At 39.8% G+C, this 57671-nt stretch carries 48 protein-coding genes and 1 pseudogene (1 of these 49 running past the window's edge); 7 read left to right on the top strand and 42 right to left on the bottom strand.

The annotated features are described in order from the left end of the window. On the top strand, positions 1 to 121 hold the final stretch of the coding sequence (locus BLV86_RS02940) for a hypothetical protein (RefSeq protein ID WP_090815069.1). Its footprint begins 836 nt before the window's first position; the window shows 121 of its 957 coding nt (coding positions 837-957); its start codon lies beyond the left edge, outside the window; the stop codon is at positions 119 to 121. Positions 122 to 388: 267 nt separating this feature from the next. Here the strand turns inward: BLV86_RS02940 and BLV86_RS02935 are convergent, their stop codons facing one another. Together BLV86_RS02935 and BLV86_RS02930 are read right to left on the bottom strand one after the other, a co-directional pair. Next, positions 389 to 1870 (bottom strand): tetratricopeptide repeat protein, encoded by a 1482-nt coding sequence (locus BLV86_RS02935; RefSeq protein ID WP_090815068.1) that lies wholly within the window; start codon positions 1868 to 1870, stop codon positions 389 to 391. Between the two features lie 221 nt (positions 1871 to 2091). Next, positions 2092 to 2829, bottom strand: a complete 738-nt coding sequence (locus BLV86_RS02930; RefSeq protein WP_090815067.1) for a YggS family pyridoxal phosphate-dependent enzyme — start codon at positions 2827 to 2829, stop codon at positions 2092 to 2094. A gap of 521 nt (positions 2830 to 3350) precedes the next feature. Between BLV86_RS02930 and BLV86_RS02925 the strand changes: the two genes are divergently transcribed. Together BLV86_RS02925 and BLV86_RS02920 are read left to right on the top strand one after the other, a co-directional pair. Then, positions 3351 to 3611: an AbrB/MazE/SpoVT family DNA-binding domain-containing protein gene (locus BLV86_RS02925; protein WP_090815066.1), complete on the top strand. Its 261-nt coding sequence runs from the start codon at positions 3351 to 3353 to the stop codon at positions 3609 to 3611. Beyond that, positions 3608 to 3937: a type II toxin-antitoxin system PemK/MazF family toxin gene (locus tag BLV86_RS02920; RefSeq protein WP_090815065.1), complete on the top strand. Its 330-nt coding sequence runs from the start codon at positions 3608 to 3610 to the stop codon at positions 3935 to 3937. The genes BLV86_RS02925 and BLV86_RS02920 overlap by 4 nt, the downstream gene beginning before the upstream one ends. Before the next feature lie 301 nt (positions 3938 to 4238). Here the strand turns inward: BLV86_RS02920 and BLV86_RS02915 are convergent, their stop codons facing one another. The 36 genes from BLV86_RS02915 to BLV86_RS02740 form a co-directional block, all read right to left on the bottom strand. Further along, positions 4239 to 5630, bottom strand: a complete 1392-nt coding sequence (locus tag BLV86_RS02915; protein WP_090815064.1) for a tetratricopeptide repeat protein — start codon at positions 5628 to 5630, stop codon at positions 4239 to 4241. A 502-nt stretch (positions 5631 to 6132) separates the two neighbouring features. Continuing rightward, the gene (locus tag BLV86_RS02910) at positions 6133 to 6447 is read right to left on the bottom strand and encodes a WXG100 family type VII secretion target (RefSeq protein WP_090815063.1); all 315 of its coding nucleotides are present in this window, start codon (positions 6445 to 6447) and stop codon (positions 6133 to 6135) included. A gap of 201 nt (positions 6448 to 6648) precedes the next feature. Next, positions 6649 to 6948 carry a WXG100 family type VII secretion target gene (locus tag BLV86_RS02905; protein WP_090815062.1) on the bottom strand — a complete coding sequence of 100 codons (300 nt, stop codon included), beginning with the start codon at positions 6946 to 6948 and terminating at the stop codon, positions 6649 to 6651. A 236-nt stretch (positions 6949 to 7184) separates the two neighbouring features. Then, positions 7185 to 8423 (bottom strand): tetratricopeptide repeat protein, encoded by a 1239-nt coding sequence (locus tag BLV86_RS02900; RefSeq protein ID WP_090815061.1) that lies wholly within the window; start codon positions 8421 to 8423, stop codon positions 7185 to 7187. A gap of 181 nt (positions 8424 to 8604) precedes the next feature. Then, positions 8605 to 8778, bottom strand: coding sequence for a hypothetical protein (locus tag BLV86_RS17720; protein WP_175456420.1), 174 nt, complete (start codon positions 8776 to 8778; stop codon positions 8605 to 8607). Positions 8779 to 9056: 278 nt separating this feature from the next. Next, positions 9057 to 10214 carry a tetratricopeptide repeat protein gene (locus BLV86_RS02895; protein ID WP_090815060.1) on the bottom strand — a complete coding sequence of 386 codons (1158 nt, stop codon included), beginning with the start codon at positions 10212 to 10214 and terminating at the stop codon, positions 9057 to 9059. Between the two features lie 209 nt (positions 10215 to 10423). Further along, positions 10424 to 12343 carry a VWA domain-containing protein gene (locus tag BLV86_RS02890; RefSeq protein WP_242873220.1) on the bottom strand — a complete coding sequence of 640 codons (1920 nt, stop codon included), beginning with the start codon at positions 12341 to 12343 and terminating at the stop codon, positions 10424 to 10426. A gap of 1386 nt (positions 12344 to 13729) precedes the next feature. Then, positions 13730 to 14866 carry a type II toxin-antitoxin system HipA family toxin gene (locus BLV86_RS02885; protein WP_090815058.1) on the bottom strand — a complete coding sequence of 379 codons (1137 nt, stop codon included), beginning with the start codon at positions 14864 to 14866 and terminating at the stop codon, positions 13730 to 13732. Beyond that, entirely contained in the window at positions 14853 to 15128 is a 276-nt protein-coding gene (locus BLV86_RS02880; protein ID WP_090815057.1) for a helix-turn-helix domain-containing protein, read from the bottom strand. The genes BLV86_RS02885 and BLV86_RS02880 overlap by 14 nt, the downstream gene beginning before the upstream one ends. 217 nt (positions 15129 to 15345) lie before the next feature. Further along, complete coding sequence (locus tag BLV86_RS02875; RefSeq protein ID WP_090815056.1) at positions 15346 to 16542, bottom strand: tetratricopeptide repeat protein; 1197 nt, start codon at positions 16540 to 16542, stop codon at positions 15346 to 15348. Positions 16543 to 16685: 143 nt separating this feature from the next. Then, positions 16686 to 18236, bottom strand: coding sequence for a tetratricopeptide repeat protein (locus tag BLV86_RS02870; protein ID WP_175456419.1), 1551 nt, complete (start codon positions 18234 to 18236; stop codon positions 16686 to 16688). A gap of 128 nt (positions 18237 to 18364) precedes the next feature. Next, complete coding sequence (locus BLV86_RS02865; protein WP_090815054.1) at positions 18365 to 19708, bottom strand: DUF4358 domain-containing protein; 1344 nt, start codon at positions 19706 to 19708, stop codon at positions 18365 to 18367. A gap of 104 nt (positions 19709 to 19812) precedes the next feature. Continuing rightward, on the bottom strand, positions 19813 to 20337 hold the full coding sequence (locus BLV86_RS02860; RefSeq protein WP_090815053.1) for a PH domain-containing protein: 525 nt from the start codon (positions 20335 to 20337) through the stop codon (positions 19813 to 19815). A 467-nt stretch (positions 20338 to 20804) separates the two neighbouring features. Further along, complete coding sequence (locus BLV86_RS02850) at positions 20805 to 22310, bottom strand: glycoside hydrolase family 3 protein (RefSeq protein ID WP_090815051.1); 1506 nt, start codon at positions 22308 to 22310, stop codon at positions 20805 to 20807. A 17-nt stretch (positions 22311 to 22327) separates the two neighbouring features. Then, positions 22328 to 24586, bottom strand: coding sequence for a VWA domain-containing protein (locus tag BLV86_RS02845; RefSeq protein WP_090815050.1), 2259 nt, complete (start codon positions 24584 to 24586; stop codon positions 22328 to 22330). Between the two features lie 188 nt (positions 24587 to 24774). Beyond that, the gene (locus BLV86_RS02840) at positions 24775 to 26235 is read right to left on the bottom strand and encodes a zinc ribbon domain-containing protein (RefSeq protein WP_175456418.1); all 1461 of its coding nucleotides are present in this window, start codon (positions 26233 to 26235) and stop codon (positions 24775 to 24777) included. A 416-nt stretch (positions 26236 to 26651) separates the two neighbouring features. Beyond that, positions 26652 to 28235: a leucine-rich repeat domain-containing protein gene (locus BLV86_RS02835; protein WP_090815048.1), complete on the bottom strand. Its 1584-nt coding sequence runs from the start codon at positions 28233 to 28235 to the stop codon at positions 26652 to 26654. Continuing rightward, complete coding sequence (locus BLV86_RS02830; protein ID WP_090815047.1) at positions 28232 to 28807, bottom strand: Asp23/Gls24 family envelope stress response protein; 576 nt, start codon at positions 28805 to 28807, stop codon at positions 28232 to 28234. The genes BLV86_RS02835 and BLV86_RS02830 overlap by 4 nt, the downstream gene beginning before the upstream one ends. Next, positions 28804 to 30948: a vWA domain-containing protein gene (locus BLV86_RS02825; protein WP_090815046.1), complete on the bottom strand. Its 2145-nt coding sequence runs from the start codon at positions 30946 to 30948 to the stop codon at positions 28804 to 28806. Before BLV86_RS02825 ends, BLV86_RS02830 begins: the two co-directional genes overlap by 4 nt. After that, positions 30948 to 32426: a leucine-rich repeat domain-containing protein gene (locus BLV86_RS02820; protein WP_090815045.1), complete on the bottom strand. Its 1479-nt coding sequence runs from the start codon at positions 32424 to 32426 to the stop codon at positions 30948 to 30950. The genes BLV86_RS02825 and BLV86_RS02820 overlap by 1 nt, the downstream gene beginning before the upstream one ends. Positions 32427 to 32649: 223 nt before the next feature. Then, on the bottom strand, positions 32650 to 34632 hold the full coding sequence (locus BLV86_RS02815; protein ID WP_090815044.1) for a serine/threonine-protein kinase: 1983 nt from the start codon (positions 34630 to 34632) through the stop codon (positions 32650 to 32652). A gap of 77 nt (positions 34633 to 34709) precedes the next feature. After that, positions 34710 to 34988: a DUF4176 domain-containing protein gene (locus tag BLV86_RS02810; protein WP_090815043.1), complete on the bottom strand. Its 279-nt coding sequence runs from the start codon at positions 34986 to 34988 to the stop codon at positions 34710 to 34712. Positions 34989 to 35021: 33 nt separating this feature from the next. Then, positions 35022 to 36128, bottom strand: coding sequence for a hypothetical protein (locus BLV86_RS02805; RefSeq protein WP_090815042.1), 1107 nt, complete (start codon positions 36126 to 36128; stop codon positions 35022 to 35024). A 371-nt stretch (positions 36129 to 36499) separates the two neighbouring features. Continuing rightward, positions 36500 to 37369: a zinc ribbon domain-containing protein gene (locus tag BLV86_RS02800; protein WP_090815041.1), complete on the bottom strand. Its 870-nt coding sequence runs from the start codon at positions 37367 to 37369 to the stop codon at positions 36500 to 36502. A gap of 12 nt (positions 37370 to 37381) precedes the next feature. Beyond that, on the bottom strand, positions 37382 to 38347 hold the full coding sequence (locus BLV86_RS02795; RefSeq protein WP_090815040.1) for a protein kinase domain-containing protein: 966 nt from the start codon (positions 38345 to 38347) through the stop codon (positions 37382 to 37384). A gap of 1 nt (position 38348) precedes the next feature. Further along, the gene (locus BLV86_RS02790) at positions 38349 to 39326 is read right to left on the bottom strand and encodes a hypothetical protein (protein WP_090815039.1); all 978 of its coding nucleotides are present in this window, start codon (positions 39324 to 39326) and stop codon (positions 38349 to 38351) included. A 23-nt stretch (positions 39327 to 39349) separates the two neighbouring features. Further along, the gene (locus tag BLV86_RS02785; protein ID WP_031547630.1) at positions 39350 to 40036 is read right to left on the bottom strand and encodes a vWA domain-containing protein; all 687 of its coding nucleotides are present in this window, start codon (positions 40034 to 40036) and stop codon (positions 39350 to 39352) included. A gap of 40 nt (positions 40037 to 40076) precedes the next feature. Further along, positions 40077 to 40634 (bottom strand): hypothetical protein, encoded by a 558-nt coding sequence (locus tag BLV86_RS02780; protein WP_090815038.1) that lies wholly within the window; start codon positions 40632 to 40634, stop codon positions 40077 to 40079. Between the two features lie 53 nt (positions 40635 to 40687). Then, a complete protein-coding gene (locus tag BLV86_RS02775) occupies positions 40688 to 41380 on the bottom strand; it encodes a V-type ATP synthase subunit I domain-containing protein (RefSeq protein ID WP_090815037.1) in 693 nt (230 codons plus the stop codon). 12 nt (positions 41381 to 41392) lie between these two features. Next, positions 41393 to 41713: a hypothetical protein gene (locus BLV86_RS02770; RefSeq protein WP_090815036.1), complete on the bottom strand. Its 321-nt coding sequence runs from the start codon at positions 41711 to 41713 to the stop codon at positions 41393 to 41395. Between the two features lie 390 nt (positions 41714 to 42103). Beyond that, positions 42104 to 42361, bottom strand: coding sequence for a TIGR03905 family TSCPD domain-containing protein (locus BLV86_RS02765; RefSeq protein WP_031547635.1), 258 nt, complete (start codon positions 42359 to 42361; stop codon positions 42104 to 42106). A gap of 112 nt (positions 42362 to 42473) precedes the next feature. Continuing rightward, complete coding sequence (locus BLV86_RS02760; RefSeq protein ID WP_090815035.1) at positions 42474 to 42986, bottom strand: zinc ribbon domain-containing protein; 513 nt, start codon at positions 42984 to 42986, stop codon at positions 42474 to 42476. A 72-nt stretch (positions 42987 to 43058) separates the two neighbouring features. Next, a complete protein-coding gene (locus BLV86_RS02755; RefSeq protein WP_031547637.1) occupies positions 43059 to 43835 on the bottom strand; it encodes a prolipoprotein diacylglyceryl transferase in 777 nt (258 codons plus the stop codon). 61 nt (positions 43836 to 43896) lie between these two features. After that, complete coding sequence (locus BLV86_RS02750; protein WP_031547639.1) at positions 43897 to 44145, bottom strand: hypothetical protein; 249 nt, start codon at positions 44143 to 44145, stop codon at positions 43897 to 43899. Positions 44146 to 44286: 141 nt separating this feature from the next. Further along, a complete protein-coding gene (locus BLV86_RS02745) occupies positions 44287 to 46515 on the bottom strand; it encodes an EAL domain-containing protein (protein ID WP_090815034.1) in 2229 nt (742 codons plus the stop codon). Between the two features lie 235 nt (positions 46516 to 46750). Beyond that, complete coding sequence (locus tag BLV86_RS02740) at positions 46751 to 48766, bottom strand: flavocytochrome c (protein ID WP_242873218.1); 2016 nt, start codon at positions 48764 to 48766, stop codon at positions 46751 to 46753. Positions 48767 to 48916: 150 nt separating this feature from the next. Here BLV86_RS02740 and BLV86_RS02735 point away from each other — a divergent pair, with 150 nt between their 5' ends. Continuing rightward, positions 48917 to 49660, top strand: a complete 744-nt coding sequence (locus BLV86_RS02735) for a MurR/RpiR family transcriptional regulator (RefSeq protein ID WP_175456417.1) — start codon at positions 48917 to 48919, stop codon at positions 49658 to 49660. Between the two features lie 219 nt (positions 49661 to 49879). Beyond that, positions 49880 to 51007 carry a GGDEF domain-containing protein gene (locus tag BLV86_RS02730; protein WP_090815032.1) on the top strand — a complete coding sequence of 376 codons (1128 nt, stop codon included), beginning with the start codon at positions 49880 to 49882 and terminating at the stop codon, positions 51005 to 51007. A 143-nt stretch (positions 51008 to 51150) separates the two neighbouring features. On the opposite strand, the gene BLV86_RS02725 is transcribed toward BLV86_RS02730, so the two are convergent. The 4 genes from BLV86_RS02725 to BLV86_RS02710 all read right to left on the bottom strand — a co-directional run bounded on the left by BLV86_RS02725 (position 51151) and on the right by BLV86_RS02710 (position 56390). Continuing rightward, positions 51151 to 52497: an anti-sigma-I factor RsgI family protein gene (locus BLV86_RS02725; protein ID WP_090815031.1), complete on the bottom strand. Its 1347-nt coding sequence runs from the start codon at positions 52495 to 52497 to the stop codon at positions 51151 to 51153. A 91-nt stretch (positions 52498 to 52588) separates the two neighbouring features. After that, complete coding sequence (locus BLV86_RS02720) at positions 52589 to 52960, bottom strand: hypothetical protein (protein ID WP_090815030.1); 372 nt, start codon at positions 52958 to 52960, stop codon at positions 52589 to 52591. 234 nt (positions 52961 to 53194) lie between these two features. Beyond that, positions 53195 to 54151 (bottom strand): FKBP-type peptidyl-prolyl cis-trans isomerase, encoded by a 957-nt coding sequence (locus BLV86_RS02715; RefSeq protein ID WP_090815029.1) that lies wholly within the window; start codon positions 54149 to 54151, stop codon positions 53195 to 53197. 151 nt (positions 54152 to 54302) lie between these two features. Beyond that, positions 54303 to 56390: an FAD-dependent oxidoreductase gene (locus BLV86_RS02710; RefSeq protein ID WP_090815028.1), complete on the bottom strand. Its 2088-nt coding sequence runs from the start codon at positions 56388 to 56390 to the stop codon at positions 54303 to 54305. A 494-nt stretch (positions 56391 to 56884) separates the two neighbouring features. Between BLV86_RS02710 and tnpA the strand changes: the two genes are divergently transcribed. Next, on the top strand, positions 56885 to 57313 hold the full coding sequence (gene tnpA / locus BLV86_RS02705; RefSeq protein ID WP_090815027.1) for an IS200/IS605 family transposase: 429 nt from the start codon (positions 56885 to 56887) through the stop codon (positions 57311 to 57313). Then, positions 57313 to 57671: pseudogene (locus BLV86_RS18075) on the top strand (IS200/IS605 family accessory protein TnpB-related protein); the annotation flags it as partial. The gene tnpA and the pseudogene BLV86_RS18075, both read left to right, overlap by 1 nt.

Raw genomic sequence — 57671 nt, 5'->3', positions numbered from 1 at the left:
CGAAGATATGCTCGCCAAACTTCTAAAGAAGCTTGATCCCGGAAGTACAGAATTCAACAAGGCTTTAAACGCAACTTCTGAAGAACGACAGGAAATGTATCTGAAATACGGAATTGAATAAAGAGCCCGAACATGCTCATCGATCGTTGTGTGGATCTTCTGCATATCATCTTCAATTTCATAAAACTTTTTAATGTATGCATGTGATGACTCACCTTCACATGCTGATGTAGGTTTCTTTGCATTTTTAAAAAACCGCTTAGTATGCAAACTAAGCGATTTTTTTAACTGTTAAATATAAGGGCTAACCGTCTACCGGTAGCACTTCTTTTCAATTAATATCCAAACATCGATATTTATCTTCGTCAATGCGATGATTTCTTGATAACTACATATTATTAATAATTTCTATCATTTCCGTACTGTTGTATTTCCCTTGAGGTTCTATCATATCTGCTTCATTAAAATACTTGAATTTTAATACATTAAATTCTTCTTCAGTAACAGATTTACCATCGAAATGATAATCATAATAACCCTCAATAGGTATACCATTACTATAATTAATCCAAGCATTACCAATATAATGAATCTGTTCAAATCCGTTTGGCGTAATCATAAAACTCATACTGCTATAATATTCACCTTCAAATATATAAATAAGATTCTTTTTATAAGTATATTTAATTGACGCATCTTCACCCAATTTATCTATTAATCGATCATCTACATATGAGAAAATCACAAAGGGACTAGAATCAATCGTACATATCAGCTCTGGAATTAAGTCATCATTTATATATGCATAATTCCAACATGCTGAATCTTTCGAAAATCTGCAAAATTCATAGATATTTTCATTACTATATGAAAGTGTTGTTTTTCCATTTATAACGTCAATATAAGCTTTCTTCCATGCCTCATCTATCTTCCTTCCGTCCTTACCGACTTTCTTTCCATCGGGTGTTACGGTATCAACGAGCATAGCACCGTCTGCTCCTACATAGTAGGTGTCATCGATCCACTGATTTGTGAGCATGGCGCCATTTTCATCGAAGTAATATCGTTTTCCATTTATGTCCTGCCAGCCGGTGACCATAATGCCGTCAGACCTTAGGTAATAGGTATTTCCTTTGTCTTCCCGGAAACCGGTGAGCATTACACCATTGCTGTCAAAAAGATACCATTTTCCTTTAAGCTGGAACCAACCTGTAACCGATAAGCCGTTTTCATCATAGTAGTGTCTTCCGTCAGCTTCTTCCACCCACTCATTGAAATGATATTTACTCTCGTCAAGGTTTATTACGTAGGTGGCAGTCTTGTGATCACCTTCGTATCCGTTTTTGCTTACTGCATAGTACTCGATGGTATATTCTCCGTTTTTATCTAAGCTTACAGGAGATGAATATTTGCTTTCATTATTACTTCCGGATAGTTTATAGAAAATCTCGCTTCCTTCCGATGAAGACATTGATAGTGTCACAGGATCGGTATATGTTCCTGAGTTCTTAGACAGAGTGACCTCCGGATATACGTCCAAAAGAGCTTCAGATATCTTTTGTTTTTCCGGCATCAGAGTCACAGCTTCCTGAAGGAATTCTACCTCTTTTTCGATGTCTCCGTTCTTTTCATATGTATCGGCAAGCATTATGTATAGATTCTCATTTTTAGGATCTATCTCCAGCATTTTCTGCAAGGTCAGGATAGCTTCGTCATAGTTTTCTTCCGCTAAGTGTTTGTTAGCCGTCTTAAGCATTCGCCTGATTCGCTGCGCCGGTAGATTGAAGAATATGAGCATGCCGACAAGTGCTGCCAGAAGGAGCCCTGTCAAAACACAAATGATTATAATTGGACTTGATTTCTTTTCCATAATTACCCCTAAATGTTATTTATAGTATGTACCCGCAAATATTATACAACTTCATAAAATAAAAAAAGCTAAAAACCATTCAGATTCTTAGCGTTTTAAAATATCTGGTGATCAGGCTCTTTCAATCTTACTACCATGATTCTTGAATGGCGGTTGATTCTATTAGCCATTTTTAATATATTTTTATTTTTGGCTAATACGAACAGCTTAAAAAATGCCAATCATTTCCTGTAACTTCTGTTTCCGAATATAGCGGTTCCGACTCGTACCATAGTGGCACCTTCTTCCACTGCGACCTCAAAATCTCCGGTCATACCCATGGAAAGAACCGGGAGTTTGAAGTCAGGGTCTTGATTGGCTATGAGTTTATCATCATATAGCTCATGGGCCAAAGCATTAAGCTCTCTAAAAAACTGTCTGTTGGTCTCAGGATCTTCCGTATACGGTGCAGAAGTCATGAGGCCGAGAACTTTCACATGAGGAAAATCAAGAATCTTTTCGGCAGCCTCTTTAACGGACACTGTATCAAATCCCCATTTGCTCTCTTCTTCTGCAACATTAACTTCCAGAAGCACCCGCATCACCACATCTTTTTTTGCTGCTTCCTTTTCGATCTGCTCGGCAAGGGATAAGGAATCAACAGAATGAATAAGGGCCGTATGCCCGATAAGGTACTTGACCTTATTCTTTTGAAGGTGTCCTATCATATGCCACCTGACTAGAGCCATATCGGGTACATTTTCAGCTTCTTCTATCTTATCCATCATCTCCTGGACATAGTTCTCGCCGAACTCTTTAGCGCCGGCTTTCCTTGCCTCCAGGACGTCGGAAAAAGGCTTTGTCTTACTTACTGCAACAAGAGTCACTCCTGAGGGATTCCTTCCTGCTCTTTCACATGCAGCCTTTATTCTGTCTTCTACCAACCTAAGGTTTGACTCAATCGTAATTTCATCGCTCATTAATTTTATCTCCTTCAGCATTTAAGCAATTCTTTAATCCAAAGTATCACGCCATTTTACTTTTGTATTGTATGAAGGCATTTCATCATTTGTATCTATAATTAAGATTGAAATCCGGCAAAAACATTATCTGATGATAAATGGCAGTAGGCGTCACCTAGGCCCATATAAGCGTCCGTATTCTTGGGGTCAATTTCGATTACTTTAAATATATGCCTTTCTTTCCAATGTCAATACAGATTATTGAACCATTACAATTATGATTAGTACTCATAGGTTGTTATACAGCTGAATTTCTCCTGATATATATTGACGCTGTTTTCGACATTTTTAATAATTCTATTTAGATCATCATATTCTTGCAATTAGGACAGATTTTCATGCCTGTTCTCCCATACTTATCAATAATTATTCTTTTTTGAATAAATCCATCAAATATAATACATCTTCCCATGCTAAATATCCATGCTTGCAAACTTTAGCGAAATGATATACAATGTATATCGCAAAGGAGGCTAACCATGAACATAACTATATCAAAATGGGGAAACAGCATTGGAATAAGGATACCTGCTGTAGTAACTGAGACTCTTGGACTAAAGGCCGGTGAACAAGTAGACTGTGAATTAAAGGACGGTGGACTTTTCGTGAGAAAAAATCAAACCACTGCCCAAATGTTTGAGCAGTTCTATGGAAAGCCCTTTTCTGAAATCACACAATCCGACCTTAGTGATGCCAATGAAATGGACTGGGGAGAAGATGTCGGAGGCGAACTATTATGACTTTCAATAAAGGCGATATCGTCAAAGTAGACCTAAACCCTATAAAAGGTCATGAACAGGGCAATTATAGACCAGTTATTGTAATGAATTCTGTCCCTCTTCCCGGAGATCTTAACATCATTCTTCCGATAACAACAAAGCAGAAATCATATCCTCTTGAAGTGGAATTGGACAAAAGAACGAAAACTCAAGGAGTGGTTTTATGTTTCCAGATCCGAACGGTAGACCTGGTAAAACGAGGTGCAATCTTTATAGAAAAGGCTCCTGCTGATATAGTTGATACATGCAATGATTACCTGCATCGCCTCACGGATGATGTTGTATGAACATATGTAATGTTAATGAGAGACAACTATTATTCCCAAATAATATAACCCCTTCACATATAATACATTTCGATGAAAAACTCGCTAAAAAATCTTTTAGATCTTTAGCGGGTTGAAATATATCAATTTTTACTAAATCAGTTGATCAGTATTAGTTAATGAATGACAATTGCTTTTGTATTTTCTGGGTGTTTGATACGCAGGCACATAAACATACTATCAATAATATATCCATCAACAGCGTCGACAATTTTTTCATTTATTCATCCTTCCAAATTTGCAAAATCAAGTTACCTGTGATTTAATAAGCATTTATAGCATCTAAAATTTCAGCATAATCGCACAATCCATTTCCCACATAACGCATACGTGTTCCATCAAAATCTGCACCGTCATATGGGGAAATAGCTTTTTGAACATCATAAAAACTTTTAAGCAAACTCATATATTCCTCTTCAGAATTGACTTCTGCTCCATCCCAATAGTAATTATATATTGGGTTTCCGTCAGAGTCGAAAACCAATTGAGAATTATCAGCAGCACCATATTCTCCTTCATGAAGCAATATAAATTGTCCATTTTTCAAAGAATATATTTGGTCGAAGTATTCATCCATACTTCCACCTTGATTTCTAAAAATGTTCTGTCCCTCCAAATATGTTAACCCTTCAATTGATAATGTCTGCTCAATTAATTGATCATCATAATAAGTACAAATAGCATCTCCACCAGCAGTTGTTCCAAAACTAATATATAGTTCCGGTATCTCATCATTATCTATATTAACTAACTTATATATATACATGGCATACCCCGAACTATCATATTTGATTCCGAGGTTTGTTATATAGTTGGTATAAGCTTTTTTCCATCCATTTCCGGCCTCTGCGGATGACACGGCCTTATTATTTAATATCTCAGATTGATTCTTTTTCATCGTAATATATGACTCGCTGTAACCCGCGCCATCACCGATACTTAAAATCATAATTTCTGTATCTGATAAAGATGCTATTGATGTGATACTGGCATTAGGATAATCATTCGTGTAATCCTCTGTGTCATTAAATGCAGAATATGATCCATCCATATTTTTTTCAAATGATCCTGTCATTTTAAAATATTTGCCATTTTGCCAATGAAACTTTAGTATGCCGTTTTCCTCTTCTATCACTATATAGTTATCTAAGTCTTCTCCGTAATGCTCTGTTCCATGTAACAGCTCATCTTTTTCATAGTGCTCCATCCTGTTGGAAGATAAATCCTCCCATTTTACCGTACAGTTAGTTTGGTAGTATACTCCCGGCTGAATTGTAAGTGAGTTTGCAAATATTGATTTATCGACATCTGACTCTGCCTGTCCCAATGCCTCCGATAAGCTCACCGCCTCTGGTAGTACTTTAACAGCCTCCTGCAAAAGGCTTATTTTACTCTCTGTATCACCGTTTTTTTCATAGGTGTCTGCAAGCAAAAGGTACAGTTTCTCGTTTTTGGGATCTATCTCTATCATCTTCTGCAAGGTCAGGATCGCTTCGTCATAGTTTTCTTCCGCTATGAATTTATTGGCCGTCTTAAGCATTCGCCTGATTCGCTGTGCAGGAAGATTGAAGAATACAAGCATGCCGACAAGTGCTGCCAGAAGGATTCCGGTCAAAACACAAATGATTATAATTGGACTTGATTTCTTTTCCATTCTTACCCCTAAACATTCTCTATAGTATATAGCCTTAAAATATTATACATCTTCCCCAAATAGAAAAACCGATAAATCATCTCCTATTTCATAAATCGCTTTACCCTTGATATATGAATGGTCATCAATTGACATCAGAATGTATGTTTGCTAAAATTTGAGAGTGCTACCAGTACAAAACGGTAAGCGGTTAGCCCTTCATCCGGAGGGCTTTGTAAGACCCTCCAGAAAGGAGGGCACCGTGGTTAGTTATTCTGATTTATTCCAGTTTGGAATTCTGATGGTTGCAATCATTGGTCTTGTTTATGAGATAACAAAAAAATAACCGCCCCAGTCTCGCAAACTAGCGGTTATTTTTTGTAACTAAATGTTTAAGGGCTAACCGTCTACCGGTAGCACTTCTTTTCAATTAATATCTTAACATCGTTGTTTATCTTCGTCAATGCGATGATTTGTCAACATACTTTGAAACAGTAGTGTTTTAAAATATCCCAATCTTCAATCAGTTGATCAGATTTGATGAAACCGCCTGGTTTGCTGCGGTTGTTGTCTTTTCTGCATTGGTATATACTGTTGACATTTCTGCAAGATCCTGAGAATGCTCCTGTATCTTTGCATGTATCTTCTGCATATCATCCTCAAGCTCATTGAACTTGCTGATGTATGACTGTGATGACTCACCTTCCCATGCTGATGTAAGGTTCTTTACAAGTGTCATCATTTCCGATGTGGTGTTTAACACTGTATTGTCTATATTTGAAAACTCTGATGATGCGTTCTGAAGCTCCTCCGGTGTTACTTTTAACTGTCCTTCCATTTTTATTTCCTCCGTTTAATTATTATTTCGTTAATGTTTAATTCTGGTTCAGATCCAACCTGTACCTCCCTTGATTTTTTCTGTAAGTATTATCCGGTACCTGTATTAAGATCTGATTGGTTTTAAGTATTAATCCTTGTTTATCTTATTGTATATTTGTAATTAATTTCTGGTCTGGTTTCTCTTATTCTGTACCTGCTATCAGGCTTTTCTGGTTTGCGCAGTGCTGAGGTTCTGTGCCTCTGCATTGTCGTACTCAGCTGCATCGTTTTCCAATGTTGTGATGAAATTCCTTATTCCCTGATAGAAAACATCAAACTGTTCTTTGTCCTGCTGGAACGCATTATGGAATGCCGTTCTTGCTTCGCCTTCCCACATGTTTGAAAGAGCATTTTCCTTATCACTAAGGTTTGCAACCTGAGTCTTGAAGGTCTCATTTAAGGTTGATAACTGCTCTGCCTGGCTTCTAAGTGTGCTTGTGTTTACTCTGAACATTGACATAATTGGTTTTCTCCTTGAATTGAATTTTTATTTTGTGTGTTTTGTTTTGCTTTTCTTTTGTATGTACTCATATTACCATCAGTGTTTATATAGTGGTTTGAATTCTGATAAAAAGCATTATTCGCTGATGAATGACATCTTTTAACCATTCATCAGCGAATAAATCACGTTTATAACCGTTTATTTCTACTCTACAGATGCAAATCTAATTATTTTAAAACAATAAACCCTGGCTTTTAGTATACATAATCCCAGATGTTCATCTTTTCGAATGGTTCTTCAATAGGAGTTCCATCCGGAAGTTGTTCACATCTATATAAGGTTTCGCCTGTATAACGGTCGATATAATAATATGTATATGCACCTGTATAGGACCTAAACAAAATCACAACCTGATTTTCGTCACTGTCCTCTTCCATTAACCACCAACCCCAGTTTACACCTCTTTCTGTCATCTCTTTTAATTGAGGCCATTCTTTATCTAAATAATTCTCGAATGCATCACATGCCTGATCATTTGTTAATTTCCTTCGTTTCCTGCCGTCCTTATCCACAGTGATCCCATCAGGAGTCACTGTATCAACGAGCATGGCCCCGTCTGCACCTACATAGAATGTGTCGTCTATCCACTGATTCTTGAGCATGGCTCCGCTTTCATCGAAGTAATATCTCTTTCCGTTTATGTCCTGCCAACCAATGACCATGATTCCATCAGATCTTAGATAATAGGTATTTCCTTTGTCTTCACGAAAACCGGTGAGCATTACACCATTACCGTCGAACAAATACCATTTTCCTTTAAGCTTGAGCCAACCTGTAACTGATACGCCGTTTTCATCATAGTAGTGTCTTCCGTTGGACTCATCTACCCACTCGTTAAAATGGTATTTGCTCTCATCAAGTTTTATTGTATAAGTGGCTGTTTTGTGTTCACCCTCGTATCCGTTTTCACTTAATGCATAGTACTCAATGGTATATTCTCCGTTTTTTCCGAATTCAATAGGGGATGAATATTTACTTTCATTATTACTTCCGGAAAGTTTATAGAAAATCTCACTTTCTCCCGATGAAGACATTGATAGTGTCACAGGATCGGTATATGTTCCTGAGTTCTTAGACAGAGTGACCTCCGGATATACGTCTAAAAGAACTTCAGATATCTTTTGTTTTTCCGGCATCAAAGTCACGGCTTCCTGAAGGAATTCAACCTCTTTATCGATGTCGCCGTTTTTTTCGTATGTATCTGCAAGCATTATATATAGATTTTCGTTTTTAGGATCTATCTCTATCATCTTTTGCAAAGTCAGGATAGCTTCGTCATAGTTTTCTTCTGCTATGTGTTTGTTAGCAGTCTTAAGCATTCGCCTGATTCGCTGCGCCGGTAGATTGAAGAATATGAGCATGCCGACAAGTGCTACCAGAAGGAGCCCTGTCAAAACACAAATGATTATAATTGGACTTGATTTCTTTTCCATAATTACCCCTAAATGTTATTTATAGTATGTACCCCGCAAATATTATACATCTTCATATAATAAAAAACGCTAAAAAACCATTCAGATTCTTAGCGTTTTGAATTATTTCAACCATCAATAAATCAGTTGATACGATCAGATTGAAAATGCCTAATTGGTTAATGCATGGCATTGAGTCCAATTAATCTCCCCAAAAAGCATTAAAACTCTCCGCGTAGCCCGGAATGCCTGCTGTAAATTCGAAGATTTCCTCTTCACCGGAATAAGACAGCTCGCCATTTTCATCAACAGCGCAAAAATAGTATCCTGGCTCATCCGGATCTGGACCAAGATTTACGAGTTTGCCATCCTTCATACTAAAGAAATTTTTTTCTTCCCCTTCAAAATCAATGGTTGCTTCTCAATTGTATAATCCGTCAATTTCATATAAACCAAAGCCCTGACCATTTTCAGTGGAAATGTATTTTCCGTTACACATGTCTGTTATTGCGATTAGTTTATCTGCATTATCTGTAAATGATATGTCGAAATCTTCTGAAGATAGATCCAACTCTTCAACAAGTTTTTCGGCGTCTTTAATGTCTATATTTTTAATGTAAACGTTTTAAGTTATATATGTAATACAACACATCATTACAGATTATTTATTATTTCGATGATCTCTTTTGTTGAGTATTTGCCTTCGGGCTCTTTCATTTCAGGATCATAATATTGTGAGAATGCAGAATCATATTGATCCTCTGTGACTTCTGTATCATCAACGTAGTAGAATTCTCCCAAAGAACCATTAGCAGTATAGAAGCCTTGAATTGATTCAAGACCATTAGGTCCAATCTTAAAGACTTCCTGTTCTCGTGGTAGGTGGCTGATAATAAATTCTGTTCCTGGTTTAAATTCGAACCATATTTTTCCACCTCCAAATCCTTGAACTTCACCATCAAAATACGATAAAAAATAATTCGAATAATGGCCAATATGAGTTATTTCAGGAATGTTATCATCATTTACATATGTATAATTCCAAACTTTGGCTTCAGGATCAATAGATTCGTCATCTGGATCTTCAAAACCGGAATCATAATCACCCCAAAATGTATTAAAATATTCTCCGCCATTTATAACATCAATATAAGCCTGCTTCCAAGATTCATCAGAAGGATACTTACTCTCATCAAGCTCTATAACATAGGTAGCTGTTTTGTGTTCACCTTCGTACCCGTTTTTGCTTACCGCATAATACTCTATGCTGTAATTTCCATTCTCTTCAAGACTTATGGGTTCACTATATTCTTTCTCTTTGCTGCCGGTTTTCGGATCATCAGCAGAATATGTATCATCCACTCCAGCATCGGTAACCCTGTAATATATTTTACTGTCCTTAGGTGCATCTAGTACCAGACTAACAGGATCCTTATATGTTCCCTCTCTTTCAGACAGGGTAACATTCGTATATGCCTGTTCCAATGCTTCCGACAAGTCCTCTGCCTCCGGAAGCACATCAAGGGCTCCCTGCAAAAGACGTATCTCTTTGTCTGTGTCTCCTGTTTTTTCATATGTTCCGGCAAGCATGACGTATAGATTTTCATTCTTTGGATCTATCTCTATCATCTTCTGCAAGGTCAGTATCGCTTCTTCATAGTTCTCTTCAGCGAGGAACTTGTTTGCCGTCTTAAGCATTCGCCTGATACGCTGCGCCGGGAGATTGAAATATACCAGCATGCCGACAAGTGCTGCCAGAAGGATTCCTGTCAAAACAGATATGATTATAATTGGACTTGATTTCTTTTCCATTCGTACCTCTCTTGTAATTTCAGACTTTTTCTTTTGTATAAACATATTATCATTTGTATCTATGAATAAGATTATAATATGATATACAGCAATATTTGCTGATGAATTGTAAAGCACACCAATTTGTCGAAGCTACAACATTAAAAAATAACCGCCCAGTCTTTAAACCAAGCGGTGATTTTCGTAACTCAATGTTTATGTTCTACCCATCACATCGTAGCATTAGCAATAGCATTCTGGATAAATGCAATGTTCTGGTCCCTGACGGATGTCTGTGGGTAAGAGGCAACCTGCGTAAGTGCCTTCTGCAAAACTGCCTTTGTAAGAGCTACATCATAGGTGGATAATGGAATATTTCCTGCATTAGGGAATATATTTTCGTAATTCATGATATATTCTTCCCTGGCAATTATTAAATCAATGTTGTTATTCTCAAGTGTGCTGATAGGATAAGGGCTCAATCTGTCAAATTCACTCGGAGAATACTTCGGCTGTATCTGCAGATACCAACCCTTCGAGTAGAACCATTGATTCAGCAGATTATCCTTAAACAGACGACCGTGGCGTGCAAAGATTTCATTTCTTGCGATACGGAGTTTGGCAAGAGAAAGACCTTCAAGATCTGCATTGGTCAATGCTCTGTAGCTTGAGTCCGGGATGATATTATCTACATCAAATCCAAAATTTGCATCGATTGCGGTTTGTGCCACAGGAACAAATTCCTTCTGGCAGGAACCTGTATATCCTGAATTATCGGACATGTTTACAACGATTTGTCTTGCACCTGTGGTGTCAGAGGCATTCTTACTCGTGTACTTGAAAATGTAATTGTTCTGCTGATCTTTATATATGTTGTTATAAATGTCACTAAGCTCCTGCTCCAGATTTACGTCAGAGGCAGAATAGTACTCTCCCGAACATTTTTGAGCAATATCTCTCAGAGAATATTCATCAACACCTGATCCTATTCCAATGAGATATACCGGGATTCCTGTGCTCTGAGATATATTCACTACATCATTTACTGTATAGTTACTTGAATTCTCTTCTCCGTCGGTAAAGGCGATAACACACTTTGCTCCTTCCCCGACCTTATAAGTATTGTACACAGCAGTATATAGGGCATCCATCAATGCTGTGTTACCATATGGCTGGATTGCGTCAATGGAGAATATTGCCGAACTCAGGTCCGAAGAGAAGGGATAATCCTGATAAACGTAGCTATCAAATGAAATTACTTCAACCTGATTACCATCTTTCATATTCTGGATGAGAGCGGTTGCGGCATTTTTGGCCTGCCGCATCATGCTGTCGCTCATACTGCTGCTTCTGTCAATGACTAAATCGATGTAAGCTGTCTTGGAATCAATAACCTGATACACTTCATCGATCTGAACATCCTGAATAGAACCGTCTGCCTGAAGCTCCTGGATCTTGAAATCCTCTCTTTTCAGATTGTCGACAGATTCATTATTACCGTTCAGAACACTGGCATAAAAATGAATTTGTGGGAATGAAGTATTCTCCACCTGACGTACAAAAAGTGAAACTGGGCTTTTCGGTTGATTATTTGTGATCGTATGGTTCCTTGTGGTACTCTGATTGTTGGTTGTTGGTTTGGAATCCGTGGTTTTACTGTCTGCAGGCGCTGATGAGTCAAAACTATCTGTTGTCAGCTCATTCAGTCTGTCTTCAAGTACCTGTTCATCAACAATTTTTAAACCTTTTTCTATAAGATCAATTGCAGCATCATAATCCTGCTGATCAATATAAAAATCCGACCACTCCACGTACAGGTCAGATATATCAGCTACTAACTGAGTATTATCTTCATCATAGTACAATGCTTCCTTATAGCTATTACTTGCCAGCTTATATAACTTGACTTTTTCGTCATCGGAAGCAGTTTGTGCTTTCTGAATGTAAGCTCCCGCCAAATCTGAATACAAATCTGCATTCTTCGGATCAATTTCTATCGCTTTCTGGAAGCTCAGGATCGACTGGTCATAATCTGCCTCAGCCAAATATTTCTGTCCGGCCTGTATCAAACGTTCTACTCTCTTGGCAGGCTGATTCCACCATACCAATCCTCCGACCAGTATTAACACAAGTATTAAAACAGAAACCAATACCGCTACCACCGCTCCAAGACGGGAACGCTTTTTAGAACCGCCGTTAGGTGTATCTAAAAGCTGCGCCTGGGCTGGTTCAGGATTATCATATGAGAATTCTGTTTGATCGTAAGGGTCAGACTGCTGATAGGGAGCAGGCTGTTGATAAGCGTTTGACTGCTGATAGGGAGCAGATTCTTGATATGAGTTTGCCTGCTGATAAGGAGCCGACTGTTGGAAAGAATTCGGTTGTTGGAGAGATCCCTGACCCTGAGAAGAATCTGATTCTTGAGAAGCTCCTGGAACCTGGAAGGATTCCGATCCCTGGGATGATTGCTGTACTTGGGAGGATTCTGATCCAAGGGATGATTGCTGTACCTGAGAGGATTCTGATTCCCGGTATGATTGTGAACCTTGAGAAGATTCCGATCCAAGGGATGATTGTGAACCTTGAGAAGATTCTGATCCCTGGAAAGATTCCGGTTTATGAAAAAATTCTGACCCCTGCTCTCCAGTCTCATGATTTATCTTCTTTTCTTCTTCGGTCTTCTGAACATCAAATGAACCGGGCTGTTTTGCTCCGCAATAAATGCAAAACTGCTGGGAATCTTCTATTTTCTTTCCACATTTAATACAAAACATCTTTGCTTACTCCTTGAATGTAGCTTTTTACAATATGAACACACGGAAGATGTTCAATTCAATGATGATATTATAGTTGATGGTCTCTTGAAATTGTATAAAAATATGATAAATAACCATCTTATGGGGATGAAATGCAAAAAAGCTCCGGTAAACCATATTGCGGTTAACTGGAGCTTCAGATTTAATACATTTACACAGATTCTGATGTCTTTAATTATTCCTTTACATCCAATTATCTTCTATGATAAACTACGCATCCAGGATGTCACCTATAGCACGAAAGTGTGATGGACGGTAGGCCTTCCGATATGTTCGGAGGTCGAATATTCAGATTGTGATATGCCCTCCGAACCGGAACTGTTGTACCGGAGCATATGCTCTTAGTCTTCACCGGAAAGGAGGTAAATGCAGATGTTGACGATAGAAGGATTAATCGCAGTTATCAGCCTTGCGCTGTCAGCGTTCGGTCTCGGATACGCCATCGGACGCAATAGCAAAAGCACAAGAGAATAGCCGCCCCGGTACTCGCAATACTCTTGGACGGCTACTCTTGTAGTTAGTTTTTAAGGATTGCCTACCGTTACCGGGGTCATCCTTTTTTATTTGTCTTTACGCCTTTATCTTAACATTCTCAGCCTGCTCTGTCAAACAACGAAAAACTTCGAACTGTAGTTTTTATTATTTATTTCTAATCATTGAAATTATTTCATCTCTTGAATGATTAACATTTTCTACTTCTCCAGTCCTGCTTTTATTACTTTAACTATTGGTAAGATATGGTTTCAGCATAACTGTTTTTTCAGCTATCTCCAAATAACACTCTTCACAGTATGAGGCAGACAATCCTGCCCCTACACCTAATTTGATCAGATCCTTTTTGGTGATATCCTTTCCTTTGCCTCCTACAGACGTAGTTTGCTCACCCCAATATGTGTCGCTGTAGGTCAGATCGTAAGCAGGTGCAAGACGCCATCCGTTCATATCAGTGTAAAGGAATGAAAAGTTTTTTGTGTGGTCATCTCTGTTATGGGTTAAAACATTGAAACACATGGTTTTAAACATTTGCTTTTTGTCAGAATCATTATCTTTTGTCAAAACCCGCACCATTTTCAGGTATGTCTCATAATCACAGCACGGGGATCTGAAATCAGCTTCCAACAGTGCTGCAAATGTAATGGTGAAAATCTTTTCTCCCTGTACCCTGTCAAATCTAACAGTTTTAAAATATCCGGCACATACAGAGGACGGTATAAGCCCGGTTTCGGTCATAACAATGCCACAGTCTTTAGCACACAATGAATAATCATATTCTCTCCTGCCACTGATGTCGGGATCTGTTTTCGCAGGAAATTTCACTATCCATTCCTTGTTATCTTCTTTAATGTTTACCTTAGGTCGTGTACCGCCGCTTGAACCTCCCAATTTGTAAAGCATGTCAAGCTGGTCGGAGTACCTTGCTGACATTAGGTTTTCGCACTCTTTTGCTATCACATCATAATCCAAGCCTATGTTATCCAAATCATAGTCAGCTTCTTTTGATGGCAGATATTCCAAGGCTCCCATTCCCGACTTGCCTATGTAGGCAAGTCGGTCGAGTGTTGTTATATCTCCACGATTTATTTCAATAGACTGCAGATATCTATCCAATAACAATCCACCCCAACTGTCCGGGAGGCTGTCCGCAAATACTCCGAATAAACCATCAAATCGGTCAATCGATCGTTCATTTGGAATAAATACGTCATTCCTTAACGGAAGTGAGAACGGGCTTATGGAAAATCCGGTCTTTTGCCATTCAGTGCTGTATTGGAACGCGATTCTCTTATCCGGTGTTTCCGCTAATGTTCCTACAAGCCTGCCGTGATAATACACATCAAGCTTTTTATCTGTTTCCATTTATAACCTCCTCAATGCTGTTATATACCGGTCGGGTAAATAATTCGTTTATCTCATTTACCACTCCCAGTTCCATTGTCAGTTTTACAAATGATTCCAGCGATATCTGTCCGGTTTTTTCAAATTTTCTCAATGTGGCATAACTGACATTGCTCCTACCTGCCAATTGTTTTTGTGTTAGTCTCTTTCTTTTTCTTATATTTTTCATTCTTAAAGCCAGTCTTTTGGTTACGTCTGACGGCATATCCCATAAATAATCCATATGATTGCACCTCGTTACTTATTGCTATTATTATATCATTTTATATAAAATTTATCATTTAATTGATATCTTTATAGCAATCTTTATGAAACAATTTGCAAAAACAAATACACAAAAAAGGTTACGCAATGAAGCGTGGCCTCGTTTTTTGTCCGTAACCAAATTAGTTGTACTTAAAAAATCATCATTATAATGAGCTCTTCAAAATTTCATTACTTTATTCTACAGGGTTCAATTTAATTCCTGATGTGCCCATAACTAAAACAATACTATCATTATCATTATTAATTCTGAAGCTATCTGCATACCCAGGCATTCCTCGAGTAACTTCAAAATCTTGAAATTGATAAAAATAAGCAGCATCAGTACTTTCTGAGCTAATAGCATAACAGTAAAATGTATAACCGGAATAGTGATCAACATCAGGATCAATTCCCAGATTTACAATATTTCCCTTATTAACGGTAAAAATCATTTTTGTCGAATATTCTGGCAATTCTGGGTTAAACACATATGTACCTTCTCCATCATACAACCCATTAATTAATTGAAAATTTCCGTAAAATTCCTCGCTACTAGAACCATTATAATACTCTGCTCTTCCATAGGGCACATCTTCTTTCCATTCACATTTCACATAGGTATCATTACCATCATTAACTATAAGTACTAACAATCCCGGACCTTCACGCAAACCTTTTTCAAAGCTTCCACAGAACAAATAATAACTTCCATCTATTTTATACAATCCGAAACCATTGCCATTTTCACAGGAAATATATTTTCCATTAAACATATCTGTTAAAGCAATTATTTTATCAACATTTCCAGAATCTAAGATGTTGAACCCTTCTGATGTAATATCCAAGTCTTCAACAATCTTTTCTACCTCTCTTATGTTACTAATAGTTTGAGATTTCTCCAATAATTCATCATTACCGAGTATTGTATATCCATCCTTCAATATATTTACAGCATGATCGCTATCACCTTCTTTTATTGCCAACTCTGACCATTCGCAATATAACTCTAATAAGATTTCTTGTACATTCTTACTGATTTCTTCTAAAGATATATCATTAGTTGTAGTGCCGGTTCCATCATTTATTAAATCGATAATAATTCCATAGTTTTTAGTTGAGTTTAAATAGAGCATATCAATGGTATTATAATCGCTGGCATCCTTTATTTCTCCATAATAGGCATCTCCGAGTCCTCGATAAGCATCTATATTCTTAGGATCAATATCTATCACTTTATTAAATGACAAAATTGCCTGTTCAAACTCAAGATCTGCTAAAAATTTGTTTCCAATTTCCAATTGCTTTTGTATTTTCTGGGCATTAGATGCACAGGCGCATAGGCATACAAGTAACAAAAATTCAATTAGTAGTGTATATATTTTTTTATTCATAGAATGCTCCCGTATTATTTCAAAGTCCTGTTGCTAAGTCGCTTCCTTCCAAGTGTTATAAGCTATTTTCTGTAGTACCTAAACGAAGCCCTATATACTTTTTATAATTTGAACACACAAAAGATATTCCAATTCATGAATCGTTACCAGTTTTCAATAATTCTTATTGCTTCTTCTGCATTATATAAATCGTTCGCTTCCATTGATATATCATAGATGGTTTTTATTTGCGCTTCAATGTTGTTATAAGCTACCTCATCATAAAAGGTGTCCGCACTATTATCATCAAGATATACTTCATCATGATCTTCATAATTCGCTCTCCATTTATACCATCCAAAATCATGTTCCTTGACAAATTCCCCTGATTTTAACCTATACACAATATAATCAGAACCGGTATAATTAAAAACACCGTATTCTTCATATAGTAAAACCAATCCCGAACGTGTTATGTAACCTGAACCATTCTTCATTTCTTCTCCACTAGTACATATACTACTTGTTTTACCAGCATAATATGTCATCGCTCCGGATTCTCCTGTAAACCGGTTGTATATTAATTCAGGAATATCGTCATCATCCACATAACCAATTTGATAACTTATTTCATAGCCAATTTGATGATCGTATGAGTCACCATATTGTGAATATGCTGCCTCCAACTCTTTTATTTTCTGTATATAAGCCTGTTTCCAAGCCTCATCCATCTTCTTTCCGTCCTTACCTACTCTCTTTCCATCCGGTGTCACTGTATCTACGAGCATTGCGCCATCAGCCCCGACATAATATGTGTCATCGATCCACTGGTTCTTAAGCATGGCTCCGCTTTCATCGAAGTAGTATTTCTTCCCTTTTATTTCCTGCCATCCGGTGAGCATAGCGCCATCAGTTCCAAGATAATAGGTCTTTCCGTTGTCTTCCTGTAGTCCGGTAAGCATCACTCCTGATTTATCGAAGAGGTACCATAATTCACCTATCTTCTTCCATCCGGTAACAGATTTGCCATCGGCTTCATAGTAATGTCTTCCGTCGGCTTCATTCACCCACTCATTGAAATGATATTTGCTCTCATCAAGCTCTATTACATAGGTTCCCTTTTTGTGTTCACCTTCGTAGCCATTTTTGCTTACCGCATAATACTCGATACTGTACTTTCCGTTTTTTCCAAGGGTTATAGGCTCACTGTATTCATTTTCTTTGTTGCCGGTTTCTGAATTATCAGCTGAGTTTGTATCACCCGATCCTGTTCCGGTGATAATGTAATATATCTTACTATCCCCCGGTGCATCCAGGGTCAGTCTTACCGGATCCTTATATGTTCCTTCTGCCTCAGAGATAGTGACCTCCGGATACACATCTAAAAGCACTTCAGATATCTTCTGATTTTCCGGCATCAAAGTAACAGCTTCCTGAAGAAATTCAACTTCTTTATCGATATCTCCATTTTTCTCATATGTATCCGCAAGCATGACATACAGATCCTCATTCTTCGGATCTATCTCCAACATCTTCTGCAATGTCAGGATCGCTTCGTCATAGTTCTCTTCCGCTATGTATTTATTGGCAGACTTAAGCATTCGCCTGATACGCTGAGCTGGAAGATTGAAATATACCAGCATGCCGACAAGTGATACCAGAAGGATGCCCGTCACGACGGAAATGATTATAATTGGACTTGATTTCTTTTCCATACTTACCCCTGAACGTTTTATATTATGTACACACATAAAGTGTTCCAAATCATGATGATATTATAGATTATGGTCTCTTAAAGATGTATTAAAGGATGCATTCCGGCTTTTTTTAATAAATGACAAGATCAACTTATGTTTGAAGCGATAATCTGTTCGATAGCTGCTGCATAGGGAGACATCACAAGGTAAACATAGTTACCGTAAGTCTTAACTGAGCTTGCTGCAACAATCTGATACTGATCAGGCATATATTCCTGAAGTTCCTGAGCCTTCTGCTGCTGAACTGCACTAAGCTGTTCTGCAAGTGCCGGCACGTTTGTAGCATTCTTTGCCTTAAGGATGGCAACTGTGTCTGCATGTGTTACATCCTCAGGTATGGCGAAAACATATCCATCAAGCTGTGATGCATCGATTCCGTAATAGTTTTCAATATAGTTTGCATCAACTGTGATCATACCCGGAAGAAGTCCTGTATTTATAACCTGGCTGTAAATAGCACCTGGATCTACGTCTGATGTATGAACTCTGGTCTCCACAGTAGGTGTCAAGGTATCAACGATAGTCCGCTCGATAGCTGCTGCATTGGGAGCCATTACAAGGTAAACATAGTTACCGTAAGTCTTAACTGAGCTTGCTGCAACAATCTGATACTGATCAGGCAGGTAATCCTGAAGCTCCTGTGCCTTCTGCTGCTGAACTGCACTGAGCTGACCTGCAAGTGCTGCCACGCTTGAAGCATCCTTTGCCTTAAGGATGGCAACTGTGTCTACATGTGTTACATCCTCAGACATAGCGAATACATAACCCTCAAGCTGTGATGCATCGATTCCGTAATAATTTTTGATATAGTTTGCATCAACTGAAATCATACCACATGAAAGAAGACCTAAAACCTGTCTGTAAATAGCACTTGGCTCTGCACCTGATGTCCGAATCTTAGTCTCTTCAGCAGATGTAACGGTCTCAACTATCATGGCGCCATCAGTTTCATTTACCCATTCATTTAAATGGTGTTTGCTCTCATCAAATCTTATTACATTGGTATCTTTTTTATGTTCACCCTCGTAGCCATTTTTGCTTACCGGTTCCTTATATGTTACTTCGGCTTCGGAGATGGTGACCTCAGGGTTAACATCTGAAAAAATCTCAGCCAGATTTTGATTATCCGGCATCAATGTCACAGCTTCCTGAAGAAATTCTATCTCTTTATCTATATCGCCATTTTTTTCATATGTGTTTGCAAGCATGACGTACAGATATTCGTTTTTCGGATCTATCACAAGCATTTTCTTTAATGTCAGAATTGCTTCGTCATAGTTTTCTTCTGCGATGTACTTGTTTGTAGTTTTAAGCATTCGCCTGATGCGCTGTGCCGGAAGATTGAAATATACCAGTATCCCCACAAGCGCAGCCAGAAGGATCACTGTTACAACAGATATGCTAATAATCGGACTTGATTTCTTTTCCATACGTACCCCTAAACACTTTTTAAAATATGTACCTTTCAAATATAATACATCTTTCAAAAAAGAAAAACGCCAAAAATCGTTTAGATCTTCAGCGTTTTTAGTCTTTACAGAATCTCCATCTTCAGCTTTCCAAACTCTTCATCCGAAATAATTCCCTGCTGTCTGAGATTACTCAGATCTGTCAGCTTTTTGATCTTATCTTCAATACTTGAACATTCCGGAGTGCTTACCTGGGGCTGTGTATTTTTCATTGCTGCAGAAACCGCCATAGACATTGCCTCTGCCTGCTCATGAATTTTCTTATACTCATTTATCTTTAAGAGATCCAGGCAATAGCGCTGGAACTCAGCTGCATTTTCTATACCTTTGAAATACATGGTTGTTCCTGCAACAGTTATAACTATGGTTGAATAATTAAATATCTGTCCCCAGAAGGTTGTTCTTATTGCAACAGATGTGATCTGTTCTATAGGAAAATCAATACGTTTAACATTAAATAATCCTTTTTTTCCTACCAACCGGTTGGATGAAACCGATAATTCGGTAGTTAAGTAATATATCCAACTCTGGGAAAAACCTATAATTACCAATATAAATAATATCATTACTCCAAAACCGAAAATACTCATTTTCCCACCTCACATTTTTTCTATGATCGAACCTACAAAGAACAAAAATAACGATGATAGAAACCATGATGGAATAAGTATTCCCCAATGGATACGAGCGACCATTATTTCCTCTTTATCGTGCTGAACCGTATGACTTTTCGAGAATGTAACTACCAGAATAAATAATACCGTAGGGATGAAACCTAAAAAAATAGACATTAATATTTCCTCCTTGATTAAAAATATGTGTTATTTTTTTTGTTTGCTTTCTTTTGTATGAACACATATTAACAATTGCGCGTACCATAAAGATCGTAATCTGACAAAATGTATTATTTGCTGATAAATGACATTACGCACCATTTCAAGAAAAAACACTCCGGAGCCTGTCCTTCTGGTTCAGCTCCGGAGTGTTGATTATTGATATCCGTTTTTTAGTTTTCCAAATTCTTCATCGGAAACAATCACCTGTTGTTTAAAATCATTCATGCAATCCTTTTTTTCGTCCTAAGTATCCGTCTCACCGATTCGTCGATTCTGTCCTCGGATATCTCTCCGCTTTTTACAGCATCAAGTATCGCTTCGTAACCCGGGCGGAAATCTCCGGACATGAGAAGCATATCATTTCCGGCAAGAAGTGCTTTCCGGCACGCTTCGGCATGTGAATAATGATTCGAAATGGCGCCCATATCCAGGGCATCGGTTATTATCAAACCTTCATACCCTAACTGACCACGCAAAACATCTGTGATCATGTATTTTGACAATGACGCAGGCGTATCATCTCCGTGAATCTCAGGAAGCGAAATATGCGAAACCATGATAAGCGGGATGTCATTTTTTGCAGCATCAGAAAATGGAACGAGTTCATCATTCATTAGTTCATCTAACGTTTTATAGGAATACGCGTAATCTTCATGCGTATCTTCCTTTGTACCGCCATGCCCGGGATAATGCTTATAACACGCCAAAACATCATGACTCTTTAGACCTTCGGCATAGGCCAATGCCATCGCCGAAACCAGATATGGATCCGAGCCAAAGGAACGATCCCCGATTGCAGTATTATTAGCGTCCACAAACACATCAGCATCAGGCGCAAGGTCCAGGTTGATACCGTATTCATTCAGATACTCACCTATGGTCGCACCCACCTTGTACGCTTCTTCCGGATCTTTTGTATCACCGATTTTTTTCATGGCAGGAATATCTTCTATCCCAAACTCCGGATTTTTCTCAAATCTTGTAACTCTCCCGCCTTCTTCATCCACTGCAAGGAACACCGGAATTCCCGTTTCAGACAGAGCATACTCAGACATTCCGCCTATCATCTGCTTTGCCTGTTCAGGTGTCTGTAAATTCCAGGCAAAATATATGATTCCTCCCACAGGGTACTCGGAAAATGCTTTCCGGGAAGTATCACCTGTTTGTATGACCTGCCCGACTCCGGTCAGTGCTTCGGGAGTAACAAAGAACAATTGCGCCACCTTTTCTTCCAACGTCATTCCGGAAAGACGGGCTTCCACCCAGGCATCGGTAGCGGCAGCAGACTCGCCTTTCTCCAACTTGGAATCAGCAGAGGCAGCAACCTCGCTTTTTCCCACTCCAGAATCGACAGGAGCATTAGCATCGATTTCTTTCACACGGGAATCAGCTCCTGCTTCCCCCACCCGAGACTCTGCAATTTCTGCCGGAGGAGGCAATTCACCTTTCTCAGCGTCACCTGTTGCTTTATCACCAACAATTACTTCTATCTGTGATTCTCCGGAAACCGTTTCCTTATCATTAACAGATTCCGGCGCATTCTTCTCATCATCGGATCCCTGTGCGTTCTCCGTTCCTGTCTCCGTCTCTGTCCCTATCCCGTTTTCCAGGACCGTCTCCCTGGAGGCTTCCTTCGCCGGTGACTTTACCGGTCGCGCGCAGCTGACCAAACAAAGGGCCAGAAGCATTAGCACTACTTTTTTTCTTATTTTACTAAGCATCATCATAGATAATCCTATTCAATTTACTGCTCATACTCTATTACGTAGCCGGTTTTTCCTCTGTAGTACTGTAATTCAGGATCACCCGCAGGATGGATTCTTTCGTCATTCCAGCTCCAGACACCCTTTATGTTCCATAGCATGAGATACTTCTCTTCCGTTCCATCCAGATCGTTACGTGAAGGCTCTCCGGGATACCATGCCTGGTACTGATTGAAGTCCTCACCTGTGATCCAGTGGCCATAGCATCCTGATGAATCCATCATGGTGTATCCGCCCATCCAGCAGTACTTGATTCCTGCATTTTCGCACAATGCCGAAACCTGGTTCATCTCATCCTGTGAAGTGATAGTTACAAGATGTCCACCCTTTCTGATTGCGGCAGCATTGGCATCGGCCCAGGAAATATCCTGTAACACAACTTCGTAACGGCTTGAGTGATTGCCATAATCAATGACTCTGGCGGGTGTAAAGCTTGTGGTTGTACTTGCACCGTAGTTCGAGTCCTTATCACAAACTACGCTTTCGATACTTCTCGGAGCATAGCGGTCTGCATCTGCCTGGGAAATATATTCAAGGCAATACATATCCTTTTGCTCGGAATAAATCTCGTTCAGAATCTCCGTCATATCATAGAGATCATTGATATTCCAGTACCTGCCGCCTGTCTGATCCGCTATATATGTTAATGTCTGCGTATCCACACTACCGGCGCCGATGATATAGATTGGCACCGATACTGCCCTTGCATAGTCAACCACCTGCTGATAATTAAATACGCTACTGTTATCCTGTCCGTCGGTAAATGCAATTACGCAATGCGCACCTGCCTGTCCGGAGGAATTGGTTACGGCCTCATAAATGGCATCGTAAAGCGCCGTTCCGCCGTATGCAGACATACCGAGAATTCCATTGTTGAGATATACCGGATTATTGGTATAGGAACACATATACATAACGCTGTCTTCGAAAGCGAGCAGCTCGGCACGGTCGCCGTTTGTATAATCAAGACTGTTTACGAACTGACTCATTACAGACTTCACCTGATTAATGTCACTGTCCATGGATCCTGACTTATCCGCAACGATGTCAATGCTTATTCCCTGGTTGCCCTCAAGCTTCTCTATCTTTTTGATCTCACGCTCGATAAAAGCTCCGCCGGAAATCGACTCACGAATCGCAGCAGTAGGCGATAATAATGTCTGAACATTGCCATTTGCATCATTAATCTGGAAATATACCCGCACTAAAGGATACTGGGAAACATCGGATGAAATATAGACCATATTTCCTTGCATGAGCTGTGCTATCTCTTTTTTTAAACGGTCGTAATCTATTTCGGATTTTTCGGATGCTGCGGAGACTGCGGTTTTATCATCAGGTGTAACCATACCGGATTTTTTAGTATCGGATCCTTTCCTGATATTACCGGAATCTTCTTCGTCATCAGAATCCTCTACGTCTTCTGAAGTCTCTACACTTAATTCCAGTTCAGAAAGATATTCTGTAAGACGTTTGTTTTCAGGGAAATAATTCAAAGCTATTTCAACTGTGTTGATAGCATTTTCTTCCTCTCCTATCTCTTTAAATGCATCCGCAAGAAGAAGATACGCATCCATTTTTTTGGGTTCAATGTCTATGGCCTCTTTTATCGCCAGTATCGCCTGTTCATAATCCCCTTCAAGCATGTACTTTTGAGCCACCTTGATGTTCCTTTGGTAGCGCACCATGGGCATCTGCCGATAAACCAGCAAACCACCCACCATCAGCATCGATAAAACGAGAATCACAGACAATGCGATCAATGCTTTATTCCCGGATTTTTTCGGTTTTACAGATGCAGGCTCAGGCTCTTCCATGTCATCAGGATATTCGTTGAATCCTGGTTCTTCGTAGATTCCAGGTTGTTCATAATTACCCGGTTGTTGATAAATTCCCGGTTCTTCATATACAGGTCCTGATTGAAAGGCATCTACATTACCTTCTGTTGGCCCTGGCTGAAGGACTTCTGCATTACCCTCTGTTGGATTTGGACGAAGGGCATCCGCAATACCTTCTGTCGGTCTTGCTCGAAGGGCTTCTGCATTACCTTCTGTTAAACCTGACTCTGATCCGGATCCACGCTGAACATCATCTGTGGGATCATCTTTTGATGAATCCCGGGCTGATGTATCTACATCTGATGGTGTCGACTCATATCTTATCTTTTCTACTTTTGCTCCGCATTTCATGCAAAAGCTTTGATCTTCCTTGATTTCCGAACCACATCTCATGCAATACATAAAATCACCTCTGCTTCCTGCAATCGGTTTTTAATTAGCCACTATCTTTACATCGACAAAAACCAATCATTAAATAATCCGATGAATACAAAAACCTCCTGCCCAATATCCCTTTTATAGGATATAGGCAGGAGTTTTTTAACTATATTTCAGACTTTTTGATACATATAAAGTCTTTTTAATTGGATTTACGCACCTGTAGATTCAGCTTCTGTTTCGTCCGCAGCATCTGATTCATCTGCGGCGTCAGATTCTTTTAATGTGATACCGTCTCCTGTATCAACTGTCTTTGGTGCCAGGCTTTCATCAACGCTATCCTCATGATTATATGAGTCAACATTCTTTGTAACAACTTTCTTATAGAGTTCATCTAGTGAACTATAACCGTCATAGTACCATCCCCTTCTGCCAAACCATCCTGAACTAAGTCCTGAGTCTATAGTGACTTGATCATAAGGACTATCGTAACTTGTAAGATCAACTTTTATCTTTCCGTCTGCTCCAATCTTAATATCGTCGAAGCCGATATACCAGTAAACATCATTGATCTTATCATAAGTAGCCTCATCATTTTCATAAGTGTCATGAACCTGAACCTTATATACAAGGTAAATCTCATTATCACCTTTGCCATTCTTTGATGTTAGTAAATAGTCTCCAATATATGTCAATGATTCGAGTGTTTCATCATCATCCCAACTTGCTACATAGGCATTGTATACATCTTCAGCCTGAGCCTGCATCTCAGCCAGAGAATCTTTGCTGAGTTCACTGAGTTTGGAAAGATAGCTTTCGAGATTCTCAACTGTATATGTCTTCTCGGTAGCCTCAGGAACCTTGCCATAATTCTTCGCACAGTACTCGATCTTGCTTGAATCAATGGTTACAGTAATTGTATCTCCATTGCTTAAACCACTTGTCTTATCACAATCAAAATCATAGTAGCTAAGCTCTGAGCCAACGTAATTAAGGTTTGCATATCCGTTAGGTGCAGTTCCTGAAAACTCAACAGTCAGATCCTTAAATGCGTCAAAAGATCCGATTTCCTTAAGTTCTGAAACTTTATATTTGCCGTCCTTATACTTAAGTTTACAATTTACATACTCTGATAATTCATCTTCTATATTCCATTTATATGAAACTTCATCTCCATTGGACAGACTGTAATTATCATCAATACTTACACTTATGGAGCTTCGTACAAGATCAATAGCGTCATACCTGTCTAAATACTTATCATCAAGCTCTTTCTTTGCAGCGCCGGTAAACTTAAGCTTGGAGCCATACTTTTCATCAATCGCATCCCAATCGATTGAAGCTTTAACTTTTCCATAACCATCAAATCCATCTGATTTCAATGTCAGATACTTGTCAAGATTTATTGTATTTGCATTATTAATCATAATAGCAAGTACAACAATCAACAGAACTGCCCCACCACAAATCATACCTAATGTCTTTTTAGGCAGTGCCTTTACTTTATTTACCACTTTGGTGGCTTCTTCTTTTACTTTTTCGCTGTTTACATTAATCTGAGACCCCGGAGCCATCTTAGGTATTCCATTTGTCTCCCCACTAAGTGGTTGTCCGCATTTGTTGCAGAACTTATTTCCGTCTGCATTTTCTGCGCCACATTTTCTACAAAACATTGTTATTCCTCCCAATAATCGTTTTTTTACCTTACCCATTATACCCAACTTTTATTTTTTTTCATCATTTCTATAAAATATTTGTGATAAAAAAACTAATTTCGGGTATTTGGCGTAATTAGTTTTTTTCTTCGCATGGAAACATAATATCATCTGAGGAAGTCTTCTGCATCATAGTCTGACAGAATGCATAATATGGTGACAAAATGCATTTTAACCGACATTTCCTATAAAACCAAAGGTAATGTGTTCAGATGCATCTTTATCAAGATATAATGTCAGACCCCACCAATAAAATGGGCCGACACTTAAGTCTACCCCTCAATCCGCTCGGAAACTCCAAATTATTATGAAGATTCAAGAATAACCGGAAGTCTCTGTAAATAGACTTCCGGTTATTTTATAAAACTGATTGTTTATCTCCTTATCTCACAATTGGGATTTGCAAATATCAAATCTAATTTCTCAGGAACACTAGTACCTCTTACACCAATATTTGTCAGACTTCTTATTCCACAAACAGGAGAAAGATCTGAAAGATTTTTATTGTTATCAAGATACAGGTGTTTTAGATTCTCCAATCCCGAGAGCGGTGTTATATCTGTAATTTCATTATCATTTAGATATAAATTTACCAATTCACTTAATCCGGAAATAAATGAAATATCTGTTAATCCACAATTATCTAACTCCAAAGTACGTAATATTTTCAGGTTCTTCAATGATCCAACATCAAACATGACCCCATCTCTAATACTTAAATACCTTATATTATTGAAATTTTTGAATTGCTCCAAACCTGAACTTTGATTTCCATCTAATTCAATGTCATCAAGATACTCCAATTGACTCAACGGACTAATATCTGTCACAGGATTTCCATGAATATCTATATATGTAAGATTTGTAAGTTTCGCCAATGAAGATATATCCGAAATATTATTATTTTCCAGATTAAGGCCTTCCAATATAACGTTATCGCTCAAAAAAGAAACATCACTTATGTTGCAATCCAGCAAATCTAGCTCTCTTATGTTTGTATCCAGCAATCCCTCCCAGTCTGTTATCTCATGCTGATCAAAAAGTCTCAATACTTCAAGATTAGTCATCCACTTCAGATCATTAAGAGAATGAAGCTTATATTCATATCCATTCACCTCGTCGAGTTCGATAATCGTCTCAAGATCGGTATCGTAGATTTCTTCTTCGTCATCAAAACCTAAATGTTCTCTGATAACCTTTTCGAAAGCTGCATCCTCGAACTGTACTTCTATCGGGTCATAATCAATCGAATACTCATACTCAACAGATTCAGATGGAATTCCGTTCTTAACACTGTAAGCCGAAATATTTGTTTCACCTCTTCTTAATGTGTATGGTTTTCTGTACCTGACATCCGAAAGCTTATTGAAATCATTTTCTATATCTAACACTATTTCAGCGCCATCAATGTTTTGGAAATCCAATTCCTTAATTTGGTTATAACTGCCGCTTTTAATGTTTGCAACAGGTGCTTCAGGAACATACTCATCTATAAACCATTGCTGTTTATTAGTTCTGGCCAAATCTGACAAATCCTGGCCATAGTCTATATCACCGCTCAGAACACACAGTTCTTTGTAGGTTTCATACAATTCCCTGTTATCCGGTTCTATCAATATGGCAGTTTCCAGACTGTCTTTGGCAAGATCATATGACTCTCTTTTGATCTGTACCTTTGCAGCACCAAGTCTTGCCATGGTATCTTTTGGATTAAGCTTCATTGCTTCCCTGAACTCGACAGCGGCGCCTTCTATATCCCCGGAATTCAACAGCTCGTTTCCTTTTTCAGTATGCTCTGAAGTCTGACCGTAACCGGCATCATTAACCGTTGCAGGCTCTTTGCTGGCATTGCAGGATGTCAGGATCGCCATCATTAACAAGCCCATAACAGTATATAAAACCGGATTAAAAGATTTGATATTAAGCGCACGCTTGTATTTCATTATGCTGTCCGTCATAATACTTCCTCCTTGTTTCCTATTTCACTGTCCGCAGGTACTGTTAAATCATCAAACTCATCGTTTACAGCTACTGTTGAATCATCATTCACAGGTACTGTTTCATCATCATGTTCATCGTTCACAGCTACTGTTATATCATCAGATTCGTTATCCAATGCAACTGTTTCATCGTCATCATATACTGCACCTGTCTCATTACTCTGCAAGCTGATTTCACTATTATCTCCGACTGTTTCCATATATTTACTTGTTGCAGCCTGCTGTTCTCCCAAAGTGCTTGTGATGTCATTGGTGATGGTTTTCTGTCTGAGAGTCTGCTCATATAATTCTTCTTTATCCAATCCGTCTTTATGGCGGACTTTGAACCATGCAAAGAGACAGCTTACAATTCCTATAAACGCAGCCACCCCTCCAACAGGGAAATAGTTTGTCGAAGATTCAGCCTGATAGTAACTGGGTCTAACAAATGCAATATCAGCGCTGAAGTTTTCAGCAGACAGTAAGTAGAACAAAAATGCTAATGCACATGAAATCAATAAAAATGAAAAAACACGATTTAGTAGTTTCATCTTCTGTTACCTCCATTTCCACCGACTTCACGATAATAATTTGATGCAACATCATCAAATACCGATGAATCAATAACCTTTGGAAGACCTATATAATACTCTTCAGTATCATAAGAAGGAACATTTATCATCTCCACTGTTACATATCTGTCGGAATCACCATTTTCCTTCACTGTGAAATTGAGATCATAAGTATTGGTGATATCCTTTTGTATAAAAGCATAAACCTGTTCCAGTTCTCCCGGTCTTGTTGCACTGGAGTATATTCCTCCGGTTCTGTTGGCAATATCTGATAAGGTTTTCTCGTCTGCACCCTCCATACCGATCGTAAAGATTTCAGTATTATCCATGATGGCCTGATCTATAGATTTATCCAACAGCGCATCCTCATTAGAATTATATCCATCTGAAAGAAGAACAATCACATGTCTGCCAGATACTCCCTGTAATGTTTGTAGTGCTCTGTTAATTCCGCTTCCTATATTTGTTCCACCCTGGGTAAAAATGCTGTTAACTGAAGATGAAATAATATCTTTCGAATCAGTCAATGGAGTAACTATTACTGCATCGCTGTCAAATACAACGAAACTTAAATTGATGCCTGTATCTATTGATTCAACAAATCGTTTAATTGCATTCTTAGCTGTAACTAATTTTTGTCCTTCCATGGAACCCGAACGGTCAAGTACGATAGAAACTGATAACTCCTCGGAGTTTTCTCGCTTACTTAACGTAAAATCACTCTGTGCATCCCCTGTGTCCGTTACCCTGATATCCTCTTTTGTCAGTTCACCATCTCTCGCGTATGAAATTACTGCATGTATTTCAGGATAATTTATAGTCTTAATGTCAGTAATACGGACTCCTGTGTATAAATCCTTCAGATATTTTTCCAAAGCATCCTTAAAAACCTCATCATTGCTTGTCAGGTTTCCTGTCAATGCCTGAAGGAGCATCTTTACAGAACTTTCGAATTCATCTTTTTTTGCATAATCGTTAAAGTATTCATGATATTTATCTGCAAGAATCATACATTCTGTACCAAGCCAGTAATCACGGTTAAAGTTGTTCGATAAAAAGACATTATCAAGTTCATTTTTGAATTCGTCATCACGTCCGGCATGAGATAAAAGTCTGGCAAGCTGAATATGATATGCGTAAGTTCCGTTTGCATCGGGAGTTATGTTTCTGAGATAATTAACGCCTCTGTTTTCCTGAGCAAATTCCAGTTCTTTCTTTGTCATTTCATATTCAGTTTTCTTCAATTCGTATTCTTTGTTTTTCAGGTCCTTTTCCTCAGAATCACTGCTGCTTTCCGCTGAGAGTGATAATTCATCAAGTTCTACCTGAAGATCCGTTATCTTCTTTAAAATAGAATCTATCTCTATATCTTCCTTTGCAAAATCATGCGGAACGTAGTCCTTGACAAACATCTCGGACATCATGATCTGTGCTTTGAAGTTTCCTTCTGCAGCCATATCCTTTGTGATCTGATAAGCGCTGCTCCAGTCATGAGATTTCTCGGCTGAATTGACATCAGCCATCAGAAGATCTCTTCCGGAAAGAGATGATGTATCATAATCAGAAGCATCATTTCCAAAATCCGGCTCATATCGAAGATCACGTAACATTTCCCACTTTGTTTTCTCTTCATCACTTACGTTTAAGCCACTTATTATTTCACCGGCGATACTTTTATAATCATCAGAGGAAACAGCAGCTTTGTCAGAATTATCAAGGCTAATCAAATCTGTTTTTTCTTTATATTTTTCGTCATTTAACTCTGTGAGTACTGCATTGCTGTTTTTATAATCTCCCGTTAAGTTCATTGTTAATGCCTGTAACAGCAGCACATCAGGATTATTTGATGAGTTTTCGCCCGCTGCCATAGAAGCATTATAAGCGTCAGCTACCCTGTCTGATTCCAGCAGGCTTGCTGCAACATATATATTCTGACGTAAATCATCAGCTTCGGTATAACTTAGTGCTGAATTTTTACTTTTACTAATTCCAAATACACATGCAGCTATAAAAAGAGCTGTTATGCAGTAATATATTGAATAGGTCCACTTCTTAAAAAGACTCAGCAATGCAAGGATAGCCGCAGTCCCAAGAAGGATCGCAAAAATATACTGTTCCATTACTCCTCCTTAAGATCTATACGATTAAAATCATGGGCACGATTTACTATGTTCCCATAATCGGTAATTGGATTATCCGATGCCATCAGTACATTCAGTTCTTCCATAGAATCTGTAAAGCTCAGATCACTTATCTGATTTTCATACATCCAAAGTTCTCTAAGATTTGACAGACCCGAAAGAGAAGCAGCATCCGACACCTGATTAGTTGAAAAATCAAGCATATTAAGTTTTTTCAATCCACTGACAGGAGTAATATCCTTTATCTTGTTATCCCATAATCCCAATGTTTCAAGTTCAGTAAGACCTGCCAGGGGTGAAATATCTTCCAGATCATTCCATCCAAGAGCAAGTTGTTTTAACCCTGTACACTGTGATAAAGGAGTAATATCGGTCAAATTATCATGAACCAAAGACAGCCTCTTTAAATTCGGTAACGCAGCTATCTGAACAAGGTCAACATTCTTCTGCCATGCAATCGCAAGTTCATTTAAATTAGTGCAATACTGCAAAAATGAAAGATTGCTGTAGGATCCTTCCTTATTTATACTATTTTTTTCATTCTGTAATATGTATCCTCTATTTGAAAACAATGCACTGCTCCAGGACTGATAATCCCAGCTTTCATCGCCAATGAGATACAGACTATCTATCTTTGCAAGCTGATAGTTATAAATATCTGAATTATTGTTATTCTTTCCTGATATAGCCTGTGATAGTATGTTCCTTATTTTATAGTCTGAAATTGATACCTTCTGAACCGGAACTGTTACTATATAATCCAGCGAAACCGTGTCGCTTCCATACCCTAATCCATTAAAAGCCTTAGCCTTTACATGGATTTCCGGGTCAGAAATAACCACACCGTCTTCATTCATGACATTACCACTGTTGATCGTCGGCTCTGAACCATCAGTTGTATAGTAGATGAGACAATCTTCCGGCTTCTCAGAACATGTGAGCTTCTGATAGCTGTCATAGCTTCCTGAAGGCAGACTGAATTTAGGCTCCGAAACTTTGGCCTTTTCATACATTCTTGTTATTTCCGGATCCTGTAAAATCAGCTTTTCCTCAAGTAATTTTTTTGCTTCTTCCTGCTTGTTTTCCATGATATATAACCGGAAAAGACTCAGTACTATTTCTGGATTTTCTCCATCCAGCTCAAGTGCACGCTTATAACTGTTCTCGGAATCTTCATAGGACAGATTGTTCTGGTAAACTTTTGCGAGTCCCACTATGGCATCCAGGTTATCATTTTCAATTTCCAAAACCTTATCGTATGATACGATAGCTTCGTTATAATCTCCCCTGTCTAAATATTTTTGTCCTTCACCGATGTAGTCCTGTACTGTTTTTTCAGGCGGATTACCGTAACTTACCGGTCCGTTTTTCAGACTAAACATTACTCCACATCCAAGCACCACAGCACCGATAAAAATCAATGTCGCTGATACTTTTGCAGCTGCTCTCTGTTGCATATACTCTTCTCCCTCTTATTTATTAACACCGGACACTTTTCTCAGTGCCGATATTTCCAGATATTAATGATAAATCCCACTATACTGCATATCAATCCTACGGTTCCGACGCAGATAAGAATCATTCCCATGAAAGTAATCCTCCTGAATTATCGCTGTTTTTGAGCCTAAATATCTGATCCACAACTTCTTTTAAATAAATTAAGACTCCATGTTTGTTGCATCATTCCCGAACAAGCCCCTGGGATTCAAGATCTTTTATCAATCCTCGAAGCGAACTCACTTCACCTTCAGTATCTGTACCTTCCGTCATGGACTTTACATGATCCCAGGCATCCTGAACACCGGAATAGTCTCTCTGTTCAGCAGGCAGTTCACTTTGTTCCGCTATACGAAGCATTGTTCTCTGGTACCATGATTGATAGTCATCCGGATACTGTTTTTCCATGATATCGAGGATATCTTCGCCCGCCTTGAAATCTTTTTGTTGCTGTCTGATCATGGCAATGTTTCTGTACAGATAAGCTTTTTTGTACCCGAGATCCAAAACCTTCAGGAAACTATCAGCAGCCTCCTCGTAGTATGCATTATCACCTGTTTCCAATGCTGCCTTATACGCTGCTTTTCCTTTTTGCTCCGTAATTTCAGGATACAATTCAATCCGGATGTTTTTACTATAGTAATCAAGCATGTCTATAGCTTTAGTGTAGCAGCTGACATCCGAAGTTTTGTCTCCATGATCCTGTAATTCCTGAGAAACATCAATGATGGCTTTTACGGTTATGGATTCATTATCATTTTGGGCAATGCAGTTATCCAGCACCTTAAGCATTTCATCTGCGTTCCCTGTATCTATGGCAGTTCTTACATCGATGTAGTTTTCTAAATCCACGGAATCGCTCATAGTTTCCCATCTTGGTACAAGCTCTTTTGCTTTTTCTATCTGATCATCATTTATCAATGAAATGATATAATCCTGCAGATACCCCGGATTCTCAGTATCATAATTTGCGGCTGCTTCATAATACTTTAATGCAGCCTGATTTTTTCCTTTTCCTTCATATGTCTGTCCGATTATATAATTAAGTCTGCTATCCATGATGGAGTCCGGAAATAATGTCAAGACCGTATTGTTTATGTAATCCAGGCACTTATCATATTGCTGTTCCTTTTGATATGTGCTTGCAACACCTAAATAGCCTTCGATTAATTTTGGTTCCATATCGATGGATTTCTGAAAAAGTGATTCGGCATTTGTAAAATCACTTTTTGCTGCAGCATTTGCCGCATCTAAGAGTAATGTGTTATAAGCTTCCTGTTTTTCCTTGAAATGAATATTGATTCCCAGGAACAATACAGCCATTGACAAAACCACTCCGACTATGGATGCCACTGCTCTGCTTCTTTGTTTTCTTTTTTGCTTTCGGTAACTTTGATTATATGTATCGACATGAGTCAAAGCATGCTTTAACTGGTCAACATTTTGGAATCGTGTTTTTGGGTCAACACTTGTACATATCTGAATAATTGTACTGAATCCGTCTGTCAGATCCGGATTTATGGAATTTGCCATGGGCAGCGGAAATCCGTACTGTGCAGGACTTTTGCCTGTTGCCATGGCGAACAATGTTGCGCCCAGGGCATATATATCTACCCGGCTGTCTTTTTGTGAGTGAACATTGGTCTGCTCAGGAGCTGCATATCCTTTGGTAAGGAAAATAGCACCCTGGCCGGCATCATCAGCCGGTATGGCAATACCAAAATCAATCAGCTTAAGATGGTTATCTCTGTCAACAATCAGATTTCCCGGCTTCATATCACGATAGATGATAGGCGGCTTCTGCCCATGCAGATACCCAAGAACATCACATAATTCAACACCCCACTGAAGGATCTGCTTTTCTTTGATACAGCCCTCCTTCTCTATAAGGTTCCTCAGGTTGGTTCCCTCAACATAATCCATGATGATATACAGATTTTCATTATCTTCTGTGATATCAACAATTCTGGGCAATGCGAAATGATTTAGATTCTTGAGAATATTGGGCTCGGAAAGAAGCTCGATTTTTCCTCTGTTTAGTTTATGAACTGCCTTAATCGCCCAGTAGTTATGCAATGTTATATTCTCAGCAAGATAAACATCGCTCATTCCGCCCCGGCCTATTTCTTTTATTATTTTGTATCTTCCCAGCAAAATTTTATCCATAAATACACCATATAAGAGGCTGTATATATACAGCCCCTTAGTAATTCTTCCCCGGTTTGATTCTTATAGTTTATACATTATTTGTTGTCATAATAATTCGCTAACTTATCAATAAATTTAGTTCTTTCTTCATCGTCAAATCCTTTGAAGAATACCTTATCAATTGCATCATGATCAAAGAAGAACTGAGTTCCCTCACCCATAGATCCTTCAGGATAAACTACGCCTATATAGTCATACTCTTTTCCAGTAGCCTTATCTCCCTGTTTAACACCAAAAACCATTACTTTCTTTTTTGCCTCTTTTAAAATAACAACTGAACCTATAGGCAGTAATTCTCTAACATTGTTCTTCATAAATTGTATCTCCTTTTAAAATAATATATTTTATCAACTAAAAATTAATGAACCCCACTCACATACGGTATCTTTTAATTCTATTGCCTTCGCGCCTGTTTTGTTAAAAAAGTTTTGTCCTGCCGACGTAACGGCTTCTATTCCGCCCATTGGATCATCTGCGTAGTCAAGAAAGAGATCCGAAAGCTCATCTTTCCATTCAGCCTTTGGATTATCTGTTGCTATTTGTACAATCCCATTAAGTCCGGCATCCACTACTATAGTTGCGACTGCTACGCCACCTGCGATTAACCAGGCCGGAGCCGTAGTGATTCCGGCAGCTGTTGCAATTGCACCCACTGCTGCAGTAAGGGCTATGTTTTCCACCACTGCTAATCCTGCCTCATTTCCTGTCTCTACAAAGAATCTTTCCAAAGTCATTCCACCTTTTTGATATTCTTCATAGTTTTCAACTCCACTGTCAAAAATTTTCATGGCCCAATTGCAAGCTGCTGAAGTCGCTTTGCTTGCATTCGAAAAATCAAAATACTGCCCCACAGAGTCGCTCATTGAAAAAGTACTAGGATTTAAAAATAGATCGGACCATTCCGTTGTGGGTGAATCCACTAAGTCTGCAAAACCACCAATAATTCCTGCAATGCCACTAAACGGATTAGAGGGATCATATGAAACTAACTTTCCCCATGGACCTGTTGCTCCTTTTAAAAATTCAAGAGCTCTATTATAATTAAATCCAATCAATCCACCCGCAATATCCTCAACTGTATGGATTACATCACCAAATTGCACAGGATTATCATTTACCCATGATGGATTATCTGTGATACCCACGGCAACTGCTTCTGCACCAATACCTTTAATAACATTACCGCCAATCAATCCGGTCTCCGTTGAGATATACTCCTCAACTACCTCTTGTAGTGTAGTTGTACATTTTATTAAAATATCGTTAGTGTGCCTCATATCACTCAATAGCTGTGTAAGCCTACCATCGATGGCAGATCTGTTTTGAACTTCCCATCTTATATTTCGCTTTACATTTGCTATATCAGAATAAAGTCCGTTATATTTTACAGAATAACGGCGAAAATCACTATCGACCTGTTTAGCTTCTTTAATCCTGATTTTAAACTCGCTCATTTAACACCTGCTAAAACATTAAGATTAATATAATACTACGTAAACATAGATTTGCTTTATCTGTTTCCTTTATTTTATGTTTATATACTACTACCTAATATTATCTTCAGTGAAAAAGCTGATGAACAGCATATTTTTCTGACAAAAGGAACATTTCAGACTGATCTGACTGCATCCTCTTATGCTTTCACTATTCTGTCACCTTTCACCCTTCAAGTTTCCTTATTACTTCTCCCATATTGAAGACCAACTTCGATATAACCTGCTAAAATTATAACATCGCCATAATCCATTCACAATAAAAGAGGCAGACACAATTAAGTCTGCCCCTTAATACGCTCGGGATGCCTTCATGAACTTTGGAGGCCCTTTTATAATAAATCTGACCCTCGATGCCAAATCTGATCATCTGTATCATCATCGTGAGTTGATGGCACTTCTTTTGTTTTAGAAACTTCTACGGTCATCTTCTTTGCAGGTTCTTCTTTTCTGACTTGTACTTCTGCTCCTTTTCTTGCTGCCTCAGCTTCTTCTAAAAATCTCTTCAACACAGGTGCACCACAGGATGGACAGAAATCCGCACCAGACACCAAAGGACCACCGCACTTTCCACAGAATCTGATAACATCCTTCTTTTCCGTTTCAACACCGTCTGTATTATTTGATACATTTTCTGCCGGATGACTTATTACTCTAGACATCTGACTCGTCGATTCTGACATCTTATCACGAGAATCTTCTGTTTCAACACGGGAAAGCAACTCATTAATGTCAGCATCCATCTGCAACTTTTGAAGGCCAACTAAACCGGACATCACTAAAATCATGCCCAATGAGATCATATTTAAAACATACCATCCTGTTGTTTTAAATAGGCAATAATTTTGACTGGCTATATCCTCCGTTACTTTTCTAAAATATAGCCACATTATAGCATCAACTAGTCCGATCAAAAAAATGGCACTAGTATTCTGTTCATCAGATTGCTTATTCTTATACAAAAGAACTAGCAATAATATTGGAATAATCACACAAAGATACATTATTGGATATGGTTCAACTGCTTCTTCTCCTGCAATAGTAATTCCTCCAGCAGCCGCCATAACAGATACCTGCATCTCAAAACTGAAAAAAGACGCTATGAATGACGGGCAAAACACCATCACAATACATATGATAGAAAGAATTCGTAATACTTTCCTGACCGTAAGTTTTGAACCGCCTGCATTTTCCTTTTCCATAACAATCCCCCTTTATAAATCTCCTGCATATTGCAGAAACTCATATTCCTCTTCCTGTTTTTCTACTCTCTTTTCTTCTATTTTTTCAGGCAGTGATCTGCCAAGCAATGAAAGAAACACCGCATTTAAAGTATTAAAAACCGCTCTCATATCCGGTCTGTCTTCGGGTTTCTTAGCAAGCATTTTCTGAATCATGACCTTGCAATAATCATTATTGATCTTTCCAACATCCAATGGATGGTCATCCAACACAGCTTCGTATGCGTACTGATACTCGTTATGATCAAAATCCGGCATTTCACCGGTGAGATATTGGTGGAACACAAGTCCTAATGCAAAAACATCCATTTTGCAGCTAAGATTCGATTCTATCTCTGCAATGTGAAGGAATCCTTCCGGTGACAGATATACCATGTCACCATTAAGTTCTTCACCCAATTTTGGACTGTTGTATTCAAAAAAACTGCAGTCGAAATCGATGATATATGGTCTTGGAATATACCTGTTGTTAATGATCAGTATATTATCCGGCTTGATATCCGAATGTATTATTCTCTTCTCATGAATCCTAGCCATTGAGTGTGCAACAGCACAACAAAGCCGAAGCCTGTCCGTAAACATACATTCCTGCAAATCCGAAATCGACATTTGCCTGTCAACATATGCTTTTGTTGATATATAGTACTTTGATCCAACCCTGAAGAATTGTTCCACGGCTGCAATGTGTCCATCATCAGCATCACGGATGGCAGAATACAATTCTTTCTTTTCCTTAACAAATGAATTGCATATTCTGATCCTCTCTTGTTTTTTCTCTTCGGTAAACATGGCATCCTCTGAGGGATAGACCGGGGCCAAAAATTCTTTTATAAAATATTTCTTATTTGCCCGTAATCCAATCCCCCACTTGGAAAAACCACTATTGTCACAAGTCAAAGGTCCATCCAGATAATAATTATTAATGTTAATACAATCCATATTACTCTTCTCTTACAGCATACCGGTAATAATTAGGCTTATAGCTTTCCCAAAATGATATGCCTTTATCCGGTTCCGCAGCATTAAATCTCCGGACAATGTCTGATACTGCTTCATACCGGTTTCTAAAATATTCCTGAACCGAAACAAAGTCATCAAAGCCAAAAGCCGCAATCGCAATTGTCTGATCATCACCGGATCTCTTTGAAATATCCTCGTTCAATGATTTTTGCCATATATCAACATTAGGCGCTTTAATCAAAGACTCCAAAAGCATAAGTTCAAATTCCATAGGTGATGAAACATACCCGAAACATCCATCAGAGGCAGCAATAACCATGCAAGGGTGCTTTATCGGAAACGTACGGGTATGAAGTATGAATTTTTCATCAGCAGAGAGTACATTTGTAAGAGCACCGTCTCTGGTCAGGTTACTCATTGCATCTTCGCCTTTGATATCATCTTCGCTGATTTGAGCCAGTCCATAATAATCCAAAATATATGTCCTTGAATCCCCTGCCCAAATATGTTCTGATTTCAGCCCTTCTTTATCAATACTAAAAGCAACTGCAGCGATTGTAGATGGGAAAGATCTGACCATCGTTCCCCTTAATTTTGAAACTTCTTCTCCCGAGTTCTTTTGACACAATGTAAGATTGGAAATGATATATTTCTTAAGCAAATCCGAATCCCATTTATATCCAAATGAAGAACATGCATCAAACCACATACGTACGGCATTTCCCACTGCTCTGGAAGCAAGATATGCCTCAGTTTTTCCGGAAATAGCAGAACATGTCTTTGAACCCAGTCCGCCACACCCATCAAAAGCGCCCATTATCCCTGCTTCCACTGTATATGCTTCAAAACCACAGTCCTCACCCCTGGTCAGAATTTTTTCATTACAGATCAGAAAGTGCGTTCCCAATAACTCCAGGAAATCCTTTGAACCTGCTGCAGTAAACAAACTATCATCCACGGTAATGCTACCTCTATAAAATCTTAAATTGTCTGGGATATAACAGAAATAATCTGGCCATACTCCGCATCCTTTAAGCCGTCACCTGCTTCGGAAGGATAATGAAGAACTTTGTCCCAGTTGTCTGAAACCTGTTTCCAGCCCTGCATATCCGGTGCAAAAAGTACAAGACGCTTTGCTTCCTGATCCATATATCCGGGGTCTCCGGCATCTCCCCACCAGGAGGTCAACTCGCGTATATCGGAAGCCATTCCCTTCGGATAGTATTCAGAATCTTTTCCGAATCCAAGTTCATGTGCATCATCATCTGTCCACAAAACTATAACGTGGCGCTTTTTAGCATTTTCTGTATTCCATTTAGATCTTATCGCGTATGCCAATGCTTCCAATCCGTCCTCTGGATCATCTCCGCCTCCCTTGGCTACCAGACTGCCAACACATTTCTTCAATTTTTCGGCATCTTCCGGAAGTCTGAAGAAATCAGTTACAAGCATAGCATCCTCGTTGTCAGCCAAATAATCTCTGAATGCAATAATCCTGACTCTCAGTGTATCGATATGCTTTCCTTTCTGCTCCATACAGTTCTTAACGTCCTGATACAGATTCAAAGCGTTGTTTTGTACGATCTTTATAATATGATCCATACTTCCTGTTACGTCGATGCAGAAAACCATATCAACGTTGTACTTAATCTTGTAATTGCTTCCCATAATAAACCTCCATTTAAATCATTTTTTTAGTTCATATATATTATAGATTTCCACCTCTATAAATCAGTCCTTCTGCTTCTTTGAATTTTTTTCTAAACTGATTATTCCTTCTACGCATTTTTACAGCTGCAGCAATACATACGATCATTGCAATTGGTGAAACTATCGGATAGATACCACATGATATTTCTCCAAGATACTTTGATTTCAGCATAAATATTTCGATAAATAAAACCACCGAAGGAGCCATGGTTCCTATAAGGCCCAGAATTGTTAATGCATACGATGCACGGTTATCTGTCTGTTTGGAAAGCTTCATAAGTCCAATAAAAGAACAAATAATTGCCACTGTACCTAAAGCAATCAGAACATACAACTGCCAGGGGGCGAAGACAACAAGTCCTTTACCCGTGTACTCATTAAATACGAAAGAACCAAAACCATTTGCATCTTTAAGAAAATCTATTATGGTAAACGTTCTATGAACCCCGTCTCTATTGGTGTAACCCACAATAGTTGTAAATGCTGACAAAACCGCTATGACAAGACCCGTATATGCAACGATAGTCAATTTATCACCTTTTATTTTTTTACTCATAATCCCCCCATATCGATTATTCATCTTCATCAGATACATCGTTTTCATTTACATTAGTAATTATACAACTTTGAATCTGTAGCCTTTTTGGAATTTCTGTCAAAAGGCTCATCCGACCTATCATTTTTTTTAAAATTCTGTTTGTCGCCGGTATTATCGCTATCGGAAGTGTTTTTTGATTTTAACTCTGCAATCTCATGTTCTAATTTCTCAATATGCTCTTTAAGCTCAGAGATTTTATCATTCAAAGATTCTTCAATATCGGCGATTTTACTTTCTATGCTTTCCTCTGATCCGCTGATATCAAAAGTCTGCTCAGGCGCCTGCGATGTGATTTTTTTCCTCAATCCATTAACATCATCTTCCAGCTCCTTTATCCTATTCAGGCTGACAACGCATGATATGGAAACAATCATCGATATCAATGCCAACAGCATCGTTACCACAAGCAATGGACCGCTATTCCTATTGTTTTTCTTTTCCTTTTTATCCAAATTATTCTCCACTTTTACAGGTTCTTTCACCCTTGGACTTATTTCGTTTATTTCAGATGGCTTGATTTTTTTTGTTTCAGGTAGCTTGTTTTCTTTTGTTTCAGATGATTTGATCTCATTTGTTTCAGGCGGTTTGGCATCACATAAATCCCAAAACCCATTTCCATTTACTAACGGAATTTGTTCCCTGCCACAATGTGGGCACGCCGTTCCATTGTTAGTAATTTTTTTACCGCACCACTTACAAAACATATACCGCCTCCACTACTTCTTCAAACCACAAACAACGCACCCCGTCATTTGCAAATCGTTATGCGTGCCACACTCGGGGCAATTCCAAAAGGACTCTGCATGATTTTCAAAGGTCATGTATACTTCACTGTCCTCACTGTCAATGCCATACGTTTCCCCACTGTTTTTTCCCGATTCGGTGTTTTGATAGACCGTACCAGTAGAATTTGAATATTCGCTAAAGTAGGCCAAATCTCCTTTAAATGCACCTGTTTGATTCTGTTCCTGATCATCGGTTACGTTCTCATTATCCGTATATGGTTTTCTTGGTTTTAAAAAATTAAATAAGCCCATACCTTTTCCCCTCTTTTTTTCTTTTCATCAGCCAAAACATAATCCGAAAGTAAACTTGAAGTTTTTTCAAGTATTCCTCCGGATTATTCAAGGATTGATTCGTTTTATGTTTGTCGATAAATACTGTCAATAGTCATAATAATAAAACTAAACCGACTCATTCACAGATTACTAACTCTACATTTTTCACTATTTACAGACTAAAACACACTTATAAATTATACATCTTGCCACATTATTTGTCACTATGTCGTAATAATATAGACTTTCTTTAGATATCTAATTTTCTAAAAAAATACATTTAAATAAACGCAAAAAAGCGGGGTGCACAATGCTCATGCACTGTACACCCCCACTTTGTCGAATCAATACTTCTTCAATTTCAAAATATCACACCTGCTCAAGTGCTTCCTCCAGCGCTCTTGAAAGCTGGTCTCCGCAGGAGGTTCCTTTTCCTCCGCAGTCTACACCTTTAAGGATTTCTGCAATCTCACTTGCAGGCTTGCCTTCGCAAAGACGGGAGATGGCTTTCAGGTTTCCGTTGCAGCCTCCCACAAAAGAAACATTTCTTACCTTCTTTTCATCATCCAGCTCGAAATCTATAAGTCTGCTGCAGGTTCCGCTTGTTTTGTACTGAAAATGTGTCACGATATATCTCCTTTTGGAACAGACTACTCATTTGTCCGTTCATTATTATAATGTTTTATCCATTCATTGGTCTCTTTTCCGGAGCCAACATCCGGCTGAATTCATAAAAAAGCTATTGGATCAACCTTATTCTGCCTATCAGCGGCAATTCATTTGGTACCTGATCGGCGGCCCAGATTACACCGAGAATAAAACATATCAATATAAAAATCGCCCATAACCATCCGACAAACGGGATCAGACAAAACATTCTGAACACGTGGAAAACCAAAGCCTGATTCATATAAAACTTTGCGCCTTCCCTGTCTCCGGCAAAATATGATACAATGAATCCTATCCAGGTCATGTATGCAACGACACTTGTGGCCTTGATTGACATCTTCCCGTAATTTTCCGTGTTGTAATCATGATTCCAATTGTTAACAGCCTCGCCGTTTACATTGGAACTGTACGAACCATTTACAATAGGACTGCCCGAACCGTTTACATCGGTACTACCTGAACCATTTACATTAGGACTGCCCGAACCGTTTACATTTGGACTGCTCTGACCGATTACATTGCCGCAATTCGGACAGAATTTGACATTATCATCTATATACGCTCCGCATTTAGAACAAAACATAACATCCTCCTTCTAATCTATTAACTCACGGTATTCACCGTTTATATCTCAAAAATAAATATGACCGGCTGCTTAATTCTCAGCTCTTACGGCCTTCGAACTGAATTGTATTTTATAAGATATGATCGCGGAAACGATCATTAATATACTGATCCATTGTGATGTAGACAGTTCCGAAAGGTGTCCCCTTAAACTGTCATATCTCAGAAATTCAAGAAAGAATCTTACAACACCATATAAAAAAAGATACATCTCGATTGTACAGTTAAGATCCGTTCTGATCTGAACTGTAAAAATGATAAGAGCAATGATCATCAGTGCTGCAGCTTCAACCAGCTGAATAGGAAAAAGTTCTACCCCGGCAGGAGCATAAGAACCTTCAGGGAATACAACTGCTCCAACCCCATGATAGGGAATTCCGTAGCAGCACCCTGCCATAAAACAACCTATTCGCCCAAAGGCATGCATAAAAGGAATCAAAAAAATAAGCTTTCTGATATAGGTGCCTGCAGCAATCTTATGAGCTATGCCTGCAATGTAGGCAAAGAGAAAACCGCCGATAAAACCACCGTAAAATACAAATCCTCCGAGTATCAGTTCATTAAAATAATTAAAGTCCGATATCCTGCTCCAATCTATATATTCTCGCGACACAATGAGATACAGCGCCTTAGCACCTGTAAATGCCCCTAATAAACAATATGCCTCGAGAATAATGAAGTCATTAAAATCAAGCTTATTTCTTTTTATAATAATTACTGCAACAATATTGGCCAGAACAAGCCCCGCTGCAATACATAATCCGTATGATGGGATTTTCAAACCAAAGAAGTTTGTGTATAAATGCATTTTCTCCTTATTAAAAACCCCCGCACAAAGGCAGGGGTCTCTTTCTTATTACAATATATCCTTATGCGTAAGCCAGAGCTCCAACACATGCTGCACATGCTATATAGAAAATAAGGGATATAACTAATCCTATTATAGAGCAAACCATACCGGCTGTTGAAATACCGGCTTTTGCAGGATCTTTTCTTCCCAATGCACCAAGAATAATTCCAATGATTGCCAGAATAGTTGATAACCAGCCCATACCCGGAATTGGAATAAAATTAAAAATGATTGCAATAATACCTAATACCAATGATGCTACACCCATAAAAAATTATCCTCCTTTAGGTGATTTATAATATAAAAAAAATATTCAGAGACAATTTTAGTAGATTAAATAGAAATCATCAATATTTAAATCCATAAAAAATCTTAATAAATTTTTTTATAGCTGTCTAAGTTCACGCACTTAACCTTCTTTTTTCAACAACCCGGTTATCGTCTCTTCACTGAACTTTTCAAAATCCTCCACCGGAAGCGGCTTACAGAAATAGTATCCCTGCATTTCTGAACATCCATTTTCCTGAAGGAACTTTGCCTGGGATAACTCCTCTACACCTTCAGAGATAAGCTTCATGCCGAGGTCATTGACCATCTTTATCATATAGGAAACGATGATTCTTCCTTTTTCCGGGTCACCGTTTGCAGTAAGGAAACGGAAATCAAGTTTTATACGGTCAACCGGTATTTCCTTCAGCATACGAAGCGCTGAATATCCGCTACCGAAATCGTCCATTTCAACTTCAAATCCATATTCCCTTAATCGCCTTGATGCATCAATGATAAGAGCGGAGTCCTCTGCATAGGCAGTCTCGGTTATTTCTATATGAATCTGATCCGGCGTCAGACCGTAGGTTGTTATCAGCTCTTTAAAGTGATTAGGGATATCAACCTGTTCCTTGATATCACTTCTTGAGACGTTTACAGATACAGTTCTGTGGATTCCCTGCCCGTTCCATCTCTGAAGATCCTGACACACCTTTTCCCAAACAAAACAATCAAGATCATAAACCAATCCGGACTCTTCAAGAACAGGAATAAACTCCCCGGGGCTTATCCAGCCGAGCTTGGAATGATTCCATCGGCACAGAGCCTCTGCTCCTATGATTTTTCCGGTTTCAAAGTTAACCTGAGGCTGATACCATACCTGTATCTCACCGGAGCCGATTGCTAACGGAAGATTTCCGATGATGTCCGCAGATCTCATTCCCTTTTCCCACTGATCGGGATTATAGAAGCCATAGCTCTCTTTAAGGTTCTCTTTGACCTTTTTCTCAGCTACTCTCGCAAAATCAATCATATGATCAACATCGGGATTCCTGTAATCTTCAGGTGTAAGCACATAAATTCCGCTGCAGATTCTGACCTTATTATCATGATTTCTGTTTATAAAGAAATCTCTTATATGATTGATTACATCATTTTCATCTTTCTTAAGCTGCGTATTTCCACCTGCGTGTCTCAGAACAACAAAGTGGTCTCCTTCCATTCGACCTATAGCTTCATCATCTTCCATTACCTCCATGGATTTTTTAGCCCAGAAGGTCAGAAGCTCATCACCTGCTTCTTTACCGAAGCGGTCATTTATATACTTGAAATCCCTGATATTGTTGTAAGAAAGAATATACTTAGTGTCAGGATTATTTCTCAGAATCTCCACAACCTTTTTTCTGAAACCATTGATACTGAGCGCTCCCGTAAGGGGGTCATGGTCGATAAGCTCGCGCATCTTCTGCTCCTGCTGTAGTTTAAAAGAACGGTATTTCTGCTGTGTGATAATGAGTAAAGATATAAACAGTAATGAACCAAGAAGCAGGACAACTCTATACTCATCGATATAATCAAAAAAGTTATACTGATATAACTTACGGGAAGTGTAATCAAGTACGATACCCTGTCTGACGGTATCCGGAAGTCCGTCAATTCCCTGATTAAGTCGTTTTATAATGTCATAGCCTTCAGCCGTATCTCTCGTACCCACTCTGAAATCCATGGAGAATATGGTTGATGTCTGCGCAGAAAGGTCTTTGTAAGAAGGCTTCTGAAGGACGTAACTCCATACATAGGAATTGTGAAGAAGAGCATCAACTTCACCTTTACGAAGGACTTTAACACAGTCATCTATCTTTTCATAGAGATTGATCTCCATTCCGGGATACATCTGGCTTATGGTTTCAGCCACACCACCCTGGGATTTAAGCATTCCCACCTTAATTTTATTTAAAGATGTAATATTTCGGTGATTTACTGTGACTATAGTGAAGGGGGTCTGCATCAGGTTGTCGGAAACTATGCTGCTCTGACCTGAAGAACTTTTTATGGCGCTGCCAAAGGGTATAAGAATGTCATACTCCTCATTGTCCAGGGCATCCTTAAGAGTCTTTTCCTTCATAACCCTGAACTCAACCTCGAATCCTGCTTTATCCGCTACCGCCCTCATAAGATCAGCACCGATACCTATCACCTCTTTATTATCATCGAGATAGAATACCGGACATCGATCAACAGGTACACACACCGTTAGAACCTCTTTGTTAACTGTGGTCTGGTCTGCTAAAGCCCCAAAGGTAAAACAAAAGACAACAAAAAGACACACAATTGAAGCCAGTATCAGATTATGGTTTCTATTCGTTCTCAAATCAGCATACCTTCCTTTTTCATTGCCCTATACATTGATTATCGGCCTAAGATAATTTTATATAAATCATTCACATCAGTAAACTCAAAAGAAACGATATACTTACATTTGGAAAACAATTTTTCAGTCGCATATTCACATCCGTCCCAGGTGGAATTCCCGATGGGATATAAAAAGGCGGCCGGGATAACCCGACCGCCATCAAAAGTGTAGATCACTTTATTATTTTTTATTATTATCCAACATACTCTACAGCGCTGTTTCCTGCGATCTGACCAAATACGATGATATCAGTTACAGCAGTTCCGCCAAGACGGTTTCCGCCGTGAACGCCTCCGGTAACCTCACCGGCTGCGAAAAGACCAGGGATAACTTCGCCTGACTTGTTGATAACTTCTGAATTAGTATTGATCTTAAGACCACCCATTGTGTGATGGATACCGGGAGTTACAAGGATTGCATAGTAAGGTGCTGTTGCAAGGTCGTTCTCATTAGAGAATGATGTACGTCCGAACTCTTCATCCTTCTTGTCAGCCCAGATCTTAGCCCAGCCTTCCATTGTCTCCTTGAATGCATCTGCAGGGATACCGATAGCCTCTGCAAGCTCCTCATAAGTCTCACCTGTATAGCCGTAACCGGAATCAAGGTAGCCCTTATATACCTTTGAACCATCGATCATCTTCTGATCAAGGATAAGCCATGCAGTACCATTTGTCTGCTCGATCTCAGCTGCAGAAACCTTATCTCTTGTTGCAACTTCATCGTAGAAACGTTTTCCTTCGTTGTTTACAAGGATAGCACCGTCACCACGAACACCCTCTGTGATAAGGTGTGCATTGCCGCCCTCATCAATATGAACTGTAGGATGGATCTGGATCTGATCAAGATCAACTACGTCAGCATTAACATCTTCAGCCTGTGCCATCTTGATACCCTGGCCAAGAGCACCGTCAGCATTGGTTGAGCAGAAGCCCTTGAGATCAGGTTTAAGCTCTTCAACCATCTCCTGGTTTGCACCGAAACCACCGGTTGCAAGAACTACAGCCTTGGCATTTACAGTGATCTCATTTCCGGTCTCACCTTCTGCAACGACACCAACTGCCTTGCCGTCTTCCATGATGATCTTGTTAGCTGTTGTATTGTAGTAAACCTCGATACCGTCTCTCTCCTCAACGTTCTTTGTAAGAGCAGGTACGATGAATGCTCCGACTGAAAGTGTCTTGCCTTCTGCATCTACAGGTCTGTGGATACGCTTAACTGAAGCACCGCCGGCAGCACCAACAGATGAAAGCTCTGCGTTGTGCTCCTTAAGCCATGTGATAGCACCTGCTGAATTCTTTGTAAGTGTATCAACAAGCTCAGGATCGTTGATTCCGTGTCCGCCGATGATTGTATCGAGAGCCATAAGCTCAGGAGAATCGAAATATCCTTCAGGTGAAGCCTGGTAAGCATCCCACTGCTGCTGAACTGTTGCAGCAAGCTCTGTGATAGTCTTGTTATCAGCCCAATCCGTAGCAGCTGTCTTGAGAGTCTTCTCAACACCGTCACCCTCTGTAAACTCATTCTTGCTCTGGTATTCTGTGCCTGCAGCATTGAGGCCACCTGTTGAACGAACAGTGTTTCCACCGCCCATTACCTGTGACTCAAGGATAACTACCTTCTTACCTGCGTCAGCTGCTGTGATGGCTGCTGTCATACCTGCGCCACCCATACCAACTACAACTATATCTGTTTCGATGGTCATATCCTCTTGAGGCTCAACTGCTGCATCGATTTCTATTGAATCAAGGTCTTCAGGCTTAAGTCCTGCCTCTGCAAGAGCTGCTGTAGCTGCCTTAACGATAGCATCTGATGTGATGGTTGCACCGGAAACAGCATCAACCTGAATTGTGTTTCCTGCGATCATCTTCTCAGGGAAATCTGCGATAGGCTTTGATCCGATACCGTCTGTCTCTCCCGGACCTTCGATCTTAACGTCAGCGATCTTTCCGTCTTCAAGTGTCAATGTTACTGTTACAGGGTTGCTGTCACCGTGGATTCCAGGTGCTGATCCTGTAAATGTTCCTGAAACCGCTCCTCCCTCTGCTGCCGGAGCTTCTGTTGCTGCTTCTGTTGCAGCTGCAGTTGTTTCTGCCTGTGCTGCAGTTGTTGCAGTAGGTGTGTTTCCCGCACAACCTGCAAGTGCTGTTGCTGTCATGGCACCTGCCATAACCACTGAAGTAATCTTCCTACCCAGTTCTAGTTTTTTCATAATTTTTTACCTCTCAGTTCATTTTGACAATTTTGTCAATTAGATACGGTTTTCTGTGGCAATATTATCATCCGGCTATAGATAATGCAACGGGTTTTTGATATATTATTGACAACGTTATGTTTTTTTTATAAATGCAGGAGCAGATTAATGAATATCATAGAAAAAATGCATCAATTTAAGGATTCCTACACCTCGAATGAACAGAAACTCTATCAGATGATCATTAAAAATCCTGACCTCATACACACCTTCACCATCACACAGATAGCGGGTTTTGCCGACGTCTCTACTTCAGCCATGCTGAGATTTTGCAAACGACTGGGTTTTAACGGCTATAAGGATTTCAAATATGAAATGGATGCCTGGCTCCGTTCCGAAAGTGCACAGTCAGCTTCCGACAATCCTCTTCAAAAAATCGCAAGCTCCTTTTCCGATGCCATAATGTCTATACCGGAGGCATGTGGTGATGGACTAAACAAGCTTTCAACTGACATACTTTCATCTGATAAAGTTATGTGTTTTGGACGATACAGAAATAAGATAGTTTGCGATAAATTCCGGATGAATCTCACAGACCTTGGCATCCCCTGCCTTGTTGCCTCGGATCTTCTGAGCTATGAGCATTCCGAAAAGCTGGTAGATTCAGACACAACAGTTATCATTTTCAGCGTCTATCACGATATGAAAAGCTACCAGCGCATAATTGAGGAAATCTCATCCATAACAGATAAGCTCTGGCTTGTAACCTGTAATATTGAAAGAACCAAACATACTCCTATTCCAAATATTCTTCTCTTACCGAACATCTCAAACAATTTCATGGCCGTTGACCAGCAGACAGTCATGATAGCATTCGTGGAAATGCTGACATATATTTTGAGGCAAAAATAAAAGAGCCAGATCTTACCGCCTGGCTCTCGACAACTTTTAAAAGTCAATTAAACTATGAAAATCCAATGATTTTCCACGCTCTATTGCATGGGTTTTGATTCTCTCCAAAAGATAATCTCTGCAATATTGGTATCATTGTATTTTAAATGGCTCATATTCAGGAAAGCCGATAATGACATGTTTGTTTATGAAAAAATTTTTCCTTTTGGAGTGTAAAGCATGGCAAATTTAAGAGAAACAATAGAATATGCCGTCAGTTATTTAAACTTCAATTGTTGGATTGCCATCCTGACCATTGTGTTTTTACTGATCCAGCTGAAGTCTGATCATACAATACAAAAAACCATAAAAAGCGGAATCATCTTATGCTCAATTGAGATCATTATCTTATCGATCATAACCAACGTTGTACATTGTGTTTATGGTCGGGGACATAAACAGTTTCTTGAATGGTGTTATACTTTGATCTATTTGGGCGTGATGATCATGCCATTCCTTTTTATAAAGTGCACTAAGGTCAGGTTTTTCAATTCCACCAAGGGCAGGCTCGTTGGCTTACTGGCTGTTATCTATGCTGTGGAAATGTTCCTGAATTTAATATATCCGGTATATTTCAGCGTAACCCCTGAAGGTGAATATATAGAAGGACCTCTCTGGTGGTTACGCCCTATTCTGTGCCTGATCATCTATTCACCAACAATCCTTTCCATAATCGTAGGTAAATACCGTACAACAAGAACCGAACGTCTCACTGCGCAGCAGCTTCTGGCTTTGATCATTACCGGTGTGATATTTTATGATTTTTCCTATCAGGGCGAGATCATACCTATATTGATGGCTATAGGTCTTAACTTTACTTACTACATGTTCCTGAACCTCGACCTGAAACGTGATCCGGTTACAGGTTTGCCAAACCGTACAGCCTATAAAAACTTTGCCCTTGAAAACTCAGGCAAGGAAGATATGGTGGTCGCAAGCATAGACCTCAATAATCTGAAGGTTGTAAACGACAGTCTCGGTCACGACAGCGGAGACCAGTATCTCAGGGCCAATGCCTGCACCATAGCTGATGCACTGGAACCTTATGGACGGTTATACCGAACCGGCGGTGATGAGTTTGTATTTCTTGGACAAGACTTAACAAAATGCAAATCCATTTTGGAAGAACTCCAAAAGCGCAAGGATACCGATGAAAAATACGGCATATTTAATATGTCTTTTGCTTACGGTATAATCACAAAAAATGCTTCGGAAGATGTATTCGATGCCGTTAACCGTGCGGATGTCCTGATGTATGAAAACAAAACCGCGATAAAAGGGATAGAAAACGTAAGAAATCCAGTATGAACCGGTAACAACTCAGCCGGGTATAGACAGACCTGAGCCAATTGACTCCGGCTTACCTATACCCGGCTGAGTTTTACTTGCAAATCCAATATTCCGGATTCAACTGGCGGCGCAATTTTTTATAAATTAATTTTTATCTCAGTTTAATATGGAATCTGCATCCACGGACCAACGGGAACCTGGGGTCCCGGGGATATAGTTCCCTGGTCAACTGTTGTTTCAGGAACAGTGACAGAAGTATCTCCTCTTGAAGGACCGAACTCATAGGCATTTTCATTTCCTGCAGAACCTGCGGGAACGTCATTGCCTTCTGAATCTGCATTATATCCTTCATTTATCTCTGCCGCAGCTTCTATCGGATCTTCACCGAAAGACTGTTCCGGTAATGTTTCCATCTCAGCCCAGTCACCTGTAATGAGGTTTCCGTTTACATCATACATTTCGGGAACCGTCTCCGGCTCAAAGCCTTCAACAGATTCATGAGTCTCATACTGGATGTCAAGGTTACTGATGGATACCTTGCCGTCATCTTTCTTTAATTCGGGTGCCTTGTACGTACCCTTTACGGCACCGACGCCCTTCATGAGATCCTCTACGGATGCCTCCTTATAGCGTTCCGCAAGACTCTTGTCAATCTGTATCTCTGACGCTCTTTTTTCTACCGCCGCTGTATCCGTCTTATCGGATGTTCTGACGGAATTTCTTGCCTCAACGGTACGTATCGCCTGATACCTTCCCGTGGATATCGAAAGATTGGACGCCATATTATGTTCTGTAAGATCAGCCGTGTTTATCAGATAATAACTGCTGCCGGTTCCGTTGCTGTCCGAATTGGTAGTCACATTGGTCATTCCTGAAATTTCATTGAGACTTTCTTTTATCTCATCTACAAGCAGCCCGGTTCTTTCAGGTTCCGATCCCGAGACATTGAGAAGGATACATGCTGTCGATGTATTTTTCCCGTTCCCGGATATTTTATCTTTGGTCGCTTCTTTCCCTGCTGTATCACCTTTGCCCGTTCCTGATGTCGCATTGTTTTTTGAATCAGCAAAAAGCCCCTGCTCCTCCATAACCTCGACTGTCTTTTTGAGCGCCTGCCCCAGAGTATTACCTATAAGATGTTTTGTTTCCAGTTCTTTTTCCAAGGTGATGGCTTCGTCGTTTACCGAATAAACCTTTATAACTCGGTTAAAACGGTTTAATGAGAACTCCAGTGATGGATTTACATCCACAGACACATAGGAAACCGCAAATGCCGCGTTGTAGGTATACCAGACCACAAAGGTCAGAACCACCACCATAAATGCTGCTGCCACGAGACGTTTCAATATCTCTGCCGCAATCGGTCCGGCTCCTGTACCGCGGGTGGTCCCGACAATATCGATGGTATCCCCCGCCTGTAACTCATTCTGTTTTATTCTGATAATGTCACCGTTCTTCTTGAGAACCGCCGCCTTACCGTTTTTAACTTCCAGAACTACTGCTTTCATGTATCATCACTTCCTGTTTTCTATGTCATTTAAACATTTCATTCATATATCCAATCCGTATTTTCCCGAAACAGATTTATAGTATTATCGGTTATTTCCTGATAACTTTACTGATATATGAAAAATATTCTCCAAGCTCCGGAAACTCTCCGTTCAGTATCTCCGCCGCCGCAATGATATATTTCCTGTGTTTCTCGATAATCTTCCTTGGCGCTCCACTGTATTTTACAAGCTCCTTCATTGGAAGCTCGAGATTTGATCTCATCATGGAAAAGAAGGCTGGATTTTCAACCAGTACTGCCACCGAATCGGCGACAGCCCCCTTAGCCTTGGCTCCCTTCGGAAAACAGACAGCAAGCTCAAAAAAAGAAAAGCCATAGGGCTCCAGCAGCGCCTGAACCTTTTCTATCTCATTCTTTATCAACTTTTCATTTTCTTTTGTTTCAATGTTTTCGTCCGTCATAATTCCCGTGTGACTTGCAGGTCACGCCCCCGTATGTTCAGATTCATTAACAAAACTACTACAAGTATACAATATATACCCGTCAACTGAAATACATTACAATACTTTCAATATGTAACGAGTTAACGCATGTGTAATCGATAATAAATTACTATTAAAATTTTGAGAAAAAAAGCCCGCGGCAGATCATTATCCGCCGCGGGTGAATACAATAGTATTCTTTTTCATTAATCATTATTCAGCCACTTCCAACAGTGTAATGTCGAAATTCAGCGCTTTTCCCGCAAGTCTATGGTTACCGTCGAATGTAACAGTCTCTGGAGTCTTCTCTTTTACTGTAACCGGGAAACGCATTCCCATTTCGTTCATGAGCATTACATCCTGTCCGATCTCAAGGCTCTCAGCTCCGGGAATTTCCGAAACATTTATGGTGACTAACTTCTTTTCGTTGTACTCGCCGTATGCATCTGCAGGCTCGATGTGAATGCTTCTGCTTTCTCCGACTTCCATATCCACTACTGCCATGTCAAATCCAGGGATCATCATGCCGACACCGGCAATAAAGGATAATGGCTGATTGCGGTCATAAGATGAATCAAACTTGCTTCCGTCGTCAAGGGTTCCTGTGTAGTGAACGCTTACTGACTTACCGGCATTCTTACCCTCGTAAATGATGCTCATTTCACGACTACCGCCGCAGCATCCGCCGCCACATCCACCGCAATCGCCTTCACAATCATCTCCGCAGTCACATCCTTCTTCATCGTGGTGTCCACAGCCGCAGCCACTTGCTTCTTCACTCTCTTCATTATGATAATGATGTCCGCAATGATGGCCTTCACCGTGATGGTGATCTTCCCCATGATGGTCACAGTTTACACCCTGGGAAACCAGATTTCCTGCAAGGTACTCCTCAACAGCTTCATCTGTATTTCCGGCTGCTCCCGAAATAACCTTGATGCCCATTTCTGCAAGAGCAGCCTGTGCACCACCTCCGAGTCCACCGCAGATTAATGTTTCAACCTTAGCATCCTTCAGTACACCTGCAAGAGCCTCATGTCCTGCTGTGCCGGATCCAAGAATTTCACTTGAAACAACCTTTCCATCCTCTACCGTATAGAGCTTAAACTCTTTGGTCTTTCCAAAATGCTGGAACACCTGACCATCCTCATAAGTTACTGCTATCTTCATTTGATACCTCATTTTCTCTTTAATATATGAACATTTTCAAAGTATAAAGTATTTATCCATTATTTGAAAGTATTATCTGATACCCTGTTATTACAAAATAAGGAACACCGAATTTCTCCTTCGGTGTTCCCCTGCAAATCTTCTAAAAAAATTATTTTCCTTCAGCTGCGAGCTGTCCTGCAAGTCTTCCGAAGGTTGCGATTCTTCCTGCCTGAGTTCCGGCGAGGTAATTTGGATAGCTGCCATTGTAATATCCGCCGGCATCATTACCGACAACAAAGAGACCTTCGATTGGTTTAAAGTCCTGACCGAGAGCATGCATGTTCCGGTCAACTTTGATACCGTCAAGAGAACAGATGAGATATCCTCCGGCCTGACGAACACCGTAGAAAGGAGCCTCCTTCATGGAAGAAAGTCTGAAGCCTTCCTTTCCGTAATCCTCGTCCTCACCCTTTTCAAAGAGTTCATTGTAGCGATCCACGGTAGCTTTAAAGTTATCAGTCGGGATTCCAAGCTTTTCAGCAAGCTCTTCTATAGTATCAGCCTTAACGATGAAACCGTCATTGATAAGACCCTCATTCATATCCACTACCATATCCATGGTGAATACAGGAGCTGTTCCGTTCTTGTGCTCGTAAAGTCTGCTGCATCCGTGAGTCTCAAATCTCCGGCAGTCCTCTGTATACTTACTGTCCCAAACTTCACAGTAGGTGTGGAATGGCTCCTGAGCTGCCTGATGCATGATATAGTCATAGGGCTGTGACTCATTCATGAAACGCTGTCCGTTAAGATTTACTTTAAGGAAGGGCTGAGATCCCATCCAGAAAAGCGCACCTCTTGTGGGCTCTCCTGCCTTACCAACTTCATCAGGCTTGATGGCACCACGCTCAAAAATCATGGATGTATGTGTGGTATCCATTACCGCACCTGCCCAGAGACAAGCCTTGATTCCGCTGCCCTTAGCTCCCGGTTTTGAATAGTTCACACATGTCTGTTCCAGAGTCCAGGGCTGAAGCTGTCTCAGCATATCCTCATCTGCACTGTATCCTCCGGTTGCGATGATAACGCCCTTGGAAGCATTGTAACGAACATAATTTCCGTCCTTATCGGTTGCGATGAGACCTGTTACACGACCGGCATCATTCTTTTCAAGCTTTATCATATTGACCTGATATCTGGTTTCAAGACCCTTAGCCTCTGCATACTCGAGAACCTTATCCATGGTCTGCTGCTCATAATAGGTATCGTCATACTGAACGCTGTGGCCTACCTCAAGGAACTTGTAGTTTGACGGAAGACTGTCATCATCAAACTCATGACGGAACTCCATGCCGCCCTGATTGAGCACATCCCTGAACCAGTCCATGGTCTCACCGGAACGGTCCGCCCATACCTTTACGATATCACGCTTTGCATACCCCTGGCTCCAGTCACAGATATACTTGATAGCCTCATTCTTATCGACATTGTGACCGTCCTCCTTCTGCTCTGTTGAATCGCAGGCAGCCATAGTGTCACGGATTCCGGAAGCCTTATCATGCTCAAACTTCTCGATAAGGATGGTTTTTGCACCCTTCTCAGCCGCAGCTGCCGCAGCAAAAAGTCCCGAGGAGCCTGCTCCCACAACCAGAACCTCACAGTCAACGGTTTCCTTTATATCGAACTCTGCTACTTCCGGTGCTTCTCCAAGCCAGTCCTGTGCACTACCTTCCGTAGCAACATCCGAAAGAGTGATTTCCTGACCGGAAGCCTGAGACATACAGTCAAGAACCGCAGTCTTTATAGCGTTGCTGGTAACTGTGGCACCTGAAACACCGTCAATGTCTGCGCCCTGAGCAGCCATCACCTTCCCGGACATTTCATCCCCGATAGCTGCACCGATATTCTCTGTCTCACCGGACACATCAATCTTTATATCGGTAATGCTCTGTGCATCAAAGGTCATGATAACCTTCACGTCACTTGCCATGCCTCTTGCAACAGCTTCATAAGTTCCCGGGGTATAGCTGAGTGACTTAGTCGCAGCATTAAGCGCTTCCTTTGCAAGCTCTGTTTCTGCCAATGTCTCTGCCGCCGCTGCAGCCACTGAAGAGGCCGCTTCCGTAGTCGCCGAAGCCGTGGATTCCGCAGACGGCACATCCTGATTTGTACAGCCGTAAAGTCCCGCAACCGCAATGGATGCAAGACTTGCTCCAAGTCCCTTCACAAAGTCCCTTCTTGATACAATATTCTTTGCCATGATTTCCTCCTACATTAAACCTGTTTTATTTTCCCGCTACAATAACTCGCTGTCTTTTTTCTATGTTCTACATATACTCCTTCGAGCATTTCTGTAGAATTCCACCTGGGACAGTTTTCGCCGGTGAGAAACGTCCCCGGTGGAATTCTGTCCCTTGTTATTTATATGGACGATACCATCTTTACAGCATTACTAAAAGTAAGTATTCTTTAGATATACTGCAAGTTCTGCTTGCGTTTTGATTGACAGGAGAAATCCATGACCATCCAGCAGATAATTATATTCCAGACTCTGTGTTCGGAGATGAACTACAGTAAGGCTGCAGAGAAACTTTTCTGAAGATGCCCTTACAACTCCCGGATTCAGGGCATTTGTCACACCCTTTGCCAATGCCTTGAAAAATTGCCGCCGCATTCTCGTGACTTTAGTCGTGAGTTAGGCGGCTTTTTTGTTGGGAAGTTGCGATTTCTTTATACATATGGTATCATAAACGTATGGATAATATATTTGATTTACCGAACAAAAATGACCTGACATATGGTAGGGGTTACATTTATTCCTTGCAGTATCATATTGTCTGGTGTACCAAGTACAGACGTAAAGTTCTGACGGGTGGTATCAGCGATGATATCAAGGCTTATCTGCAATCCATGGCAGAAGACTATAAATTTACAATCACAGCCATGGAGATAATGCCTGATCATGTACATATGCTGGTGGATTGTTCGCCACAATTCGAAATCCCACGTATGTTAAAGATCCTTAAAGGTAACACTGCGAGATGGATGTTCCTTTCACATCCGGAGATCAAAACAAAACTTTGGGGCGGACATCTGTGGAACCCGTCATATTGTGTGGTCACTGTAAGCGACCGCAGTAGAGAACAGATCATAAACTATATCAATTCACAAAAAGAGCGTTAATGAAAATCCATACATTGTATAAAAGCCGAATCAAGCAAAGCTCTAAAGCCTTCGACGACACAGCAAGGCTTTATTGTCGTGCTGTCGATTTTTATATCAATGTATGCCTTAACGAATGGAAAGACGCTTCTAAATGTTCTAATTCAAAAGATGCCGTCAACTTTTGTGAAAGCGTTTCTCTGAGAACAAAGGCTCGCCCTGCAACGAAGTATGATTTTTCCGGATACCTGTATAAATTTCCATGTTATTTACGAAGAGCCGCTATTGCATCCGCTTTTGGAAAAGTGTCTTCCTATAAATCCAATCTTGCCAACTGGAATGCCAATCCTGTCGGCGAGAAACCGGGTATCCCTCATAC

Origin of the sequence: Oribacterium sp. KHPX15, assembly GCF_900107835.1 — a bacterium.
Lineage (GTDB): Bacteria > Bacillota > Clostridia > Lachnospirales > Lachnospiraceae > Oribacterium.
Note: the sequence above shows the minus strand (reverse complement) of the source record. Positions and strands in the feature narration are given on the sequence as shown.

What these genes read in the sequence shown, in the direction of transcription:
- BLV86_RS02735 (WP_175456417.1), top strand. Translation starts at nt 48,917, where the DNA reads ATGAATATCATAGAAAAAATGCATCAATTTAAGGATTCCTACACCTCG.
- BLV86_RS02850 (WP_090815051.1), bottom strand. Translation starts at nt 22,310, where the DNA reads ATGATGATGCTTAGTAAAATAAGAAAAAAAGTAGTGCTAATGCTTCTG.
- tnpA (WP_090815027.1), top strand. Translation starts at nt 56,885, where the DNA reads ATGGATAATATATTTGATTTACCGAACAAAAATGACCTGACATATGGT.
- BLV86_RS02710 (WP_090815028.1), bottom strand. Translation starts at nt 56,390, where the DNA reads ATGGCAAAGAATATTGTATCAAGAAGGGACTTTGTGAAGGGACTTGGA.
- BLV86_RS02895 (WP_090815060.1), bottom strand. Translation starts at nt 10,214, where the DNA reads ATGGAAAAGAAATCAAGTCCAATTATAATCATATCTGTTTTGACAGGA.
- BLV86_RS02925 (WP_090815066.1), top strand. Translation starts at nt 3,351, where the DNA reads ATGAACATAACTATATCAAAATGGGGAAACAGCATTGGAATAAGGATA.
- BLV86_RS02795 (WP_090815040.1), bottom strand. Translation starts at nt 38,347, where the DNA reads ATGGATTGTATTAACATTAATAATTATTATCTGGATGGACCTTTGACT.
- BLV86_RS02870 (WP_175456419.1), bottom strand. Translation starts at nt 18,236, where the DNA reads ATGGAAAAGAAATCAAGTCCAATTATAATCATTTCCGTCGTGACGGGC.
- BLV86_RS02725 (WP_090815031.1), bottom strand. Translation starts at nt 52,497, where the DNA reads ATGAAAGCAGTAGTTCTGGAAGTTAAAAACGGTAAGGCGGCGGTTCTC.
- BLV86_RS02930 (WP_090815067.1), bottom strand. Translation starts at nt 2,829, where the DNA reads ATGAGCGATGAAATTACGATTGAGTCAAACCTTAGGTTGGTAGAAGAC.
- BLV86_RS02715 (WP_090815029.1), bottom strand. Translation starts at nt 54,151, where the DNA reads ATGAAGATAGCAGTAACTTATGAGGATGGTCAGGTGTTCCAGCATTTT.
- BLV86_RS02805 (WP_090815042.1), bottom strand. Translation starts at nt 36,128, where the DNA reads ATGAGCGAGTTTAAAATCAGGATTAAAGAAGCTAAACAGGTCGATAGT.
- BLV86_RS02900 (WP_090815061.1), bottom strand. Translation starts at nt 8,423, where the DNA reads ATGGAAAAGAAATCAAGTCCAATTATAATCATTTGTGTTTTGACAGGG.
- BLV86_RS02835 (WP_090815048.1), bottom strand. Translation starts at nt 28,235, where the DNA reads ATGACGGACAGCATAATGAAATACAAGCGTGCGCTTAATATCAAATCT.
- BLV86_RS02755 (WP_031547637.1), bottom strand. Translation starts at nt 43,835, where the DNA reads ATGCATTTATACACAAACTTCTTTGGTTTGAAAATCCCATCATACGGA.
- BLV86_RS02915 (WP_090815064.1), bottom strand. Translation starts at nt 5,630, where the DNA reads ATGGAAAAGAAATCAAGTCCAATTATAATCATTTGTGTTTTGACCGGA.
- BLV86_RS02770 (WP_090815036.1), bottom strand. Translation starts at nt 41,713, where the DNA reads ATGGGCTTATTTAATTTTTTAAAACCAAGAAAACCATATACGGATAAT.
- BLV86_RS02780 (WP_090815038.1), bottom strand. Translation starts at nt 40,634, where the DNA reads ATGAGTAAAAAAATAAAAGGTGATAAATTGACTATCGTTGCATATACG.
- BLV86_RS02720 (WP_090815030.1), bottom strand. Translation starts at nt 52,960, where the DNA reads ATGACGGACGAAAACATTGAAACAAAAGAAAATGAAAAGTTGATAAAG.
- BLV86_RS02820 (WP_090815045.1), bottom strand. Translation starts at nt 32,426, where the DNA reads ATGCAACAGAGAGCAGCTGCAAAAGTATCAGCGACATTGATTTTTATC.
- BLV86_RS02885 (WP_090815058.1), bottom strand. Translation starts at nt 14,866, where the DNA reads ATGGAAACAGATAAAAAGCTTGATGTGTATTATCACGGCAGGCTTGTA.
- BLV86_RS17720 (WP_175456420.1), bottom strand. Translation starts at nt 8,778, where the DNA reads ATGAAGGATGGCAAACTCGTAAATCTTGGTCCAGATCCGGATGAGCCA.
- BLV86_RS02730 (WP_090815032.1), top strand. Translation starts at nt 49,880, where the DNA reads ATGGCAAATTTAAGAGAAACAATAGAATATGCCGTCAGTTATTTAAAC.
- BLV86_RS02760 (WP_090815035.1), bottom strand. Translation starts at nt 42,986, where the DNA reads ATGTTTTGTTCTAAATGCGGAGCGTATATAGATGATAATGTCAAATTC.
- BLV86_RS02815 (WP_090815044.1), bottom strand. Translation starts at nt 34,632, where the DNA reads ATGGATAAAATTTTGCTGGGAAGATACAAAATAATAAAAGAAATAGGC.
- BLV86_RS02860 (WP_090815053.1), bottom strand. Translation starts at nt 20,337, where the DNA reads ATGAGTATTTTCGGTTTTGGAGTAATGATATTATTTATATTGGTAATT.
- BLV86_RS02800 (WP_090815041.1), bottom strand. Translation starts at nt 37,369, where the DNA reads ATGGAAAAGGAAAATGCAGGCGGTTCAAAACTTACGGTCAGGAAAGTA.
- BLV86_RS02935 (WP_090815068.1), bottom strand. Translation starts at nt 1,870, where the DNA reads ATGGAAAAGAAATCAAGTCCAATTATAATCATTTGTGTTTTGACAGGG.
- BLV86_RS02740 (WP_242873218.1), bottom strand. Translation starts at nt 48,766, where the DNA reads ATGAAAAAACTAGAACTGGGTAGGAAGATTACTTCAGTGGTTATGGCA.
- BLV86_RS02810 (WP_090815043.1), bottom strand. Translation starts at nt 34,988, where the DNA reads ATGAAGAACAATGTTAGAGAATTACTGCCTATAGGTTCAGTTGTTATT.
- BLV86_RS02785 (WP_031547630.1), bottom strand. Translation starts at nt 40,036, where the DNA reads ATGGGAAGCAATTACAAGATTAAGTACAACGTTGATATGGTTTTCTGC.
- BLV86_RS02905 (WP_090815062.1), bottom strand. Translation starts at nt 6,948, where the DNA reads ATGTCAATGTTCAGAGTAAACACAAGCACACTTAGAAGCCAGGCAGAG.
- BLV86_RS02845 (WP_090815050.1), bottom strand. Translation starts at nt 24,586, where the DNA reads ATGTATTGCATGAGATGTGGTTCGGAAATCAAGGAAGATCAAAGCTTT.
- BLV86_RS02775 (WP_090815037.1), bottom strand. Translation starts at nt 41,380, where the DNA reads ATGTTTTGTAAGTGGTGCGGTAAAAAAATTACTAACAATGGAACGGCG.
- BLV86_RS02880 (WP_090815057.1), bottom strand. Translation starts at nt 15,128, where the DNA reads ATGGATTATTTATGGGATATGCCGTCAGACGTAACCAAAAGACTGGCT.
- BLV86_RS02825 (WP_090815046.1), bottom strand. Translation starts at nt 30,948, where the DNA reads ATGGAACAGTATATTTTTGCGATCCTTCTTGGGACTGCGGCTATCCTT.
- BLV86_RS02865 (WP_090815054.1), bottom strand. Translation starts at nt 19,708, where the DNA reads ATGGAAAAGAAATCAAGTCCGATTATTAGCATATCTGTTGTAACAGTG.
- BLV86_RS02875 (WP_090815056.1), bottom strand. Translation starts at nt 16,542, where the DNA reads ATGAATAAAAAAATATATACACTACTAATTGAATTTTTGTTACTTGTA.
- BLV86_RS02830 (WP_090815047.1), bottom strand. Translation starts at nt 28,807, where the DNA reads ATGAAACTACTAAATCGTGTTTTTTCATTTTTATTGATTTCATGTGCA.
- BLV86_RS02920 (WP_090815065.1), top strand. Translation starts at nt 3,608, where the DNA reads ATGACTTTCAATAAAGGCGATATCGTCAAAGTAGACCTAAACCCTATA.
- BLV86_RS02840 (WP_175456418.1), bottom strand. Translation starts at nt 26,235, where the DNA reads ATGTTTTGTAGAAAATGTGGCGCAGAAAATGCAGACGGAAATAAGTTC.
- BLV86_RS02750 (WP_031547639.1), bottom strand. Translation starts at nt 44,145, where the DNA reads ATGGGTGTAGCATCATTGGTATTAGGTATTATTGCAATCATTTTTAAT.
- BLV86_RS02910 (WP_090815063.1), bottom strand. Translation starts at nt 6,447, where the DNA reads ATGGAAGGACAGTTAAAAGTAACACCGGAGGAGCTTCAGAACGCATCA.